This is a genomic window from Syntrophotalea sp., from assembly GCF_050253115.1.
In the GTDB taxonomy this organism is placed as follows: Bacteria; Desulfobacterota; Desulfuromonadia; order Desulfuromonadales; family Syntrophotaleaceae; genus Syntrophotalea; species Syntrophotalea acetylenica.
Window position 1 is genome coordinate 1 of record NZ_JBFWJQ010000001.1, and the last position, 57,077, is coordinate 57,077.

A 57,077-nucleotide genomic window follows, 5' to 3' on the forward strand; every position below is an offset into this window, starting at 1 on the left:
TCAGAGCTGCTCGATAAGATCGAACAGCTGGTTGTGGCTGGTGATGTTGATGGCTTCGGCAAACCGGCCGCGATACCCGACGAAACGGATGTTGGCGCGGCGGGCCGCCTCCTGGTCCACATCCATGTCTCCGATGAACAGCAGGTTGGCGGGATCGATGCCGAGTCTGTCGGAGGCCAAAAGCAGCATGTCGGGGTGAGGCTTGCCGCGCGCGACATCCTTGCTGGTGAGAATCGTTTTGAAAAAACGCTCCAGCCCGAAATGTCGCGAGATGTCATGCATGCTGCCGCCGCGATTGGTGGCAACCGCCAGCGGCATGCGGGCCGACAGGCGCGAAAGGGCTTCCAGGATACCGGGTTCGGGGACCATCAGCGGGATGAACCGGCTGTAGTCGATGCCGCGGGAAACCTGCAGCGCCTCTTCGAGACGTTCCGGCCCGAGAATCGCTTCGAACAGTTCCGGCGTGGTCACCGTATGGCAGAGATAGATTTTTTCCCGGTCGTCATGGGCGATGGGAGGCATGCCCAGTTGCTGCAGGGCGGCACTGTAAAACGCCACATTGGCGTGCAGGCTGTCGAACAGGACCCCGTCGCAATCGAAGATAAGACCCTTGACCATGGTATTTTCCTTTTGCCTGGACGCTGGATCAAGCCGTTCTGTTCCGCAAAACAAAATGCGGGTGGCGTTGATGCATTGAATAGTGTTTTTTGTTTATATCGATAACAAAACAACAGGTACGAACAATAATAAACATAAAACGCGTTCAAATGCAACGGAAACCGGAAAAAAATTGCCGTAAAAGTTTTCTCTTCAAAAGAGCAGGCACCGCCGCCCGGGCTTAGCGCAGGGAGGCGATGAAGGCGTTCACCGCCGGCACTCCCCCTTCATCCAGAATCCGGATGGCCTGGGAACCGACCACGGCGATATCGGCCTTGCCCTTGATAAATTCCACATCGGCGCGATCCCTGACACCGAAACCGAGGGCCAGAGGCAATTGCGTCGAAGCGCGGCAACGGGCCAGATGGGTGCCGAGTTGTCCCGAAAAATCGGTCTGCAGGCCGGTGACGCCCTTGCGCGCCATGCAGTAGATGAAACCTTTGCCGTGTTCGGCGATCTGGCGCATGCGGGCCTCGCTGGTGTTGGGAGCGTAGATGAAGATCGGAGCCATGCCGTACTTGCTCATGGCCGACAGGTAGTCGTCGGCCTCTTCCGGCGGCAGATCCGGCACGATGGCTCCGCACAGCCCGACTTTGGCCATGCGCTCGGCGAAGGCCCCGACTCCGTATTTGAACAGGATGTTGTAATAGGTCATGAACAAAAACGGGATATCGAAGGTGGCGGCGACTTTTTCCGCGAAATCGAAGCACTGGTCGACGGTAATGCCGGTGGCCAGGGCCTCCTGGTTGGCCTTGAGGATCACCGGGCCATCGGCCATCGGCTCGGAGAAGGGGATCTGCAGTTCCATCAGGTCGACCCCGGCTTCTACCATGGTGCGGACCACTTCGAAGGAGGTCTCCAGATCCGGGTAGCCGATGACGATATGGGTCATCAGCAGGATATCCTGTTGCGCCAGTTTGTTGCGGATGGTGGTCTCAAGCATGGTATTGCTCCGCCTTGTGTTTGATGAATTCCTTCCAGGCCGGGTCGTCGAAAGCGTCGGCGACGGTGAAGATGTCCTTGTCGCCGCGACCGGACTGGTTGATGATGATGATGTCGTCCTTTGACAGCGTCGGCGCTTCCTTGAAGGCCTGAGCGAAGGCGTGGGACGATTCCAGTGCCGGGATCAGCCCTTCCTTGCGCATGGTCAAAGTTACCGCGTCAAGCACTTCGGCGTCGGTTGCCGCCTCGAAGCGGGCGCGGCCGATGGCCTGCAGGTGCGCCAGGATCGGCGAGACGCCGACGTAATCGAGACCCGCCGAAATACTGTGCGTGTCCTTCATCTGTCCATCGCCATCCTGCAAAAAGTAGGTTTTGTAACCCTGCGCCACGCCGACGCTGGCATCCCTGGAGCTGAGGCGGGCGGCATGCCTGCCGCTGTCCAGCCCCTTGCCCCCGGCCTCGACCCCGACCAGCTCCACCGGGTCGTCCATGAATCCGGAAAACAGCCCCATGGCGTTGGAGCCGCCTCCGACGCAGGCGTAGACGCGCTTCGGCAGGCGCCCTTCGTGTTTAAGGATCTGCTGGCGCGCCTCGGTACCGATGATCGACTGGAACCAGGCGACCATCTCCGGAAAGGGGTGCGGCCCGCAGGCGGTACCGAGCACGTAATGAGTGGTGTCCATGTTGGATACCCAGTCGCGGAAGGCTTCGTTGATGGCGTCCTTGAGGGTGCGGGAGCCGTCTGTTACCGGCACCACCGTGGCGCCGAGGCGCTCCATCCAGAAAACATTGGGGCGCTGCCGTTCCACGTCCTCCTCGCCCATGTAGATGGTGCACTCGAATCCCATGCGCGCTGCCATGGTGGCGGTGGCCACGCCGTGCTGTCCGGCGCCGGTCTCGGCGATGACGCGGGTCTTGCCCATGCGTTTGACCAGCAGCCCCTGGCCCATGACGTTGTTGGCCTTGTGGGCACCGGTGTGATTGAGATCCTCGCGTTTGATGTAAATGCGCGCTCCCCCGAAATGCCGCGTCAGATTCCCGGCGAAAGTCAGCGGGGTCGGGCGGCACGAGTAGTTCGACATGACATCGAGGTATTCCTGCCAGAAAGCGGAGTCGGCCCTGGCGGCTTCATAGGCCTTGACCAGTTCCACGAAGGTTTCATTGAGGATTTCGGGGATGAAACAACCGCCGAATCCGGAAAAATAGCCGCGTTTATCCATGGCCGGATGCTCCCATGTGTTGTGAGAAGACGATATGGTCGGTGCGGCAGAACAGCCGCGAAAAAAAACCGTCACGGCCGGCGGCGAAATCGAGGCGCCGTTCGACCTGCAGCAGGGGTGTGGTAACGCTGACGTCGAGGCAGCGGGCCCGCACTGCGTCGAGGTAGCCGATGCGGAAGCTCTGTTTGCCCCCCATCGGCCGCAACATGAAATGCTTTGCCGTGACGCTCGACAGGGAACGGCCGGCCAGGTCCAGACTCTCGATCCCCGCGAACAGTTGCGGATGCAGGTACAGATCTTCGAGCAGCACAGGGGCACCGTCGAGACAGGTCAGGCGCGAGAAGAAGTAGGCTGTGCGGCCGCTGAAAGGGTTGTCCGGCGCATCTTCGATTGGCTGCAGGCGGATCGCTTCGCGGATGAGGGTCGTTGCCGCCAGGCCTTTTTTGTGGAATGCCGCCGACGTGCCATCCAGGGAAAAAAGGTCGATCTCGCGGGCCGGTTCGCTGACATAAGTCCCCGAGCCGCGGCGCCGGCACAACAGACCCTGCCGCACCAGGGAGTCGAGCGCCTGGCGCACCGTGGGGCGCCCGATGCCGTACCGGGCCGCCAGTTGCGGCTCCGACGGGATGCGCTGGCCCGGTGCCAGTTCGCCGTTGCGGATCTGGTCTCCGAGTCGCTCGGCAAGCTGGTGATAGAGCGGTATGGGTGAGTCGGGGTTGAGCATGCTTTGCGCCTCCCTGCAATGGTGTTCATCTTAGACCTGGTCTGTCAGGTTGTCAAGACAACTTATGCTGTTTTGGCGTATGTCCGGAGAAGGTTGGTGCGTAGACGCTGAAAAGCCCGCCGGATGTCCGGCGGGCCAGGATGGCGTGGCGCGAAGGGTCGGTTCGGCGGCCGAGGATCAGTAGCGCCAGTTGACGAACACCATGGCTGGGGCGACCTCGTTGGGCAGGTTGCCGAACCATCTTTTATTGGCGTTCATGATGTTGATAAGGCCGATCTGCACGCCTTTGTCGGCGTTATCCGCGAAGTTTACGAAACCGAGCTGCAGGCCGTGCAGGTTGCCTGCATAGTTGAAGGCCGCCCACTGCAACCCGGTGACGTTTCCCGAGGCGTAATTGGCGATGCAGGCCAGCTGCGCGCCTTTGTAGTTTTCGGCATAATTGGCCAGCAAGCCAAGAGACAGCCCCGAGCTGCTGCCGGTGGAGCCATTGACAATCCCCAGGGCCAGCGCGTTTTGCGGATTCTGGCTCCAGATGCCGAGAGACACGCCGTTGATCCGGGTGCTTCTGGAATGGATGGCGACATCCGGGGTCAGGCTCAACTGGAAATTCTGGGGTGCGGCAAACGCTCCGGACGCCAGAAAACAGCATAAAAATGCCAGTGCCCATTTTTTCATGGATCATTTCCTCCTTGAGATGTTGTTGAGTGGTGCGCGGGCCGATCCGGAAAGGTCTCCGGCCTCGCTGGAATTCAGCCGGAATTATACATCGACAGCATTGAAAAAAAAGGGGCTCTGTCCGAGCCCCTGTAAATCAACGATCCATTTTTTTCATGCTCTATTCTATGCAGCGGGAGCCCAACCCATCTAAGCGGTAGCCTTGACAGGCGGCTTGTAACTCCAGGTAATGATAAAACCGAGGACAAGAAGTGCCGCCGCAACATACAGGGCGGGTGCGCCTTTGACCTGTGCGAAAACCAGAGGCCCTGCGACACCGGCCGCGCCCCAGGCGGTAAGGATGATGCCGTATACCTTGCCGATATAGCCGGGGCCGAAAGAATCCGCGGCAAACGAGGGCATGACTGCAAAGCCGCCACCATAGCAGGCAAGCAGATAGCAGGCTGCGATGGTGAAAACGGTTGCGCTGGTGATTTGAGGGATGTAGCAATAGAGCAGAGCCTGGCTGGCAAACATGACCAGAAAAACATTTTTCCGGCCGATCTTGTCGGATACAGAGGCCCAGAACAAACGCCCCAGACCGTTGAAAATGGAGGCGATAGCCAGAATCAGACCACCCTTGATGGCCAATTGCTCAGGATCAGCGATGCTCAGGGAAAGGATCTTCTGCCCCATGGGCGAAAGCTGGGAAAGAAGCCCGAGTCCGGCGGAAACGTTGAGGAACAGCATGAACCAGATCATGTACCATTGCGGGGTGCGGCGCGCTTGCTCGAAATTGAAGGAATCCGCATGGGAGACGGTCTTGGTGCTCTGAACAAAGCCTTCGGGAGTCCAGCCCTTCGGCGGATCCCTGAACTGAAGGGCCGCGGCGGTGCTCACCACGAGGTAAACCACGCCGAGAACAAAAAAGGTGTTGGCCACGCCCATGCTGACGATCATGCCGGGAACGATCTTGCCGATGAAGAAGGCGCCGGCGCCAAAGCCCATGACGGCAAGGCCGGTAACCAAACCGCGTTTGTCAGGAAACCAGCGAATCAGGCAGGCGATGGGAACCACATAGCCGAAACCGTTGCCGAGGCCACCGATCACGCCATAACCGAGGTACAATACCCAGATGTTCCCGGTCAGGTCCGCCAGGCCGGCACAGAGGGTGCCGATGGCATAACAGACGGCGCCAATGACGGCTACCAGCTTCGGTCCCTTTTTATCCACCAGGGTACCCCCGAAAGCAGCGGCCAGTCCAAGTACCGCGATGATGATCATGAAGGTGCCCTGAGTAGCTGTTTCACTCCACCCATGATTTGCCATGAGCGGTTTCTTGAAGACAGACCACGCATAGACAGTCCCCAGAATCAACTGCAAAACAATGCCCGCCAAAGCAATAAACCAGCGCTTTGACTCCAACTTCTCATTACTCATAGTAACCTCCCAAAAATGTCCAAAGTGGCTCCCGCGCTCCTCACAATAGCTGTGTAACAGCGTTTTGAGTACTATAATTCAATTTTGGTGAATGTACAACAATCGTGAGATGGAGATTTGTCGCTTTTTGCAGAGAAAAAGGGTTTGCCGAATGGATCGCCCTGAAAAAGAAGGGAAATAATATCGTGGTGGTAAAAAGCCCCCAAAACGGTGCGTTTCGGGGGCTCTCCAATGTGGCGCTAGGCTAGTTTTCATCCGGAAACGGCCCTTTTCCGCCGTGGCGGCGTCAATCCGCAGGCTTGCTTGTGCGGCGTACCGATGTACGCCTCCGCGCAACCCCTTGATTTCCTTGCCACAACGAAAAATTGCTCGTTTCCCATATGAAAACTACGCTGTATCCATCCGGAGTTTCCGGATGGATACTAGGCTGAACGGGGCAGGGCGGAGCGGAGCATGTCCGCGCCGAGGGCCTCATCGATGCTTCTTGCGTTCGTCCATGACCCGGTAGGCGCAGAATTCGCCGCACATGGTGCAGGCTCCATGTTCCTCGTCGACCCCCGATTCGCCGCGGCGCTTGCGGGCCAGCTCGGGATCGATGGCGAGGCCGTACTGGGTTTCCCAGTCGAGGGCCTTGCGCGCCCTGCTCATGGCGATGTCTTTTTCCAGGGCGCCGGGCAGTCCCTTGACGATGTCGGCGGCGTGGGCGGCGATGCGGGTCGCCATGACGCCGTCGTGCACGTCCTTTGCGGTAGGCAGGCACAGGTGTTCGCTGGGGGTGACGTAGCACAAAAAGTCGGCTCCGGCGCTGGCGGCGATGGCGCCGCCGATGGCGCAGGTGATGTGGTCGTAGCCCGGGGCGATGTCGGTGACCAGCGGGCCGAGCACATAGAACGGGGCACCGTGGCAGAGGCTTTTCTGCAACTGGATGTTGGCCTCGATCTGGTTCAGGGGGACGTGGCCGGGGCCTTCGATCATGACCTGGATGCCGGCATCCCAGGCGCGCTGGGTGAGTTCCCCGAGCACGATCAGTTCGTGGATCTGGGCGCGGTCGGTGGCGTCGGCCAGGCAGCCGGGGCGAAAGCCGTCCCCCAGCGACAGGGTGGCGTCGTAGGGCCTGACCAGCTCCAGCAGGCGGTCGTAGTGTTCGTAAAGGGGATTTTCCGCATTGTTGCGCGTCATCCAGGCGACGGTGAAGGAGCCGCCGCGGGAGACCACCTCCATGATGCGTCCTTCGCGGTCCATGCGCTCCACCGTGGCGCGGGTCACACCGCAGTGCACGGTAATGAAGTCGACACCGTCGTCCAGGTGTTTTTTGATGCCGTCGAAGATCTCGTCGACGGTCATGTCGACAATGGCCTTGCCCTTTTTTACCACCGTGTCGCAGGCTGCCTGGTAGAGGGGCACGCTGCCGATGCAAACGTCGGTTTCGGCGATAATGGCGCGGCGGATTTCATCGATGGGGCCGCCGGTGGACAGGTCCATGATGGCGTCGGCGCCAGCGGCCATGGCCACCCGGGCCTTTTCCAGTTCCTTGTCGATGCTGGTGTCGTCCTTGCTGGTGCCGATGTTGGCGTTGATGCGCGTCGGCAGGCCTTTACCCACCGCCAGAGGGCGGCCGTTAGCGTGTCTGTTGTTGTGGCAGACGATGGCCGTGCCTTCGGCAATGCGCTGGCGAAGGATTTCAGCATCGATACCGGCGTCGGCGGCGGCCTGCTTCATTTTGTCGGAGACGATGCCCTGGCGGGCCATTTCGAGTTGCGTCATGAATCTACCTTTCATACGTCAAAGCACTAAGCTGTAAGTTTTAAGATGAAAGTTGAGAGCTATATGGCTTTATCGGTTGTCAAGATCCTTCGATTTTGTTCAACAGGTATCGGGCCGCGGCGAAATGGTTGACCGGTCCGTGGCCGGTGCCGAGGTCGGCAGCGGTGCGGATCGCCTCGGTGATGAACTCCTTGGCCAGTTTCACCGCCTGCGGCAGCGGCTGGCCGGCGGCGAGCAGGGTGGCGATGGCGGCGGAACTGGTGCAACCGGTGCCATGGGTGTTGCGGTTGTCGAGGCGTGCGGCCGGCAGCCGGTGCAGGGTGCTGCCGTCGAGCAGCAGATCGACTGCTTCGCCGTCGAGGTGTCCGCCCTTGATCAGAATGTTGCGTGCGCCAAGCTCCTGCAGGCGGCGTGCGGCTTTCTCCATGTCCGCTTCGGTTTCCACCGGAAATCCGGCGAGTTCCGCCGCTTCCGGCAGGTTGGGGGTGAGCAGGTAGGTGCGCGGCAGCAGCAGCTCGCGGCAGGATTGAACGGCATCGTCGCGCAGCAGCAGGGCGCCGCCTTTGGCGACCATGACCGGATCGACCACCGCCAACAGGCCACGTGTCCAAAGTTCCCGGGCGACCAGCTCAACGATGGCGGCATCGAACAGCATGCCGGTTTTGACCACTTCCGGGTGCAGGTCTTCGAGCACCGCCGTTAGCTGGTCGGCGACAAATGCCGCCGGAACGGGATGGATGCCGCGCACGCCGCGGGTATTCTGTGCCGTCAGGGCGGTGATGACCGTCATGCCGTAGCCGCCCAGCAGGGTAATGGTTTTGAGATCGGCCTGAATGCCGGCGCCGCCGCCGCTGTCAGACCCGGCTACGGTCAAAACGCGACCGCGGGGCGGGGTGGCGCGGCGGTTGAACTGCAGGGCGATTTCCCGGGCGGCCAGCGCCGGCGACGGGTCGGCCATGACCGCCGAGATCAGGGCGACGGCATCGGCTCCGGCATCGATGACTTCTCCGGTATGGTCGCGATCGATGCCACCGATGGCGACCAGTGGCAGGTCGACGGTGCGGCGCACGGCGCGCAAGGTGTCGAGGCCGATGTGCACGGCGTCCTGTTTGGTGCCGGTGGGATAGATGCTGCCGACGGCGATGTAGTCGGCGCCAGCCTGCCGGGAGGCGAGGGCCTGCGCGACGGTACGGTTGGAGGTGCCGATGATCTTTCCCGGACCAAGCACGGCGCGGGCTTCGGCAACGGTCATGTCCTGCTGACCCAGATGCACACCGTCGGCCCCGCAGTCCAGCGCCAGATGTGGATCATCGTTGACGATGAACAGGGCGCCGGCCTGACGGCACAGCCCGGCGAGGGCCCGCGCTTCATGCCGCTGGTCGGAAACGGGAACCTGTTTGCCCCGGTACTGGACGATGCGGGTTCCTCCCTGGAGGGCGGCCGCGACCCTGGCCTGCAGTCGTTCTCCCCGGGAATCGTCGGTGATCAGGTACAATCCCTGCAACGGTCGGTCTTTCATGGCGTCCTCGATTTTTGAAAACAAAAAACGTCACGGCCGTAAAGCACGTGACGTTATCACGATTGCCCTGCGACACCGCTTCCCTACGCCGGCATGATCCGGGTCAGGTTCCAAGGGTTGTCCCGTCTATCTGGGACTCTCAGTGCAGTGACGCCCCCAGCGGCTGTGTTTTTGAATCCGGATACTGTATACGCGCTCGTCTATTTTAATACGTCACGGGTCGGATGTGCAAAGCAATTCATGCCATTGCGGCTATTTATTCCACCGGATGCGAAGCGTTGGCCGTCACTCTAGCGAATGCTCCGCAGTCTGTCAAGCGAGCGCCCGGAGGGGGCCGGCGGATGTCCTGCGGGTCGCTGCCACGCACGTTTTTTGCCCTTTACAGTGGCAAGACGTCGTGCTAAGAGTTTGGCTCCGAAACGTGGGCCGTTTGCTTTTTGCAGCGGCTCCGCCGACTTTTCACGCTATCACTTTTCCGGCCGTTGTGCGGCCGCTTATCCCGCAAATTCAGGACCAGAACGTCATGAGTGATCCCTGGGGACACCGGCCCACCCGCGTTGAAATCGATCTTGAGGCTCTGAAACACAATTTCCGCCAGGCGCAGACCCTGGCCGGCCCCGAACAGGGGATTCTGGCGGTGGTCAAAGCCGATGCCTACGGACACGGCGCCGCCCACGTCGCGACCGCGCTTCAGGATGTCGGCGCGCGGATGTTCGGGGTGGCTATCGTCGAGGAAGGCGTTTCGCTGCGCGAGGCGGGAGTGGTGTGTCCGATTCTGGTGCTCGGCGGGCTGTATCCCGGCCAGGAACAGGAACTTCTGCGGTTCGGCCTGGTGCCTACGCTGTTCGACATGGATACGGCCCGGCGCCTGGATGCCTGCGCCCGGACCGCCGGGGTAGTGCTGCCGTATCACATGAAGCTCGATACCGGCATGAGCCGGGTCGGTTTCCGGGCTGCGGATCTGGCATGGGTTCTGGAAGAGCTCAGGACGCTTCCGGGGTTGCGCATGGACGGCCTGTTTTCCCATCTGGCTCTGGCCGACGAGCCGAAGGATCCTGTCAATCGGCGGCAGCACGATGTTTTTCGCGACTGTCTGGCCCGGGTGCGCCAGTCCGGATTTGCACCCCGCTATGTGCACCTGAGCAACAGCGCGGCGCTGTTGACCGGCGAAGCTCCGGAATGCAATCTGGCGCGTCCCGGCATTCTGCTCTACGGGGGGCTGCCCAGTGAGGCATTTGCCGGACGATTCGACCTGCGGCCGGTGATGAGTTTCCGCACCCGGGTGGCGCAGGTGCGCAGCGTCCCCGAAGGCACCGGAGTGTCTTACGGACATCGCTTCGTTGCCGGCCGGCCTACCGTATTGGCGATCATTCCGGTGGGGTATGCCGACGGCTACAGCCGACACTTGTCCAACGTTGGGGAGGTGCTGGTGCGCGGCCGGCGGGCGCGGGTCGCCGGAACGGTATGCATGGACTGGACAATGATCGATGTGACCGATATTCCCGGGGTCGCGGTCGGCGACGAGGTCACCCTGCTCGGCTGCGACAACGGTCAGTGCATCACCGCCGACGAATGGGCGCGACGCATCGGCACCATCAGTTATGAGGTATTCTGCCAGTTCAGTAAAAGGGTGCCGCGCGTAACGCGCGATGACTGAGGTTTTCGGTCGCTGGCGACCGGCTTCAATTTTTGCGAATGTGCAAAACTAGCCAAGGAGGAAAGATGCCCCAGGGAGGCTGCCTGCTGGCGCTGGACCTCGGCACGACCACTCTGGCCGGCCGCCTGCTCGATAGCGACGGCCATGTGCTGGCGCAGGAGCGTCTGCTCAATCCCCAGTCGGTACTTGGCGCCGATATCATGCGCCGGCTTGAAAACGCCATGACCGGCGAGGATCTGCGTTTGCAGCTGTTGCTGCTGGATGGCTTGCGCGAGATCGTCGACAGCATGCTGCGACAGGCGGGGCTGGCCCGCCGCGATATCCGCGGCGCCGCCGCCGCCGGCAACCCCGGTATGGTCTATCTGCTGCGGCGCCTGCCGGTAACGTCGATCCTCTATCCGCCCCATCGGCCACCCTGGCGCGATGCAGTCTTCCTTTCCCCCGACCAGATCGATTTGCAGTTGCCGGTTCCCCTTTATATCTTTCCCCTGATCAGCGGCTACGTTGGCGGCGACCTGGTGGCTTTTCTGTTTGGCCAGGGCAAGGTGGGCGAGGCCAGTTTCTTTCTCGATGCAGGCACCAACGGTGAGATGGCCCTTTTCAGCGGTGACCGCTGGCGGGTTACCTCGGTGGCTGCCGGTCCGGCTTTCGAGGGCGGCGGTATCTCCTGCGGCATGGTTGCCAAAGCGGGCGCGATCCACGACGTTGTCATCGAGGATGATCGCCTGGGTCTTTTGGTTCTGGGAGGCGGGCCGCCTCGCGGTCTCTGCGGCAGCGGCCTGGTCGCTGCGCTGGCCGCCGCCCTGGACGGCGGATTGATCGATGCGCGCGGCAGCATCGTGGATCCCCTGGAGGTTCCGACCAATCTGTCTGGCTACATTGTTGAGACCGCCAGCGGACGGGCCCTGCGCCTGTACCGGGATGCCGCGGTGGATTTGTTGCTGACGCAACAGGACGTACGTCAGTTCCAGTTGGGCAAAGCCGCGGTGCGGGCCGGCACCGAGTGTTTGCTGCGGCGCGCCGGACTGGAAGCCGCCGATGTGGCACAGGCTCTTCTGACCGGTGCCTTCGGGTTTTCCCTGTCCCGACGGGTTTTGAAAAGGGTTGCCATGCTCCCGGAAAACATGGTAGAAAAGGTGCGTTTTGCCGAGGTCGGCGTCCTTGCCGGAGTCGGGCGCCTGCTGTGTGATGCGCAGGGCCCGGACAAGGTGCAGCGATTGGCCGCGACCCTTCAGCCATTACCCCTGTCGGGCTCTCCGGCCTTTGAAAAGGCTTTTATCCACGCCATGAATTTCTAGAAAACCGCCGGCCTGACGGTTTTTTTTGTTTTCCACCCCAAAGGATGACGCGGTTGCGGCCAGGTTGCCGCGGATGTCGTCAGAAATGTATTTTCAGCAGGAAAGGACAGAAGAATATGGCCGTCATCAAGCGCGCGCTGATCAGTGTTTCGGATAAAACCGGTATCGTCGGATTTGCCAGGGAACTGGCGGATTTCGGGGTCGAGATCCTTTCGACGGGCGGCACGGCCAACCTGCTGCGGCAGGAAGGTATTGCGGTCAAGGATGTTTCGGAATACACCGGTTTTCCCGAGATGCTCGATGGCCGGGTGAAGACCCTGCACCCCAAGGTGCACGGCGGCCTGCTCGGCATGCGCGACAACCCCGCGCACGTGGCCAAGATGAAGGAGCACGGCATCGAACCGATCGACATGGTGGTGGTGAATCTCTACCCCTTCGAAGCGACGGTCGCCAAGCCCGATTGCAGCCTTGAAGACGCCATAGAAAACATCGATATCGGCGGCCCGACGATGCTGCGCAGCGCGGCCAAAAACAACCGCGATGTCACGGTAGTGGTCAATCACGCCGATTACGCCCAGGTGCTCGCGGAGATGAAGGGCAGCGGTGGCGCCGTGTCGCGTACCACCAATTTCAGGCTCGCGGTCAAGGTCTATCAGCACACTGCCGCCTACGACGGTGCCATTTCCAACTGGCTGGGGCAGCGCATGGGGGATGAACTTGCGGAGTTTTCCGACACTCTGACCGTGCAGTTCAAAAAAGCCCAGGATATGCGCTACGGGGAGAACCCCCATCAGAAGGCCGCCTTCTATGTCGAGCGCAACCTGCGGGAAGCCAGTATTTCCACCGCCCGCCAGCTGCAGGGCAAAGAGCTGTCCTACAACAACATCGCCGATACCGACGCCGCGCTGGAGTGCGTCAAGCAGTTTGTCGAGGGGCCGGCCTGCGTCATCGTCAAGCATGCCAATCCGTGCGGGGTGGCGCTGGGCGCAAATCTTCTGGAGGCCTACAACCGCGCCTTCTCCACCGATCCGGAGTCGGCTTTCGGCGGCATCATCGCTTTCAACCGCGAACTGGACGGCACCACCGCGAAAGCGATCGTCGATCGCCAGTTCGTCGAAGTGATCATTGCTCCGGCCGTGTCGGCCGAAGCCGTCGAGGTTGTCGCCACCAAGAAAAACGTGCGTCTTCTCGAATGCGGTTACTGGCCGCAGGAGCCCATCGCCCGCCACGATTACAAACGGGTCAACGGCGGCCTGCTGGTGCAGGATGCGGACCTGCTGCTGAGCGGCGACATCAGGACCGTGACCAAGCGGACCCCCAACGAGGCGGAAATGCGGGATCTGCTGTTCACCTGGCGGGTGGCCAAGTTCGTCAAGTCCAACGCCATCGTCTACGGCAAGGACGGCATGACCATCGGCGTCGGTGCCGGGCAGATGAGCCGCGTCAATTCCGCGCGCATCGCCGCCATCAAGGCCGACCTGGCCGGACTGGAAGTGCCGGGTTCGGTGATGGCGTCGGACGCTTTCTTTCCCTTCCGCGACGGTCTGGACAATGCCGCCAAGGCCGGCATCCGGGCGGTTATCCAGCCCGGCGGCTCGATCCGCGACGAGGAAGTGATCGCCGCCGCCGACGAACACGGCATTGCCATGGTTTTCACCGGCATGCGGCATTTCCGGCACTAGAATAGGGCGGTACCGAGAGCTGCGAGCTGAGGTTTCCCCGGATACCATGGGTCCATAGCCAAAGACGGCAATGGCTGGAAAGGAATGTGACAAATGAAGGTTCTGGTTATCGGCAGTGGTGGTCGTGAGCACGCCATGGTCTGGAAGATCGCCCAGTCGCCTCTGGTCGAGGGGGTTTTCTGCGCGCCGGGTAACGCCGGTATCTCCGGGCAGGCGACCTGCGTTCCGCTCAAGGTCGACGACATCGACGGGTTGCTCGATTTTGCCCTCAAGGAGCAGATCGGGCTGACCGTGGTCGGTCCCGAGCTGCCTCTGACCCTGGGCGTGGTGGATCGTTTTCGCGAGGCGGGGCTGACAATTTTCGGAGCCACCCGGGCCGCTGCGCTGATCGAGGGGAGCAAAAGCTTTTCCAAGGATCTGATGGCCAAATACGGTGTGCCGACCGCCGCTTACGGTACTTTTACCGACCGCGACCAGGCGGTGGCTTTCATCGAGCGCCAGGGCGCGCCGATCGTGGTCAAAGCCGATGGCCTGGCCGCCGGCAAAGGCGTGATTCTGGCCGCTACGGTGGCGGAGGCGATCGCCGCGGTGGAATCGATCCTGTGCGAAGGGGCTTTCGGCAGTGCCGGCGCGCGGGTGGTCGTCGAAGAATTTCTGTACGGGGAGGAGGCTTCCTTTCTGGCTTTTACCGACGGCGAGCGGATCGTCCCGCTGGCCTCGTCGCAGGACCACAAGGCGGCTTACGATGGCGATACCGGCCCCAACACCGGAGGCATGGGCGCCTATTCTCCCGCGCCGGTGGTTACCCCGGAGATCCATGACAAGATCATCGCGCAGGTTCTCAAGCCGACCATCGCCGGCATGGCCGCCGAGGGCCGTCCCTACAGCAGCATTCTGTATGCCGGCCTGATGATCCGGGATGGCGAACTCAAGGTGCTGGAATTCAATGCCCGCTTTGGCGATCCGGAGACCCAGCCGCTGCTGGCGCGCCTCAAGTCCGATATCGTTCCGGTGCTGATGGCCTGTGCGCGCGGCGATCTGTCCGGCATTGAGCTCGAGTGGCATGACAAGGCCGCCGTGTGCGTGGTCATGGCTGCCGGCGGCTACCCTGGAGAGTATGCCAGGGGGCAGGCGATCGAAGGCCTCGAGGCTGCTGCCGCCATCGACAATCTGGTCGTGTTTCACGCCGGCACCACCCTGCGGGATGGCCGGGTCGTCACCAACGGTGGTCGCGTGCTTGGCGTGACCGGCCTCGGAACCACCGTTGCCGAGGCTATCGATCGGGCTTACCTTGGCGTCAGGGCCATCGACTGGAAAGGTGTGCACTACCGCAACGATATCGGCCGCAAGGCGCTGAATCGCTGAGTGTTGACCTTGGGTAAATCACATTCCGATTCACAAAACCATCAGGAGAATCAACGCATGAAAAGCAAGCCGCTGGTCGGAATCCTCATGGGCAGCGACAGCGATTACGACATCATGGTCGAGGCGGCCCACGCCCTGAAGCGCTTTGGCATCCCTTTCGAGATGACGGTTTCGAGCGCCCACCGCTCGCCGCAGCGCACCGCGGAATATGCCCGCACCGCCCGGCAACGCGGCCTGCGGGTGCTGATCGTCGGGGCCGGCGCCGCCGCGCACCTTGCCGGGGTGGTGGCTGCCGAGTCGACTCTGCCGGTGGTCGGTGTGCCGGTCGATGCCTCGGCCCTCAAGGGGCTCGACGCCCTGCTCGCCACGGTACAGATGCCGGCCGGCATTCCGGTGGCGACCATGGCCATCGGCAAGGCCGGCGCTCGCAATGCCGGCATCTTCGCCGCCCAGATCATTGCCGGCGACGAACCGGACATGATCGAAAAGCTGGAGAGTTTCAAACGTGAACTTGCAGACGGTGTGACGGCCAAAGCCGAGGCGCTGCAGGAGCGCCTGGTGCGCGACGGCTTCTGATCCCCCCGCCCGGCCCGGGTCGCAACGGCCCGGGTGCTGGATTCCGCTGACGGGAGCGTTTATGAACTCCGAATACTTTGCACGGATGCGGGCCTCCCTGACCCGCGGCCTGCGCTCCCTGAAGCTGACCCTCATTTCCCTGTTTCTGCTGGCGGGAAGTTCCGTGATCGGGACCATCCTGCCGCAGGGCCTGCCTCTGTCCGAATACGAACGGCGTCTGGGCCCTTTTGGCGCCCGCATCATCGGTATTCTGCAACTCAGCGACATGTACCATGCCTGGTGGTTTCTGGGCCTGCTCGGGCTGTTCGCCCTGAATCTGGCGGCCTGCTCCCTGCATCGCCTGCCGGGCGTCTGGCGGCAGGTTCTGCATCCCGATCCCGCCCCCGGCGAACGCTGGCTGCAGGGCCGCCCCTGTCATTGCCGCTGGAGGGATGCACGTGCTCCCGAGGCGCTCCTTCCCGAGTTCAGTAATATTTTCACGCAACGCTTCGGAAAGGTCCGGCACGGCGAGGTGCGCGGCGTCGTCTGGCTGTTTGCCCAGAAGCAGGGCTGGTCGCGGTTTGGCGCCTACATCACCCATGGCGCGATTCTGGTCATCCTGCTGGGCGGCATGATGGGTAGCCTGGGGGGATTTCGTGGCTATGTGACCATCGCCGAAGGACAGATTGCGGACCGGTTTTATCTGGACGATGGCCGCCAGTCGCGGCCGCTGGGGTTTGGGGTGCGATGCGACCGTTTTGCCATCGAACGCTATGAAAATTCCGACCGGCCCCGGGAATATCGTAGCCTTCTGACCATCCTCGAAAATGGCCGCGCAGTCCCCGGCCTGACGCAGGTGCCGGTGCGTGTCAACCACCCGCTGCGCTATCGTGGCCTGAATTTCTACCAATCCGGTTACGGTCTGGACGGTTATTTGCTTCATTTGTCGGTGTCGCCGCGGGCCGGGGGCGGACGTTTCGAAATAGACGTGCCCTCCGGGCAGAAAGTCGGCCTGCCCGACGGCACGTCCGTGACGATAGCAGGCTATGTCACCGATTTTGACGGGCAGGGACCTGCCGCCGGACTGGATTTGCATTATCCCGACGGCGGACATGGCCGCGCCATGGCCTTCCAGTCCGAGCACCTGCGCGCCGGAGATGGCGACGTGCCCTATGATTTTCGGATTCTGTCTGTTGCGCAACGCTGGTATACCGGCCTGCAGGTCAATCGGGATCCCGGGGTGATGCTTGTCTGGGTGGGGTGCCTGCTGCTGGTGGCCGGAACCCTGGCCGCCTTTTATTTCTCTCATCAGCGCTGGTGGCTGCAGCTGCGCCAGGACCAGAATGGCACTCTGGTGGTTTTCTCGGCCCAGTCCCATCGCCATACCGAATCCTTTGCCCGACGTTTTGACGCCCTTTGCCGGGAGCTGCAAAGCGGTTCCTCACCGGAGCGATCATGACCAGTTTTTATCTGTTGAGCTTCGCCACCAGCGCTTATTTTCTGGGTTTCTGGCTGCTGGTTGCCCATGCCGGAACCCGCCGCGAAGCTCTGGGGCGCGCCGGCCTCGCGGCGACCTGGTCCGGATTTGTCGTGCATGCGGCGGGCATCGGGCTACGCTGGTATGAGTCCTATCGCTTGCCGGGAGATGTGGGGCATGCGCCGTTTGCCAATTTTTACGAGTCGGTGGTGTTTTTCGGCTGGACCATCGTGCTGGCGTATTTGATGGCCGACCTGCGCGTGCGCCGGCGCATTCTCGGTGTGTTTGCGCTTCCGCTGGCTCTGGCCTGCATGGGCTGGGCCCAGTTGTCGGGACGCGAAGCCATCGAACCGCTGATGCCGGCACTGCGCAGCCGCTGGCTGACCTACCATGTGATCAGCTGTTTTCTGGCCTACGGCGCCTTTGCCATGTCTTTCTGTGTATCGCTGATGTATCTGATCAGGGCCCGGACACAAGGCGGGGGCCGCATCGGCATCTGGTCGGGGATGCTGCGCCTGTTCCCTGCAATCGATGTCCTGGACGATATGAACTACCGGTGCGTGGCGGTCGGCTTTCCGATCTGGACCGTTGGCATCGTTACCGGGGCGGCCTGGGCCAACTATGCCTGGGGCCGCTACTGGAGCTGGGATCCGAAGGAGACCTGGAGCCTGATTGTATGGCTGGTCTATGCCGCCTTTCTGCATGCCCGGTTAACCCGCGGATGGAGCGGGCGAGCCACGGCCTGGCTGGCGGTCGGCGGCTTCGCCGCAACCTTGTTCTGCTACCTTGGCGTCAATCTGTTTCTGCCCGGATTGCATTCCTATGGCAGCTGATCCGTTGTTGCGGCCCGGTGAAACGCTGGATGATCTGCGGCTGGGCGGCCTGCGCATCATCCAGAAGAAAGACGGCTATCGGTTCTCCCTTGATCCGGTGCTGTTGTGCGCCTTTGCGCATATCCGGCCGGCGGCATCGGTTTGCGACCTCGGCTGCGGCAGCGGCGTGATTCCCCTGATACTGGCGCGCACCAGCCCGGCGGCACAGATCGTCGGACTGGAAATTCAGCAGCAACTGGCAGAGCGCGCGGCACGCAGTGTACTGTTAAATCGGCTGCAGGACCGTGTCGAAGTACTGCACCAGGACGTGCGCCAGGTGCAGGCGCGGATGCGTGCCGGATCCTTCGACGTGGTGCTGGCCAACCCCCCCTACCGACGGCCTTGCAGCGGGCGGATCGCGCCTCGGGACGAGCGGGCGCGGGCGCGCCACGAGCTGGATGGCGCACTGGCGGATTTTCTGGCCGCGGGGGCCTACCTGCTTGGAAGCGGCGGCCGGTTTTTTTTGGTGCATCTGGCCGAACGCCTGGTCGACCTGCTGGGGGAAATGCGTTGTGTGGGACTGGAACCCAAGCGTTTGCGCTGTGTGCACTCCCGCGCCGGTGAAGCGGCGCGTCTGGTGCTGGTGGAGGGGCGGCGCGATGGCGCGGCGGGGCTGGCGGTGCTGCCCCCGCTGTTCATTTACGAGGGATCCGGGTATTCGGCGGAAGTGATGGCCATGTATGGTGAAGGATGAGCCGCTATCTGGAAGGTTTGTCCTGCCGCTCGCCACGAGCCTTGTCAAGACGGCACTGCATCTCCATCAGGTGCCGCAGGTGCCGGCGCAGTTCGGGGTCGGCGACAGTGGCTACCTTATGTTCGATCTGCCGGCGTTCCTCTTCGGTCAGCGGCTGATCCTGCCACTGGGGCGGCAGGGGGTCGGGCTGCACGTCGGCCGCGACTTCATTGGGCCGTCCGTGCCGCAGGTACAGATCATCGATCCGGTGGTCGCCCAGTTGTGCATTGAGTCGGGACAGGATACGTGGTTTCAGCAGCTGCAGCTGCTGCATCCAGATCGGGTGGTCGACGCGCACCTCGAGGGTCGTGCCGCGCAGGCGTATCGGCCGGGCGCGGGCCGCAATCTGTGGTCCGACAGCCTCTTCCCATAATTGCCAGACGCGGTAACGGCCGAATTTTTCGTCCATGCCGCGGCCTGCAAGCCATTGCTGCAGGACGCGCTGGATACCGTCGATGCGGTTTCGGGAAGAACTCATGGCGATACTTTCGGTTCGAGAGTGCGGGCCGGAGCGGTTGTGGCGCCGTTGGCGCGATCGCGGCAAACCGTTTCCGGAGGGGTCCATCAGTCTAGCTTCAGGCGGTGTAGCTGTCAATCCCGCCGCAGCTCCGCGGCCTGTTTTCGCGGCACGCGGCAGCAAGTCTTTTCCCTTGACAAAGCAGGGGGGCTCTCCTATAGTTCGCATTTACGCTAGGCTTGATTCTATTGTGCGGACAGGCATTTGAACATGTTTGACAACTTGACGGACAAACTCGATTCGGTCTTCAAGAAGCTGCGTGGTCAGGGGCGGCTGACGGAAGACAATATTCAGCAGAGCCTGCGGGAAGTCCGCCTGGTGCTGCTCGAAGCGGACGTCAATTTTCGCGTGGTCAAGGATTTTGTCGCCAGTGTGCGCGAGCGCGCCGTAGGGCAGGAAGTTCTCAAAAGTCTCAACCCGGCGCAGCAGGTGATCAAGATTGTGCGTGATGAACTCGGCCGCCTGATGGGCGAGGGACAGGACAATCACCTCGACCTTGCCGCCCGTCCGCCGGTGCCGGTCATGCTCTGCGGTTTGCAGGGTGCTGGAAAGACGACCTCCTGTGCCAAGCTGGCGCTGAAGTTGCGTCGCGAAAAACGCAACCCACTGCTCGTGCCCGCCGATATTTATCGGCCCGCGGCCATCGATCAGCTCAAGACCCTCGGCAAGCAGCTTGATATTGCGGTTTTCGATTCCCGCGCGGATGTCGATCCGGTTAAACTTTGTACTGACGCCAGGCAGTTTGCCGAGCTGAACGGTTACGATACCCTGATCCTCGACACGGCCGGAAGGCTGCATGTCGACCAGGAGCTGATGGCCGAGTTGCAGCGTATCAAGCAGGCGCTGCAGCCGCGGGAGATTCTGCTGGTGGCCGATGCCATGACCGGTCAGGATGCCGTCAATGTCGCGGAGAGTTTCGATCAGCAGCTCGACATTACGGGCGTGATCCTGACCAAACTCGACGGCGATGCCCGTGGTGGCGCCGCCTTGTCGATCCGCGCCGTGACCGGCAAGCCCATCAAGCTCGTGGGCCTTGGTGAAAAGCTCGATGCTCTGGAGACTTTTCATGGCGATCGCATGGCTCAGCGCATCCTTGGCATGGGGGATGTTCTGTCGCTGATCGAAAAGGCCCAGGCTGCGGTTGACAAAGATGAAGCGCAGGCCATGGAGCAGAAGCTGCGCAAGGAGGGTTTTACCCTTGAGACCTTCCGCGACCAGCTCAAGACCATCAAGAAGATGGGCTCGATGGAATCGCTGCTCAAACTGATCCCCGGGGCCGGCAAGGCCATGAAACAGGTGGGGGACATGCAGCTTCCGGACAGGGAGCTGAAAAAAATCGAAGCCATCATCAACTCCATGACCGCCGCCGAACGCCGCGATCAGCGCATCCTCAACGGTTCGCGCCGTTTGCGCATCGCCCGGGGCAGCGGTACCACGGTGCAGGATGTCAATCTGCTGGTCAAGCGATTTACCGAGGCGCAGAAGATGATGAAAAAGCTGCAAAAACTCGGGCCCAAAGGCATGAAAGGCATGATGGGCAGGGGCGGTTTGCCCATGTAGAAAATTTCGGGCCGGCTGGTTCCGCCGGTCCGTGCTCAGACGCGCCGTTTGGCCGACGTCGCGCGGGCCGCGCATGGTCCGCTTTTTAGTGGCAAAGGAACTTCAGGAAGCTGATATACTTCAACAACATTCGTACAAACGTTTTTGAAACACCCAGGAGGAATAACACATGGCGGTAAAAATCAGACTGGCTCGCGGTGGCGCCAAGAAAAAACCTTTCTACCAGGTAGTGGTAGCGGATGAGCGTTTCCCGCGCGACGGTCGTTTTATTGAAAAACTTGGACAATATGATCCCCGGCAGAATCCGTCGATGGTCAACCTGCAGGAAGACCGGACTCTTGAATGGCTGAACAAAGGCGCCCAACCGACCGATACGGTTCGCCGTCTGCTGCGCAGCCAGGGTGTTTGGGCCAAGTTCAAGCAGGCCTGAGCAGTCTGATTCCAGGCAGGTGACCTGACGGGCCGCTTTTCTCCAAAGGACCGATGACTATGAAGGAGCTGATCGAATTCATCGCTAAATCCCTGGTAGAAAATCCTGATGCGGTTTCCGTTTCCGAAGAGGTGGGGGAGGACGGCAGCGTCCTCCTGAAGCTCGCGGCAGCTCCCGAAGACATGGGGCGCATCATCGGCAAGCAGGGGCGCACCGCCAAGGCGATGCGCACTTTGCTAAATGCCAAGGCGACTCGCGAAGCCAAACGGGCTTCCCTGCACATTATGGAGTGATGGTTCTGCAACCAGGCGCTTTACTTATCCTTGGGGTCGTTGTCGGTACCCATGGGTTGCGGGGTGATCTCAAGGTACGCGGTTGCGCCAGGGATGCGAGCCTGCTTTCCAGAATCCGTCAACTGGTTTTCCTGCGGGATGATCAGAGGGTGCTGGAGTGCGTGCGGCGCAAGTCCGACTGGCACAAGGGGCAGCTGCTGGTGTCGTTGTCGGGTCTTGACAGTATTGATGCCGTGCAGCATCTTGTCGGTTGCGAGGTCGCGGTTCATTCGGAAGATGTGCCTGCGGCGCCCGCCGGTGAATATTACTGGTTCCAGCTCAAAGGTCTGGCGGCGCGGGATCGCCGGTTGGGAGACATCGGTCGCCTGGACGACATTTTTACTACGCCCGCGCATGAGATCTATGTAATTGGCGGGGCCTACGGCGAGGTTCTGGTGCCCGCCGTGGCGGCATTCCTGGTCGAGGTTGATCTCGAAAAGCGGTATGTCCTGTTCGACCTGCCCGAGGGGCTGGTTGAGGAAGAATGATGGTCTTTGACGTTCTGACCCTTTTCCCCGGCATGTTCGATTCGCCTTTTGCCGACAGTATTGTTGGCAAGGCGGTGGACAAGGGCCTCGTGCGGATAACAGCGCATCATCTGCGCGACTGGGCGCAAGGCAAGCACAAGGTCACCGACGATGTGCCTTACGGTGGCGGCGATGGCATGGTTCTCAAGCCCGAACCTGTGGCAAGAGCCCTGCGGGAGCTGCGCTGTCGGCAACCCGGATCCAAAGTCCTGCTGATGACACCCCAGGGGCAGCCGTTTCGCCAGGCGCACGCCCGGCGACTGGCGCAGCAGGAGGGCCTGATCTTTCTCTGCGGTCGCTACGAGGGATTCGACGAGCGGATCCGTACCATGGTCGACGAAGAATTCTCTCTTGGCGATTTTGTACTGACGGGCGGTGAGCTGGCGGCCATGGCCATGATCGATGCCGTTGCCAGGCTGGTGCCCGGGGTGCTTGGCAATCGCGACAGCGCTGACGGCGATTCCTACAGCGACGGCTTGCTGGAGTATCCCCAATATACCCGGCCCGCGGATTTTGAAGGCATGAGCGTCCCCGACGTTCTGTTGTCGGGCAATCATGCCGCCATTGCCGCGTGGCGCCGGCGGCAGCAGATTCTGCGCACCTGGCTGCGGCGTCCCGAGTTGCTTGAAACGGCGTGCCTCAGCGACGAGGACCGTCTGGTGCTGCGCGAGGTGCAGCGTCAGACAGGCGAGGATTGCGCCTCGTGAAGCGTCCCGTTGCCGTTGCCCTGGTGCATCATCCGGTGGTCGACCGTCGCGGCGATGTGGTCAGCACCGCGGTTACCAACCTCGATCTGCATGATATCGCCCGCACCGCGCGGACCTACGGGGTCGCCCGCTTCTATGTGGTGACGCCGGTGGTCGAGCAGCAGGTACTGGTGAAGCGCATCCTGTCACATTGGCTTGACGGTCATGGTGCGTCCTACAATGCCCATCGCGGAGCCGCGCTGTCCTTGATCCGGATTGTCGCCTCCCTCGACGAAGCACTCGCCGATTGGCGGGCCGAAGCGGGGCCTGATGCCCTGCCGGTTTTGACCGGTGCTGCTCGTGCGGACGGCATTTCTTTCGCCGAGTGCGCCGCGGTGATCGAGAAAAATCCTCTGCTGCTGGTTTTTGGTACCGGCTGGGGGCTTGCTCCGGAACTTTTTCAACGCGGATGGACGGTGCTGGAGCCGATCCGCGGACGAGGCGGATATAATCATCTGCCGGTGCGCGCCGCAGCGGCGATCATGCTGGATCGACTGCTGGTGAGGCCGGCCTGAAGTATCAATCAAAAAATGCCAAGACTCGCTCTAGAGGAGGATGAAAATGAATATTATCGATTGCTTGGAAATGGAACAGATGAAGAAGAATATCCCCCCCTTCAAAGCCGGGGATACTCTCAAGGTTCACGTGAAAATCGTGGAAGGCGACAAACAGCGTATCCAGGTGTTTCAGGGTGTCTGCATCAAGCGTCACAATAAAGGTCTGGGTTCGACGTTCACCGTGCGTAAAATCTCCGATGGCATGGGCGTCGAGCGCGTCTTTCCGCTGCATTCGCCGACCGTGGAAAAGATCGAACTGGTGATGGTGGGTCGGGTGCGCCGCGCCAAACTGTACTATCTGCGCAAACTGCAGGGCAAGGCTGCGCGCATTCGCGAGAAGCGCCGCATGTAATCAGCCGTTTCGCCGACAAAAGCCCCGGATGCATGCCGGGGCTTTTGTTTCTGATCTTTGCGCCGCGGTTAACCTGCCGGGTACGCTTGGGGCCGGCCGCCGCATCTTTGGATCAGGATTGCTTATGCTCGAGCTTTTTCCCGCCGAAGAAATATCTCCTTTGCATTTCGAACGGCAGTTGCGCGGTCAGGGATTTGGCCGGATTGCCGGCATCGATGAAGCCGGCCGCGGTCCTCTGGCCGGTCCGGTGGTGGCCGCCGCCGTTATCCTGCCCGCCGAGTTCGATCTGCCCGGACTCGACGATTCAAAAAAAATTTCCGCGACGCTGCGGCAGCGGCTGTTTCCCCGAATCCGCGAGCAGGCCCTGGATTACGGTATTGGCCTGGCGCATGCCGAAGAAATCGATACCCTGAACATTCTGCAGGCCACCCTGCTCGCCATGCGACGTGCCGTCGGCCGCCTTTCCCAACCTCCCGATTATCTGCTGGTGGACGGTATTACTCCGCTGCCGGTGTCTTTGCCGCAGAAAACGCTCAAGCAGGGAGACAGCAGGTCGTTGTCCATCGCGGCGGCTTCAGTGTTGGCGAAGGTGGTGCGCGACCGTTTGATGGTTACCTACGACGCCAGGTATCCGGCCTACGGTTTTGCCGGGCACAAGGGCTACGGCAGCGCCGCGCATCGGGAAGCCATCGCCCGGTCGGGGCCTTGCGCCCTGCACCGGAAAACGTTTCGCGGGGTCAGGGAGTATCTATGACCTGCCGTCATCTGAGCCTTGGACGCTGGGGGGAAGATGTGGCGGCGTCGTATCTTATCCGGCAGGGGATGAAAATACTGGGACGCAATGTCCGCACCCCGGTCGGTGAAATCGATATCGTTGCCCGCTGTCGGCGCACCCTCGTGTTTGTGGAAGTAAAGACCCGGCGCGGGCTTTCCCGCGGTTATCCGCAGGAGGCTGTCGGCATGGCAAAACAGCGACAGATTCTGCGTGCCGCCCAGTGGTACGTGAACGAACAGCGACTCGAAAAACTGCAGGCCCGGTTCGATGTCGTGGCGGTGCTTGGCGATGGCGAATCGGCGCGGATTCAGCATATTGCCGCTGCTTTCGACGCGGACGGCTGGTAGATGATCCCGGCGAGGTCCATGCATTGCTTTTGCCTCGCCCGCCGGTTACAATGCCGGCAGCAAAATCCCTCGTAACTCGCGCGGAAGGATGAACTGTTATGGATATTCGCATGGCGTCGCATGGATATGTGAGGGTGGGAGTCTGTACGCCGGCCTGCAGGGTTGCCGATGTGGCTTACAATTGCGAACAGATTCGCAATCTGGTGGCGGAAACTCCTGATTGCCGTTTTTTCGTTTTTCCCGAATTGTGTGTGACCGCCTATACCTGCGGGGATCTGTTTTTTCAACCGTTGCTGGTCGAAAAGGCACGCAGCGCCCTGCTTGAATTGGCAGCTTTTACCTCGGAACACCGGGTGACCCTGGTCGTGGGGGCGCCCATCGCTTTTCGGGGCAGGCTTTACAACTGTGCGGTTTTTCTGTCCGACGGGGAAATCCGGGGGGTGGTGCCAAAACGGTTTTTGCCCAACACCCAGGAGTTTTACGAAGAGCGCTGGTTTTCTTCGGCGTCCGACCTGGAGGCGACGCACCTGGAGTGGGAAGGTCAACGCATCCCGTTCGGCGATGATCTGCTGTTTCGCGCGGGAAGCATGCCCGATTGTCTGATCGGCATCGAAATCTGCGAGGATGCCTGGGTCGCCAACCCGCCCAGTGGCCGCCTGGCCGTTGCCGGGGCAACCCTATTGCTGAATCTTTCCGCCAGTCCGGAACTTCTCGGCAAGATGGAGTATCGTCGCGCCCTGGTGCAGGCGCAGTCGGCGCGCTGCCTGGCCGCCTATGTGTACGCTTCCTCGGGGCCGGGGGAATCCAGTACGGATCTGGTCTTTTCGGGTCATTCGCTGATCGCGGAAAACGGCGCCATCCTGGCGGAGACCGAGCGGTTTCGGTTCGATAGTCAGATAATCGTGGCTGATCTCGATATCGAAAGGCTGGTCAACGAGCGTTTCAAAAACAACAGTTACGGCTCCTCCCGCTCCGAAGCGTCCTTCCGGGTGATCGAATTTTCCCTTGCCGACCTGACCTGCGAGCAACTGCTGCGCCCCGTGGTGGCGACGCCTTTTGTGCCGCAGGCCGTGGAGGAACGGGCCCATCGCTGCCATGAAATCTTCGCCATCCAGACCACCGGCCTGGCCAAGCGGCTGTTGCATACCGGTGCCACCCGTGCGGTTATTGGCATTTCCGGCGGACTCGATTCAACTTTGGCGCTGCTGGTTACGGTCAAGGCGTTCGACAAGCTCGGTTTCAGCCGTTCCGGTATCGAAACCGTTACCATGCCCGGCTTCGGTACCACGCAGCGCACGCGGAGCAACGCCGAGCGCCTGGCGGAGATGCTCGGCACCAGTTTGCGGGTCATTCCCATCGATGCCGCGGTGCGCCAGCATTTTGCCGATATCGGGCATGACGAGTCCGTGCATGATATTACCTATGAAAACTCCCAGGCTCGCGAACGGACCCAGATCCTGATGAATATCGCGAACCAGGTCAACGGGCTGCTCATCGGTACCGGCGATCTGTCGGAACTGGCACTGGGATGGTGCACCTACAACGGCGATCACATGTCCATGTACGCCGTGAATACCGGTGTGCCGAAAACCCTGGTGCGTTATCTGGTGAGCTGGTGCGCCGATGCCGAATTCAGCGGTGCGATTGCGGCGATTCTGCACGATGTCTGCGATACTCCGGTTTCGCCCGAACTGCTGCCGCCCCATGAAAATGGCGAGATCAAACAGCGCACCGAAGACAAGATCGGACCCTACCTGCTGCACGACTTTTTCCTTTACCACGCCGTGCGCTTGCAGAACCGGCCCTCAAAAATCTTTTTTCTTGCCAAACAGGCTTTTGGCGGGGATTTCAGCGACCCGCAACTGCTGCACTGGCTGAAAACTTTTTATCGGCGGTTTTTTTCCCAGCAGTTCAAGCGCTCCTGTCTGCCGGACGGGCCCAAGGTCGGCAGCGTAGTGCTGTCACCGCGGGGCGACTGGCGCATGCCGAGTGATGCCAGTGCCGCATTGTGGCTCGATGATTTGCATCAGCTTGAAGGAGTTGTCGGTGAAGGGTGAGACGGCAACTCCCGGAACCCTGTATCTGGTGGCGACTCCCATCGGCAACCTGGAGGATATGACCTTTCGGGCTCTGCGGGTGCTCAGGGAGGTCGATCTGGTGGCGGCCGAAGATACGCGCCACAGTCGCAAGCTGTTCAATCATTACGGCATTTCAACGCCCCTGACGTCTTATTTCGCCCATAACGAGAGCCTCAAGGGGGAGAAAATTCTCGACCTGCTGCGACAGGGCAAGTCGGTGGCGCTGATAACCGATGCCGGCACGCCGGCCATTTCCGATCCGGGCTTTCTGCTGGTCCGGGCCTGTCGCGATCATGACCTTCCGGTGACAGCTGTGCCCGGAGCTTCGGCGGTGATCGCGGGGTTGTCGGTGTCCGGCCTGCCTACGGAACGGTTCGCCTTCGAAGGTTTTCTGCCACCCAGGACGGTGGCGCGGCGCAAATTGCTGCATGCCTTGCGGGAGGAAAAGCGTACCCTGATATTTTACGAGGCTCCCCATCGGCTGCGGGCGGCCTTGCAGGATCTGGCCGAAGCTCTGGGTGACGACCGGGAAGTTGCCGTGGTTCGTGAGTTGACCAAACTGCACGAGGAGGTGTTCCGGGGAACCGCCGGGCAGGCCGTGGAATACTTCGGACGGGACCGCGTGCGCGGCGAAATTGTGTTGATGGTCGGCCCCGCTTCCGCACAGGTGCCGAAGGAAACAGTGGCGGAAGCGCTGCTGCGCTGGCGCAGGGACACCGATCTGCCCATGCGTCAGATCGTCAAGGAGGTCGCCCGGCAGTTCGGGCTTTCCGGCAGCGAGGTTTACAGGGAAAGCCTTACCCTGCCGGATGACGAAAACGCGTAGGGACAAGGTCGCGATTCAGAAGCGCACCTCGAAGCGGTCGAAAGAACCGTCGGCGGGCTGCCGATGGATGCTCATGCCCTCAACCCGGCTGGCCGGTGGCCCTTCTTGCAGGACCGCCAGCCATTCATCCAGCTGTTCCCGTGTGCCTTCGGCCACCGCCTCGACGCCGCCGTCGGGGAGGTTGCGCACCCAGCCGGTGAGTCCCAGCCGCAGGGCGGTCTTGAGGGTAAAATGGCGGAACCCCACTGCCTGCACCCGGCCCTGGATTTTTACCGTTACCCGCATCACTTTCATGCTTTTTCCATTTCGCTCATCATCTGCAGGAACTCCTCTTCGCTGAGAATGCGAATCCCCAGTTCACGCGCCTTGTCCAGTTTGCTGCCGGCCGCTTCTCCGGCGATTACCCAATCGGTTTTGCCGCTGACGGAGCCGCTGGCGCGTCCGCCAAGGCGTTCGACGGTTTGCTGCGCCTGTTTGCGGTTGAGGCGGGTCAGGCTGCCGGTGAAAACGAAGATCCTGCCGGTCAGCGGGCCGTTGCCGCGCCGGGTTTCAACTTGCGGCGCCACGCCGGCCTTCTGCAGGGCGGAGAGAATTTCACGGTTGCGCGTTTTGGCGAAAAAGTCGATGACGCTGTCGGCCACCTGGGGGCCGATTTCGTGAATGGCAAGCAGCTCCTCGCGTGTTGCGCGGGACACTTCTTCCAGTGAGCCGATATGGCGGGCCAGCAGGCTGGCGAGGTGCTCCCCCACGTGGCGGATTCCCAGGGCGAAGAGGAAGCGCCCGAGCGAGCGGGATTTGCTGGCTTCAATGGCTTTCAGGAGTTTGTCCGCCGATTTGTCGGCCAGTCTTTCGCAGCGCAGCAGGTCTTCCCGGGTAAGCCGGTAGAGGTCCGCCACGCTGTCGATGAGCTCCAGCCTGAGCAGTTGCTCGATGGTGCGTTCGCCGAGGCCGTCAATGTCCATGGCACGGCGGGAGACGAAGTGCTTGATCGATTCGCGCAGGCGTGCCGGACAGGACAATTCCTGGCAGCGAGGGACCACTTCGCCCTCAAGTTTTGCCACCGGTCCGCCGCAGACCGGGCAGTATTGCGGCAGAGGCACGCTGCGCTCACTGCCGTTGCGGTGCTCCATCAACACCCTGACAATATCCGGTATGACATCTCCGGCACGTTCCACGATCACCGTGTCGCCGATTTTGACATCCAGTCGGGCGATTTCGTCCCAGTTGTGCAGGCTGGCGCGCGACACGGTGACGCCGCTGACTTCCACCGGCCTGAGCTGGGCCACGGGGGTGATGGCGCCGGTGCGTCCGACCTGCAGGATGATATCCTCGACTACGGTAACGGCCTGACGCGGCGGGAATTTGCAGGCGATGGCCCAGCGCGGGGAACGGGTTTTTTCTCCCAGTTCGCGTTGCAGGGCCAGTTCGTCGACTTTTACCACCAGGCCGTCGATTTCGTAAGGCAGCCGGTCGCGCATGTCCTGCAGTTGCCGGAAATAGTCCACGACCGGCTCGATCCCCTCGAAGGTTCGGGTGTGGTCCAGATTCACGCGCAGTCCCCACTGGTGAAGTTGCTGCAGCAGTTCGTGGTGACTGGTTGGCAACGCACCGGAGAACTGGCCGATGCCGTAGCAGAAAATTTTCAGGGGCCGCCTGGCGGTTACCGACGAGTCGAGCTGGCGCAGGCTGCCGGCAGCCGCGTTGCGAGGATTGGCGAACACCTGCAGGCCTTCTTCCTGCCGTTCCTGGTTGAAGGTCTGGAAATCGCCCAGATCGATATACACTTCGCCCCGAACTTCCAGTAGCGTGGGGGCGTCGCCGCTCAAAACCAGGGGGATGGAAGGGATGGTGCGCAGATTTTCGGTGATACCCTCGCCGGTGGCGCCGTCGCCACGGGTAGAGCCGACGGCAAGGACGCGGTCACGATAGACCAGCTCCACCGCTACGCCATCGATCTTCAGTTCGCAGACGTAGCGCACGGTTTGTTCGCGGCCCAGGAAGCGTTTTACGCGGGCGTCAAAATCCCGCAATTCCGCCTCGTTGAGGGCGTTTTCAAGGGACAGCATCGGCAACGCGTGGCGCACCGGCTCGAACTGTACCAGCGGCGCCGCGCCTACCCGCAGGGTGGGCGAGGCGGGCGTCACCAGTTCGGGATGGGCCTGTTCCAGTTCCTGGAGTTCCCGGAAAAGCTGGTCGTATTCGGCATCCGATATTTCCGGACGGTCGTGGGTATAATAAAGCAGGTTGTGGCGGTGCAGCTCGGCGCACAGCTGCCGGTGGCGGCTTTTGGCTTCGGCCTTGTTCATGAATACCTCGCAGAGGGTCCGGGACGGTCGTGATGGCGTGCTGAGCGCCTTATAGCACAGGGCAGGCCATATTTCAAACATGCACGACCCCGCGCGATTGTAATCCCCGCGCTTCTGGGGTAAACTCCTGCCCGTTATTTATGGGCGAAAATTCATGATGCCGGAAGGTGCTGATGCAAGACTATATTTTCTATGTGTCCGGTTTACTGCTGCTGCTGCTGTTTTCGGCTTTTTTTTCCGGATCGGAAACGGCTCTGCTGTCCCTCGACTCGCTGCGGGTCAAGTATCTTGTGCACAAGCAGCAGCGTGGCGCGCACCAGCTTGAAAGGATACTCAGCCGCCCCGACGATCTGCTGGGGGCCATCCTGGTTGGCAACAACCTGGTCAACATCGCTGCTTCGGTATTTGCAACCACTTTTTTCGTGCAGTTGTTCGGCGACCGTGGCGAGCTGATGACCATCCTTATTTTGACGCCGGTTCTTCTTATCGTGTCCGAGGTCTGCCCCAAGACCTTCGCGGCCCGTCATCCTGAACGGGTTTCTTTTCTGGTGCTGCGCCCCATCATGCTTGTGATGCTGGTGTTGCGTCCGGTGGTATGGCTGGTAACGGGCCTTTCCCGACTGTTGACCCTGTTTGTCAAAAGCGAGCCGAAACCCGTTATTTCCGAGGATGAAATCCGGACCCTGATAAGCGTTGGCGAGCAGAGCGGCGTGGTCGGCGAAGACAAACGGCGCATGCTGGACGGGATTTTCGATCTTTCCCAGATCAGCGTGCGGGATGTGATGATTCCGCGCACCGAAGTCGTGGCCCTGGAGGTTTCCGATTCCTTTACCGAGGTCTTGAGCGCCGTGCAGCAGTCCAGCCATTCCCGGTTCCCGATTTACCAGGGGTCCCTGGACAATATCATCGGCATCATTCATTCCAAGGATATCCTGCGCTATGTGCACCGGGCCGACGAATTTTCCCTGGAAAAACTGGCGCGCAAACCTTTTTTCGTGCCCGAGGCGAAGCGGATCAACACCCTGCTGCAAGCGTTTCAGCGCCGTCAGGTGCACATGGCGGTGGTGGTGGATGAGTACGGCGGCATGGAAGGCATCGTGACCCTGGAAGACGTGGTCGAGGAAATCGTCGGCGAAATCCGGGACGAATACGATATCGATGAAGACCTGATCTGCGAACTGGGATCCGGTCGTTACCTGCTCGATGGCAGCATCCCGCTGCGAGCCGTCAATCAGCGCTTCGATCTCGGCCTGTCCGAAGAACACGCGTCGACTCTGGCCGGCTTCATGCTCGGTGAGTTGGGCACCATCCCCCATCCGGGAGACAGTTGCCAGGTGGGGGAGATCCGGTTGACCGCGCGCCAGGTTCTGGATCACCGTATCGAAGAAATCGAGCTGCAGATGCCTCCGCAATAGCCCGGCTACGAGCGTCTTTTGGAAGCAACAAAAAAAATCCCCGGCAAGGGGATTTTTTTTGTTTCGGCGATGCTCTAAACCCTTAAAAAATTAGAATAAACGCCTTGACAAGGTGGGGAGTGCTCGTTATAGTTGGCCACAAAGTGTTAAATTGTGTCAAACCGGGCCTGGGACGTGCCATGCTGTTCAAGGGTGAATTCAATAACGCCATCGATGGCAAGGGGAGGGCGAGCATTCCGGCAAGGTTCCGGGAAACGCTCGGCGCCACCTATGGTGATGACCGTCTCATGGTTACCCAGAGAGATGGCGGGCTGGCCGCCTATCCCCTGCAGGAGTGGGAAAAGGTCCTGGAAAAGGTGGAGGCGCTGCCTGCCAGTGATTTGAAGGATGCCATCAACCTCGCGTTGATCTCGCCGGCGGTGGAATGCTCCTTCGACAAGCAGGGCCGCATCCAGCTGACCAAGGCACAACGCTGTTATGCCGGTCTTGAATCGGAAATCCGGGAAATCGTGGTGGTCGGCTCCATCGACAAGATCATGATCTGGAACCGTGCCAAACACGCTGAAATGCGCAAACAGGCCGAGGAACTGCTCAAAAACGAATCGCAGACACTCAAACATCTCGGGTTTTAGGCCATGGCTTCTGAGGATTTCCAACATAGTTCGGTCATGCCCAAAGAAGCGCTGGAATGTCTTGCGCCCCGGCCTGGAGAGGTGTTTGTCGATGGCACCGTCGGTGGCGGCGGGCATGCCCGCCTGATCCTTGAAGCCACGGCGCCCGACGGCCGCCTCATCGGCCTGGACCGGGACCGGGAAGCCCTCGCCGCGGCCGGTCGCGGATTGGCGACCTTTGGCGACCGGGTGCTGTTGCGTCACGGAAATTTTGCCGACATCGACCGCGTTCTGGAGGAACTCGGCGTCGATGTCGTGGATGGCATTCTGCTCGATCTCGGCGTCTCCTCCTTCCAGCTCGATACGGCAAGACGCGGATTTTCCTTTCAGACGGATGCCCCTCTCGACATGCGCATGGACACTTCCGGCGGAACGACCGCCGCCGATGCGGTCAATTTTCTGCCGCCGGAGGAACTGGCGCGGATATTCCGTGACTACGGGGAAGAACGCCATGCGCGCCGCATTGCCCGGCGCATCGAAAAGGTGCGCGCCGAGGCGCCGCTGCTCACCACCCGGGAGCTGGCCGAACTGGTGCGCGACGCGGTGCCGGGGGGGCGGGTTCCGGCGCGTATTCATCCGGCCACGCGGGTGTTTCAGGCTCTGCGCATTTACGTGAATGCCGAACTGGACAGTCTGCGGGACGGGTTGCGGCGTGCCATGGCTGTACTCAGGCCGGGTGGCAGGCTGGTGGTGATCAGTTTTCATTCTTTGGAAGATCGCATCGTCAAGCAGTTTTTTCGCGCGGCTGTGCAGACATGCACATGCCCGCCGGGGTTGCCGGTCTGTGTCTGCGGCCGCAAGCCCGAGGCGGTGTTGCTGACCCGTAAAGGGTTGCGGGCCACCGATCTCGAGGTTGCAACCAATCCGCGCGCACGAAGTGCCGTACTCAGAGCGATTCGCCGGCTTTAGGATCCAATGTTGCCGCTATGCGGCCCTGGTATGACGGGAGGTTTGTTATGTCGTTTTCCACCCAGCGCGTGCTGCCCGGAATTGTCATCGGCAGTCTTTTCAAGCGGCGTTTTTCGGTCGGGCAATTCATGGTTTTTCTGATAGCTCTGGTCGCAGCCGGCGTTTTCTATATCTGGTCCTGCAGCCAGTTCATTGAGCTGGGATATGCCATTTCCAGTTATGAAAGCCAGTTGCTCGATCTGCAGCGCGAAGAGAACTGCCTGCGACTGGAAGTCGCGACACTTAAAAACCCCGCCCATCTCGAACGCGTTGCCACCACCAGGCTGAATCTCCATTATCCGGAACCCCGCCAGGTGATTATTGTCCGATGAAACTGACGCCGGAGAAAAGTTGCAAAATCCGCATTGTCCTGATGGGAGTGGGTTTTACGCTCTTTTTTCTGGCGATTGTGGGGCGCGGTTTCTGGCTGCAGGTCATCGATGCGGATGCAACTGCCGCGCGTGCCCGAAAGCAGTACAAGCGGATTGTTCCGCTGACGCCAAAACGGGGAGGCATTTTCGATCGCAACGGCGCGGAACTGGCCCGCAGCATCAGCATCGATTCGGTTTTTGCCGAACCGTTGCGCATCGAGGATGTCGACGGCACTGTGCGAGCCCTGTCCCGGCTGCTCGGGCAGAGCTCGGGGACGTTGCGTAAAAAACTGACATCCAACCGCAGTTTCGTCTGGCTGAAGCGCAAGATGCAGCCGGAGCAGAGCGCGCGGATTCGTGGTCTGAAGCTGCCTGGCATCGCTTTTACCAAGGAACATCAGCGCTTTTATCCCAACGGGCATCTGGCCGCCCAGTTGCTCGGGTTTACCGGGCTGGATCCGCGTGGTCTGGAGGGGCTGGAACGTTTTTATGACAGTCAGCTGCAGGGCCAGGAAGGATTTCTGGTCGCTGCCAAGGACGGGCGCCGCAAAGGGATGGGCGCGAGCGACAAGGTGATCCAGGGGGGCAGTGACGGCAACAGCCTCTATCTCACCGTTGATCGCAATCTTCAGTACCTGGCGGAAAAGGAGCTGGCCAAAGCCCTGCAGGAGAACAAGGCGCGGGCCGGCTGCGTCGTCATTGTCGATCCGGCCAGCGGGGATATCCTCGCCATGGCCAATCAGCCGACCTACAATCCCAATGCCTTTGGCCGGTTTCCCGCATCCAGCCGTCGAAACCGGGCCGTCTGTGATGAATTCGAACCGGGTTCGACCCTCAAGGTGTTCCTGGTTGCGGCGGCTCTGAACGAAAACCTGGTGCGGCCGGAGCAACTGATCAACTGCGAGAATGGCGCTTACCGGGTGGGGGGGATGACGATTCACGATCATCACCCTCACGATATTTTGAGCGTTGCCGATGTGCTGCGGCTCAGTTCCAATATCGGCTCCGCCAAAATCGGCAAGATTCTGGAACGTCGACGCTATTTCGACTATCTGCGGAAGTTCGGGTTCGGAGACAGGACCGGCATCGATTTTCCCGGTGAGGCTACCGGTCAGTTACGCAAGCCGGAACTCTGGTTTGAAGGCGACCTGGCGGCCGTCTCCTTCGGCCAGGGCATGACCGTGACGGCGCTGCAGCTGGCCCGCGCCACTGCCGCCATCGCCAACGGCGGATTGTTGATGCACTCCGGCCTGGTCCGGCAGATCGTGAACGATCACGGCGAAGTCGTGCAACGCAACGAACCCCGGGTGTTGCGGCGAGTCGTCTCCGAGCAGGTTGCGGGGAGGATCCGCGGCCTGATGGAACTGGTCACACGCGACGGCGGTACCGGCACGCTGGCGTCGGTTCCCGGCTATCGGGTCGCGGGGAAAACCGGCACGGCGCAAAAAGTCGATCCGGTAACCGGAGGATACTCGGCGGACAAGCGGGTGGCTTCCTTTGTCGGATTTGCCCCGGTGGAGAATCCCCGCCTGGTGATCATGGTGATGGTCGATGAACCCCGTTCGCAGGTGTACGGAGGTCTTGTGGCTGCCCCGGTGTTTTCGCGCATTGCCGGTCAGGCGCTGCGCTATCTCGGGGTGCCGCCCAGCGAGGCGGAAATGGACCCGCCCCTGCCACCGGAAACCATGGAGACCAGGGAGGCCATCACCGCCGGTGAAGTGCAGACATTGCAGGTTTCCGAAAAAGGCCTGCCGGTCATGCCCCAATGTTTCGGCATGAGTTGTCGGCAGGTTCTGCAGTTCATGGATCGTCTCGGGCTCAATATCCGGATCAGGGGATCAGGGCGTGTGGTCGACCAGTTTCCGAACCCCGGAGAGACCATACGTTACGGCGACGAAGTCTGGGTAAAACTGGAGCCGCCAGCTTGAAAAATCCCTTTGACTTTTTCCTCTGAGGAAAGGAAAATCACCGTTTCCATGAATATTTCCATCCTCTGTCAGAGTATCGATCCCTGCGATATCACCGGCCCGGTTGCCGGGGATATAAGCGGGCTGTATTTCGATTCCAGGCGCGTTTCTCCGGGCGGGGTGTTCTTTGCCCTGCGCGGCGCCAGCGTCGATGGGCACCGGTTTATCGCGGCGGCCGTCGAGCGGGGCGCCATTGCGGTGGTGATGGAGGACCCTCAGCCATTGCCTGCCGGGGTTACCGGCCTGCAGGTCAGGGATGCCCGCCGGGCCATGGCCCTGGCCTCCGCCGCTTTTTACGGCGAGCCCACCAGGCATATGCTGGTGGTGGGAATCACCGGCACCAACGGCAAGACCACGATCAGTTATCTGCTCGAAGCGCTGCTAAAAAAGGCGGGTTATCGTCCGGCCGTCATGGGAACCGTTGATTACCGTTTCGAAGATCAGCGGCTGCCTTCCAGCCATACAACTCCCGAGTCGGTGGATCTGATGGCCACCATCGCCGAGTTCCGGCGGATGGGTGCCGATGCACTGGTTATGGAGGTGTCATCCCACGCCCTCGAGCAGCGGCGGGTGGATGGCGTGTTTTTCGATGTTGGCGTGTTCACCAACCTGACGCCGGAACACCTCGATTACCATGGTGACCTGGAAAACTATTTCAGCGCCAAGCTCAGGCTTTTTACGGGGCTGGGCGAACGTTGCCCGCGGCAGGCGGTGGTCAACCTCGACGACCCCTGGGGCGCCCGGCTTGCCGGCATGCTGCCGGCGGTGGTCGGTTGTGGTCTGACGCCGTCGTGCGCGGTCGGCGCCGAACAGGTGTCCATCTCTCTGCACGGCATCAGCGCCATAATGCGTACTCCTGCCGGCATGGCCCGTTTGCGGTCGCCGTTGATCGGCAACTATAATGTGCAGAATCTATTGTGCGCCGCGGGCGTGGGCGTTGCCCTGAATGTGCCGCCCGGGCCGATCGCCGAAGCCCTTGGCGCCGCGCCGCAGGTGCCCGGTCGTCTGGAAAGCGTCCCGAATCGGATCGGTGCGCTGGTGCTGGTGGATTACGCGCACACCGGTGATGCCCTGGAAAACGTTCTGACAACACTGCGCCAGCTTGGTCCGCGGCGGTTGTTGTGCGTGTTTGGTTGCGGTGGCGACCGCGACGCCGGTAAACGGCCGGTCATGGGTGAAGTGGCGGGCCGATTGGCCGATCTGGCCATCCTGACCTCGGACAACCCCCGCAGCGAAGAGCCACTGAGCATCATAACCCAGGTTGAAGAGGGGTTGCGACGGGTGCATGCCGGTCCCTGGTCCCTGAAGCAGGTCCAGGAGGCTGTCGGCCGGGGATACCTGACCCTGTGCGACCGCCGCGAAGCCATCGGTTTCGCCGTCAGTGTGCTGCAGCCCGGCGATGTGCTGCTGGTGGCCGGCAAGGGCCATGAGGATTACCAGATCATCGGCACGCAGCGCCTGCATTTCGACGATCGCGAGGAGTTGCGCAAGGCTCTGGCATCGGTGGAGGGAAAATGCGTTTCGACCTGATACAAATCGCCTCGATCACCGGCGGCACCCTGATCCCCGATCGGGCTGCCGCGATCGTTACCGGCGTGTCCACCGACAGCCGCTCGCTGCGTCCCGGGGATCTGTTCGTACCTCTGCGCGGCCCCCGCTTCGATGGCCACGATTATCTGGTGCAGGCCGTTCGCGGCGGTGCCAGCGCCTGTTTGAGCGAAGAGGTGGTCGCGGGCTTGCCCGTGCCGGTTGTTCGTGTAGCGGACACCCTTCGGGCGCTGGGTGATCTGGCGGCGGCCGTGCGCCAGGATTTCGACGGGCCGGTGGTGGCGGTCACCGGTTCCTCCGGAAAAACCAGCACCAAGGAAATGCTCGCCGGCATTCTCGGCCTGCGCGGCCCCGGGCTCAAGACCGAAGGCAATTTCAACAATCTCATTGGATTGCCTCATACCCTGTTGCGTCTCGAGGCCGACCATGGCTGGGCGGTATTGGAACTCGGCATGAGCGCTCGCGGCGAAATCGCCCGCCTGGCCGAGATCAGCCGTCCCGATGTCGGCATCGTCACCAACGTCGGCCCCGCTCACCTGGAAACTCTGCTGACCCTGGACGGCGTGGCGCGAGCCAAGGGCGAACTGTTTGCCGCTTTGCCGGTTGGCGGCACTGCAGTGATCAACGGGGATGACCCGCGGGTGCTGCAACTGCCTGTCGCCAACGGCGTGCGCCGCCTGATATTTGGTTGCGGATCCGAAGCGCAGGTGCGTGCCGAGGGGTTGACCGCGGATGGCGACGGCATGCGTTTTGATCTGCTGCTGGACGAAAAGGTCTGGCCGGTACGGTTGTCGGTGCCCGGACGCTACAACGTCTGCAACGCCCTGGCCGCCGCGGCGGCGGCGCATGGCCTGAAGGTTGACGGCGCGCAGATCGTTCAGGGCCTGGAAAATTTCCGCTCCTGCAGCGGACGCATGAAAGTGACGGAACTCGCCAGCGGCGCCACTTTGCTGGAGGATTATTACAATGCCAACCCCCTGGCTGTCGAAGCGGCGTTGACGGTTCTGGACGATCTGCCCGGCAGCGGTCGCCGCATCGCGGTGCTGGGCGATATGCTGGAGCTTGGTGAGGCCGCCGCCGGTCTGCACCGCCAGACCGGCCTGAAGGCATCGAAATGCACCGATTTGCTGATTCTTCTCGGCCAGAGGGCCGAGGATACCGCCGCCGGCGCGCGGCAGGGCGGTTTGCCGCCGCAATCGGTGTGGGTTGTAAAGAACCATCAGGAGGCTGTAAGCCTGCTGCAGGATCTGTTGCGCCCGGGGGACCGGGTGCTGGTCAAGGGGTCGCGCGGCATGACCATGGAAAAAATATGTGATGGCCTGCGCGCCAAGGACGGACGCCCGTCCGCCGGGCATTAGGAGACCCAAGGATGCTGTACCATCTGCTTTATCCGCTGCATGAACAGTTTTCGGCGCTGTACATTTTCCGCTATATCACCTTCAGGGCGATTTACGCGACCATCACGGCGTTGATGATTTCGTTTATCATGGGTCCCTGGCTCATCGACAAATTATCCAGACTGCAGATCGGGCAGAGCATCCGCAAGGACGGACCCCAGTCCCATTTCAAAAAAGAAGGCACGCCAACCATGGGCGGCACCCTGATCCTGCTGGCCATCGTGCTGCCGACCCTGCTATGGACCGACCTGGGCAATATCTATGTCTGGGTGACCCTGCTGGTCACCGTGGGGTTTGGCGCGGTCGGTTTTATCGACGATTACCGCAAGGTCAAGCTGCGCAACAGTGATGGCCTCTCGGCCCGGCAGAAGATGTTCTGGTTGATGCTGATTGCCGCTACCGCCGGGTTTGTACTGTATGTTTACCAACCTTTCCAGACCACCCTCGCGTTTCCTTTTTTCAAGGGATTGCGGCCGGAACTTGGGCTTCTGTACATTCCCTTCGCGGTGCTGGTCATCGTTGGTGCCAGCAATGCGGTGAACCTGACCGACGGTCTCGACGGCCTGGCCATCGGACCGACCATCATTGCATCGGGTACGTATCTGCTGTTCGCCTATCTGGCGGGCAATGCCCGGCTTTCCGAGTACCTGCAGATCAGCAGCGTGCAGGGGGCCGGGGAACTGGCGGTGCTGTGCGGCGCCATGGTGGGCGCCGGCCTTGGTTTTCTCTGGTTCAATACCTATCCGGCCCAGGTGTTCATGGGTGATGTCGGCAGTCTGTCACTGGGTGGCGCCCTCGGTACCATCGCGGTCATTACCAAACAGGAGATCGTACTGGTTATCGTCGGTGGCATTTTCGTGGTAGAGGCGTTGTCCGTCATCGTGCAGGTCTCTTCGTTCAAGCTGCTGGGCCGGCGGATTTTCCGCATGGCGCCCATTCATCATCATTTTGAACTCAAGGGATGGGCCGAGCCGAAAATCATCGTGCGATTCTGGATTATCAGCATCATTCTTGCGCTGGTGGCGCTTTCCACCCTGAAGCTGAGGTAACCATGTCCGCATATGCGGGAAAACATGTGATCGTTGTCGGCGCCGGCTGTACGGGCCTGGGGCTGGCGCGCTTTTTTCTTGATCGTGGAGCCGACGTCACCCTTTCCGACAGCCGCCGCCGGGAAGATATCGGCGGAGTCGAAGAATTGGCGGCGCGTGGCGTGCGGTTCGATTGCGGCGGTCACGACGCGGCGCTGATGGCAGCTGCAGATCTGGTGGCGATCAGCCCCGGCATTGCCCTGGACGTGCCCGCCGTGGCAGGCGCCATGGCCGCCGGGGTGCCGGTGCTCGGTGAAATCGAGATCGCCGCCCGCGAACTGGCGGCTCCCATGATCGCCATCACCGGCACCAACGGCAAATCCACCACCACCTGTCTGGTGGGTGAAATCCTGCAGCGCTGGAATCGTCGCGCTTTTGTCGGCGGCAACCTCGGCACACCGCTTATCGAAGCCACCCGGAACAGAGACTGGGACTGGATCGTGGCGGAAATATCCTCTTTTCAGCTGGAAGCCATCGAGACCTTCAGGCCACGGTACGGCCTGCTGCTCAACCTGACCGAAGATCATCTCGACCGGTATCCCGACATGGCAAGTTATGTCGCGGCGAAACTGCGTCTGTTTGAAAATATGACGGCCGCCGACGTGGCGATCCTCAATGCCGACGATGCGCTGGTGATGCGTTGCGCTGAAGCGCTGCCCTGCCGCAAGATCTGCTTTTCCTCAAGCCGTGTGTTGCAGCAGGGCATGGGCTTTGACGGGCAGGACATCGTCTGGCGGTTTGACGGTGGCGAGCAGCGCTTTGCCGTTTCGCAACTGCGCCTGAAAGGGCTTCACAACGTGGAAAACGCCATGGCCGCCCTCATCGCGCCGCTGCTGGAGGGCTGCCCCGCCGATCTGGCATGGCAGGCCGTATGCGGTTTTTCCGGCCTCGATCACCGCATGGTCAGGGTGCGGGAGCTCGACGGGGTCACCTGGTACGATGATTCCAAGGGAACCAACGTCGGCAGCGTGGTCAAAAGTCTTGCCGGACTGGAAGCCCCTGTGACCCTGATCGCCGGAGGCAAGGACAAGGGCGGAGATTACGCGCCCCTGGCGCAATTGATGCGTGACAAGGTTGCGCATCTGATCCTTATAGGTCAGGCTGCGGACCGGATGCAGCAGGCTTTTTCCGGACTGACCGGGATTCTGCGTGCCGCGACCCTGGAGGAAGCCGTGCAGATGGCCTTTGATCTGACCGCTCCGGGAGGAACCGTGCTGCTATCCCCGGGGTGTTCAAGTTTTGATATGTTCCGCAGCTATGCCGAACGTGGGGCAGTCTTCTGTCGCGCGGTTCAGGCATTGCAATCAAGGGGCTGAGCGCATGACCGAGCGTGGCGGATACGATTATTGGCTGCTGGCGGTAACGGCGGTACTTACCGCCATCGGTGTGCTGATGGTTTATTCGTCTTCCTCCATTATGGCGGCGGAACATTACAAGGACGGTTTCTATTTCCTCAAGCGGCAGGGCGCCTATGCCCTGTTCGGCATGCTGCTGCTGGTCGGGCTGATGCGCTGCGATTACCATCGGCTGCGGAAGTTCGCCGCTCTGGGATTGCTGGTCAGCACCATCGGCCTTGCCCTGGTGCTGGTGCCAGGTATCGGATCCACCGCCGGCGGCGCCGCCCGCTGGATCCGCATAGCCGGTTTCACCATGCAGCCGTCGGAGTTGGCCAAGCTGGCTCTGGTGCTGTTCATGGCGCATTCACTGGCCCGCAAGCCGGAAAAGAACCTGCGCACTTTCAAGCTTGGCGTGCTGCCTTATCTGGTCATTCTGGGCATGATGCTGCTGATGCTGATGCTGCAGCCGGATCTCGGCAGCGCCATGACCATGGGGGCGGTGGCGATGGGGATGATGCTGATCGCCGGCAGTTGCCTCCGGCACCTGCTGCTCTCCATTCTGCCGGCGCTGCCGGCCCTGTATGTGGCCATCTGGCGGGTCGATTACCGCCGGCGCCGCATGATGGCGTTCATGGATCCCTGGAAATACCCCTCCGACGAGGGGTTTCAGATAACCCAGAGCCTCATCGCATTTGCCAACGGTGGCTGGAAGGGGCAGGGCCTCGGACAGAGTCAGCAGAAGCTGTTCTTTTTGCCCGAGGCGCATACCGATTTCATTTTTTCGGTGGTGGGCGAAGAGGCCGGCTTCATCGGCGTGCTGACCATTGCGCTGCTGTTTCTGGTGCTGGTCTGGTTGGGATTGCGCATTGCGTGGATGGCGCCCGATGATTTCGGCCGCTATCTTGCCTTCGGTCTGACCCTGCTGCTGGGGCTCGAAGCGTTTACCAATATGGCAGTGGTGACTTCGTTGTTGCCGACCAAGGGACTTGCATTGCCGTTTCTTTCCTATGGCGGCAGCAGTCTGGTCGCTTCGCTGGTCGCCGTGGGCATACTTCTGAATGTCTCGAGTCAGGTCAAGGAGGGACGGGCATGAGACTGCTGCTGGCAGGTGGAGGTACCGGCGGACATCTGTTTCCGGCCGTGGCGTTGGCGCAGCGGCTTATCGAACAGGATCCGACCGCACAGGTACTGTTTGTCGGTACCACGCGCGGCATCGAGGCCCGGGTGATTCCCGCCCTTGGCATGCCGCTGCGGTTTATTGATATCCGCGGTTTTGTCAATCGGGGTCTGCTGGGCAAGCTCGGCATGGTCCCCTGCCTGGTACGGAGTGTCTGGCAGGGATTGCGCATCCTGCGGGAATTCAGGCCCGACGTGGTGCTCGGTGTCGGCGGCTACGCTTCGGCGCCTCTGCTGGTGGCGGCACGGCTCAAGGGCATTCCCGCCGTGATTCATGAGCAGAATGCCTGGCCGGGGCTGACCAATCGCCTGCTGGGACGCTGGGCACGCTGTGTCTGCCTGTCTTTTTCAGAAGCGGAGCGGGCCTTCCATCGCGCCACCACCATCGTTACCGGCAATCCCCTGCGCAAGGGTATGGAAGCCAGTTCTCCACCCGGCGGCGACCAGCCCGAACTGCTGATTTTCGGCGGCAGTCGCGGCGCCCGCGCCATCAACGACGCGGTGCTGGCGGCCCTGCCGTTGCTCTCCCGGTGGCGGCAGAGGCTGACGATCGTGCACCAGACCGGCTCCGAGGATTTGCAGCGGGTGCAAAAGGGCTATGCGGAGGCCGGCTGGCCTCAGGCAACCGTGGTGCCTTTTATTGACGACATGGCGTCCGCCTACACCCGGGCGCACCTGGTGGTGTGCCGCGCCGGCGCTACCACCCTGGCGGAACTGGCGGCCTGCGGGCGGGCCGCGATTCTGATACCCTATCCGCATGCGGCCGGGGATCACCAGACCATCAACGCCCGGGCGATGGCCAGAAAGGGGGCGGCGCTGGTTCTGCCGCAACCTGATCTGACCGCCGAACACCTGGCGAGCCTCGTCAGCGATTTGCTCGACAATCGTTCGCAACTGATGAACATGGCGGCAGCGGCCAGGTCGCTGGGCATTGCCGGGGCCGCCGACCGCATTCTCAACGTTTGTCGCTCCGTGTACGACAGACACTGACCGGTTTTTTAACACCGCTCTGAGCGGGGAAAGTCAATATTCGGTTTATGTACGGAAAAATTCGCACCATACATTTTGTGGGTATCGGCGGCATCGGCATGAGCGGTATCGCCGAGGTGCTGCTTAACCTTGGTTATCGGGTCAGCGGTTCAGACCTCCGGGAAACCGAGATCACCCGCCGCTTGACCGATCTTGGCGGTGTCATTGCCTATGGGCATGCTGCCGAAAACCTCGGAGAAGCGGATGTGGTCGTGACCTCGACAGCCGTCAAGCCCGAAAATCCTGAAGTGGTCGAAGCCCACCGGCGGCTGATCCCGGTGATTCCGCGTGCGGAAATGCTGGCAGAACTGATGCGCATGAAATATGGCATCGCGGTGGCTGGCACCCACGGCAAAACCACGACCACCAGCATGGTTTCCACCGTTTTGTCCCGGGCCGGCATCGACCCGACCGTGGTGATCGGCGGGCGGCTCGATTCCATCGGCTCCAACGCCAAACTCGGACAGGGCAAGTTTCTGGTTGCCGAAGCCGACGAATCGGACGGCTCGTTTCTCAAGCTGTCGCCGACCATTGCCGTGGTCACCAATGTCGACGCGGATCATCTCGATTATTACGCCGACCTGGATCAGATCAAGCAGACCTTCGTCGACTTCATTAACAAAATTCCCTTTTTCGGCGTGGCGGTGCTGTGTCTTGACGATGCCAACGTGCAGTCCCTGATCCCCCAGGTGCGCAAGCGTTTCGTCACCTATGGCATGACTACCCAGGCCGATTACAACGCACTGGATGTTTGCCATCAGGAAGAGCGGACCACCTTTACGGTCTGTTATCAGGGCGAACGCCTCGGGCAGTTGTCGATCCGCATGCCGGGGCGGCATAACGTGCTCAACGCGCTGGCTGCCGTGGCCGTCGCCCGCGAACTGGAAATCCCTTTTGACCGGATCGCCGAAGGCTTTCGCGATTTCTGCGGTGTGCAGCGGCGCTTCCAGCCCAAATACCAGGGGCAGGACATCATGGTGGTGGATGATTACGGCCATCACCCCGCCGAGATCAAGGTGACCCTGGCCGCTGCGTGTACCGGGTGGAACCGCCGCATTGTCGCGGTGTTCCAACCGCATCGCTACAGCCGCACCCAGGCGCTGTTCGATGAATTCGTGACCGCGTTCTATCAGGCGGATTATCTGGTGGTGATGGATATCTATGCCGCCGGCGAGACTCCGATTCCCGGGGTCGAGGCCCGCCTGCTGGCCGAGGGTATCGCCGGACACGGTCATCGCGAGGTCCATTTCTGCCCGGATGCCGAGGCGGTGATGGCGCATCTGCAACAGGTTGTCAAGCCTGGCGACCTGGTGCTGACCCTGGGGGCCGGCAATGTCTGGCAGGTTGGCGAAACTTTGGCCGAATGGCTCAAGCAGCGAGGCTGAGATGAATTTTCTGGCCGCCGAATTGCGCGACATTCTGCAGGGACCGGTGCTGGTCGGCGAACCTTTGCGCCGCCACACCACCTGGCGCATTGGTGGCCCCGCCGATATTTTCATCGCACCGCGAAACGAGACGGAACTGCTGGCGTCGCTGCGGCTTCTGGCGCGGGTCGATGTGCCCTGGCTGCCCCTTGGAACCGGCAGCAACCTGCTGATAAGAGACGGAGGCTTTCGCGGCGCGGTGATTCATACAGGCGCCTTGCGCGATTCGGAATTCCTGGGTGAAGGCAGGGTCAGGGTTGGCGGCGGCCTGCCGCTCATGCGCCTGGTCCGCGCCTGTGCCCGGAAGGGTCTTGCCGGTCTGGAAGATCTCGCCGGTATTCCGGCGACCGTGGGCGGTGCGGTGGCCATGAACGCGGGGGCTGGCGGCCAGGACATCGCCGGAGTTCTGGAGACGGTTTCTCTGGCCGGACCGGACGGTATCGAAATCTGCAGCGCGGCACGCCTCGACCTGGGCTACCGCCGGGCAGCGCTACCGCATGGGCGGATTGTCGCCGCGGCGCTGCTGCGGTTTCAGCCCGCGGACCCGCAATGGCTGGAGCAGCGCATTCAGAGCCGCCTGCAGAACCGGCGCAAGGCGCAGGGCGTCGGCAAGCCCAACGCCGGTTCGGTGTTCAAAAACCCGCCAGGCGAGCAGGCCTGGAAACTCATCGACAGGGCCGGACTGCGGGGGTACGCGGTGGGCAATGCCGAGGTTTCGGAAAAACATACCAATTTCATTGTAAATCGCGGCGGCGCCAGGGCTTCGGACGTGCTGGCCCTGATCGCCGAGATTCAGAGAATAGTCCGGGAACAAACCGGCATCCTGCTTGAACCGGAAGTACAGGTGGTGGGCGACGCCTGACGGCCCTTGCGGGTCCCCGACCAAACAGAAATGGGAGACAAAATGCAGCGCCAGGAATTGAAACAAAAGCAGATTGCGGTATTAATGGGGGGACTTTCGGCGGAGCGGGACGTATCGCTGCGCACCGGCCGCGCCATCGGTCAGGCATTGCAGCGCTGCGGTTATCAGATTGTTGAAATCGATGCCGGGCGGGATCTTCCGGCTCAACTGGAGCGGGCCGGTGCCGAGGTGGTATTCATTGCCCTGCATGGCCGTTTCGGCGAGGACGGCACCGTTCAGGGATTGCTGGAACTATGTGGCATTCCCTATACCGGCAGTGGCGTGCTCGCTTCCAGCCTGGCCATGGACAAGGTGGCCACCAAGAAGATGCTCTGTTACCATGGCATCGTTACCCCCGCGTTTGCGGAGCTGCGCCAGGGCGATGTTATTGCGGACAACCTGCCGGATTATCCCCTGGTGGTCAAGCCGGCCCGGGAAGGCTCCACCATCGGCATCAGCATAGCCAACGACCGGCGCGCTCTGGAGGAAGGTCTGGCGGAGGCTTTCCGGCACGATGACCTGGTGCTGGTGGAACAGTTCATTGCCGGTGCCGAAGTGACAGTGGGCGTTCTCGATGGTCAGCCGTTGCCGGTGATCCAGGTGGTACCCAAGGGCGGATTTTACGACTACCAGTCCAAGTATACGCCGGGTGAAACCGAATATCTGCTGCCCGCACCCTTGCCGGAGGCGACTTATCTGGCACTGCAGGAAGCCGCCGTCAGGGTTTTCAGGGCGGTCGGTTGCCAGGGCGCCGCGCGGGTCGATTTCATGGTGACCGATACGGATTTTTACTGTCTGGAGGTCAATACCATTCCGGGTATGACCGAAACCAGTCTGCTGCCCAAGGCGGCCCAGGCCGCCGGTCTGTCTTTCGATGAACTGGTGGAGCGCATTCTCGAAGGTGCCGCTCTGAGGAAATAGCTTGCTTCAGCCAGACATTTTCCGGAGAGGGTAGGTGAGCATGGTGAATATGGCCCCCCCTAAACAGCGGCGTTCCAAGGGCAAAGGCAATCATTTCAGGAAGCCGCGCCGGGTTGTTCCCTGGCGCCGCCTTTTGACCGGCGGACTTTTGATTGTCCTGACCTTGGCCAGCGCGGCGCTGGTGGTTGCCGGCGCCCGCTTTGCCGGCCAGACGCTGTCCTCTTCCGATTTTTTCCGGATCGAGAACATCCGGGTGGAGAACAACCGCCGGATTCCCGGCAAGCAAATACTCGCCCTTTCGGATGTCCGTGCCGGAGCCAATATTTTCGAACTCGATCTGCAACGTATCGGCCGGCGCATCGAGCAAAATCCCTGGATCGCCGAGGCCAGGGTGCGGCGCATGTTTCCCGATCAACTCGTCATCCGGGTCGAGGAGCGCACCCCGAAAGCTATCGTGCGTCTCGACTATCTGTATTACGTTGACGCTTCGGGGCAGATCTTCAAGCGCCTGGAACGGGGCGATGGTCTGAATTTTCCGGTGATTTCCGGCATCGAGCGCCAGGCGCTGCTGGAGCACAGGGATGCGACCCTGCAGCGACTCAACGAAGCGATCCGGCTGCTGGAAGAACTGGAGCACCGCAAGGTATTCAGGCCGGCGGACGTTTCCGAATTAAAACTTGACGACACCTGCGGCATTACGCTTTATACTTGCAAAGGCGGTGTGCCGGTGCGCCTGGGACACGATGGTTTCAGTGCCAAGCTGGATCGCCTCGAGAAAATTTTTCCCCAATTGGCAACACGGCTGGGGATCATCGATTACATCGACCTGAATGTCGCGCGGCGGGTTATCGTCAAGCTGGAAACCGGCGAGGCAAGAGGCAAGGGTTAGATACCAAGGGGGAAGGCACGCACATGAGCAATAACAAAAACAGCCTGATCGTAGGCCTGGATATCGGCACCACCAAGATTTGCGCCATTGTCGGCCATCAGACCGAAGAAGGTCTGGATATCGTCGGCATTGGCACCAGCCCTTCGCGCGGATTGCGCAAGGGCGTGGTGATCAACATAGAAAGTACCGTCGAGGCGATTCGCAAGGCTCTCAACGATGCCGAACTGATGGCTGACTGCAAGATTGACAGCGTGTATGCCGGTATCGCCGGAGGCCATATCCGCGGATTCAATTCCCAGGGCGTCATCGCCATCAAGACGCGGGAAGTGACCCATGACGATATCCGCAGGGTGCTCGACGCGGCCAGGGCTATCGCCATCCCCATGGACCGCGAAGTCATCCATACCCTGCCGCAGGAATATATCATCGACGACCAGGACGGCATTCTCGACCCCCTCGGCATGTGCGGCGTGCGCCTTGAAGCCAAGGTGCATATCGTGACTTCGGCCACCGCCAGTGCCCAGAATATCGTGCGCAGCTGCTACAAAGCCGATGTGGAAGTGGCCGATATCGTGCTGGAACAGCTGGCTTCGTCCGAAGCGGTGCTGTCTCCGGACGAAAAGGATCTCGGCGTGGCCATCGTCGATATCGGCGGCGGCACCACCGATATTGCCATTTTTGTGGACGGCGCCATCAAGCACACCTCGGTGCTGTCGCTGGGAGGCAACCATCTGACCAACGATATCGCCGTCGGGCTGCGCACCCCCATGGCGGAAGCCGAGGTGATCAAACAGAAATACGGCTGCGCCATGACCTCGATGGTCGGCAAGGATGAAACCATCGAGGTGCCCTCTGTGGGGGGGCGTGAACCGCGCATCCTGTCACGGCATCTGCTGGCCGAAATTCTTGAACCGCGGGTCGAGGAGATCTTTACCCTGGTGCAGCGTGAAATCATCAAGAGCGGCCTGGAGGATCTGCTCGCTTCCGGCATCGTGCTGACCGGGGGCAGTTGCATCCTGCCCGGCATGCCGGAAATGGCCGAACAGATTTTCAACCTGCCGGTGCGCCGCGGCTTGCCGCAGGGCATCGGCGGCCTGACCGATGTGGTCAACTCGCCCATTTATGCCACCGGGGTCGGTCTGATCAAATACGGGGCGCGTTGCGGCGGTGCGCCCAAGTTCAACAAAGCGAGCACGGATAACCTGTTCGATCGGGTTTTCCGTCGCATGAAGGAATGGTTTGTGGAGTTTTTCTGAGCACGGCGGGGCAGCGCTTTAATCAACGCGGCCGGGTTACGGAGAGATCCGGTCTACAAGGGAATCGGAGGGATTTATGTCGGATCATATCATGTTCGAATTCGATGAAAACATCGACCAGACCGCAAAAATCAAGGTGATCGGCGTCGGTGGCGGCGGCAACAATGCCGTCAACACCATGATCATGGCGGAGCTGGAAGGGGTCGATTTCGTGGCCGCCAATACCGACGCCCAGGCGTTGCGTAAAAGCCGGGCACCGGTCAAACTGCAGATCGGCGGCAAGCTGACCAAGGGCCTCGGCGCCGGCGCCAATCCCGAGGTCGGCCGTGACGCGGCGGAGGAAGACCGTTCGCGCCTGGCCGAGATCCTGGAAGGCGCCGACATGGTGTTCATCGCTGCCGGCCTGGGGGGGGGGACCGGTACCGGGGCGGCTCCGATCATCGCCGAAGTCGCCAAGGAGCAGGGTGCTCTGACGGTGGCGGTGGTGACCAAGCCGTTCAGCCGCGAAGGCAAGCAGCGCATGAAAAAGGCGGCGCAGGGTATCGATAACCTGAAAAACGTGGTCGATTCCCTGATTGTCATTCCAAACGACCGCCTGCTCGGTCTTTCCGGTAAAAACACCAGCATTCTCGATGCCTTCAAGCCCTCCGACGACGTGCTCAGACAGGCGGTGCAGGGCATCTCCGAGCTGATCACGACCAGTGGCCTGATCAACGTCGACTTTGCCGATGTCAAGGCGGTCATGAGCGAGCGCGGCATGGCCATGATGGGCATCGGTCTTGCCGAAGGCGAGCGCCGTGCCGCGGAAGCCGCCCAGAAAGCCATCAGCAGCCCGCTGCTGGAGGATATCGATATCTCCGGCGCCAAGGGTGTGCTGGTCAACATCACCGCATCCTCCAACATGACCATGGAGGAGTTCGACGAAGCTTCCAGCATCATCCACGACAAGGTGCACGAAGAGGCCAACATCATTATCGGCCTGGTGATCAATGAGGATATGGGCGACCGCATCAAGATCACCGCCATCGCGACCGGTTTCGGCGATTCCTTCGAAAAAGGGCGCCGCAACGTCGAGGACTTGCGCAGCCGGGCCATCGCCGGACTCGACAAGGTCGACCGTGATCTGCCGACCTTCATCCGTGACCGGCAGAAAGAGGCGCCAAAGGCGTTCCGCACCACGCTCGGGGATGAGCACGAGTACGACATCCCTACCTTTATGCGCAAGCGGGTCGACTGATCCGGTCGGCCATCGGCCCAGACGCGTCAGGTCCGGATCGGCCGGATGCGGGGATCTCCGCCCTGTGTCCGCTTTTCCGAACGCGCCGGTCGGGGTCTGTCGGTGATGCCGGCAGGCGGTGGGTCGCTGTTCCCAGAATTTGTAGTATCCGATGATTCCCAGACGGGGGAGCCTGAGACGGTTCCCCCGTTTTTTCAAGCTGCCGGCTTCAAGGTTTTTGCCGAGGTCGCGATCACCGAAGCATGCTTTTCCACGAAGGTCCTTCGATTCTTACGCTTCGGGTTTTCACCAGAACCGCTCTGGATTAAGATAGCCGCTCCGACGCATGGGTGCCGATGGACAGCGCCGGGCATCACCACAACGGGCGGAAGATCGCTTCCCGCTTGTTGTCGTTTCGGGAGAAATGCATGTCACGAAAGCTTCTGGACAAAGCACAGCGCCGCCTGGCTGCCGAGCGCGGGCTGCCCTCCAGGCCATGGGGCGGGCGACTGGCGGTGGCTCTGATATACCCGAATGTCTACCATCAGGCCATGAGCAACCTGGGGTTCCAGACCGTCTACGAGTGGATCAACCGGCGCGACGATGCGCTGTGCGAGCGGTTTTTTCTGCCGGACCTCGAAGATCTGGCGGAACATCGCAAAACCGGCTATCCGTTGTTTTCTCTGGAATCAGGGCGGTTTCTCGAAGAGTTTGACCTCGTCGCTATTTCCCTCTCCTTCGAAAACGATTATCTCAACCTGCCGCACATCTTCGGGTTGGCGCGCATGCCGCTGTTCGCAGAGGAGCGGCAGGATAAATATCCTCTGGTGCTGTGCGGCGGCGTCTGTGCGTTTCTGAATCCGGAGCCGCTGGCGGGCATCATGGATTGTTTTGCCGTCGGTGAAGCCGAGGTTCTGCTGGCCCCGTTTCTGGACAGATTGCGCCGGACGGACGAAACCCGGGCGGCAATGCTGGCCGATCTGGCCCGGCTGCCGGGGATCTATGTCCCTTCCCTGTACCGGGTGAATTACACCGAGGATGGAACCCTTGCCAGCATGGTGTCCTGCGCGGGGGCTCCCGAACATGTCCGGCGCCAATGGCTGCGACGCCTTGACGACCATCCCAGCCGCACCTGCGTCTATGCCGACGATACCGAGTTCGGCGATATGACCCTGGTCGAGGTGTCGCGCGGTTGCTCCCGCAAATGCCGCTTTTGTGCGGCCGGCTATATCTACCTGCCGCCTCGCGAGCGCTCCGCTGCCGGTTTGCGGCCCATCATCGAAGAGGGCCTGGCGCACCGGCAACGGGTGGGGCTGGTAAGCCCGGCGGTTGCCGATCATAGTGAAATCGGCGCCATCGCCCAGCAGATTCTTCAGGCTGGCGGCCACATTTCGGTGGCCAGCGTGCGCATCGATTCGCTGACAGCCGGTGATATCGAAGCGATGGCGGCATCCGGTCACCGCACCGTGGCGATCGCCCCCGAGGCCGGCAGTCAGCGGCTTCGCGATTTTATCAACAAGGGTCTCAGCGAGGCGCAGATTCTTGCCGCCACCCGCCTTATCGCCGAAGGGGGCATTCCCAATCTGAAACTCTATTTTCTCATCGGCCTGCCCACCGAAACCTTTGAGGACATTGAAAGCCTGCTGCGGCTCGCGCAAGACATCCGGCAGGTATGGCTAGATGCCGGACGCCGGCGGGGCCGGCTCGGTAACCTGACCTTGTCCGTCAATCCGTTTATTCCCAAACCGTTCACGCCGTTGCAGTGGGCGGCCATGGAACCGGTCGCGTCCCTCAAAAAAAAGCTGCAGTATCTGAAACGCCAGGTCGGGCGCATGCCCAACACCAGCCTCATCTGTGAATCCCTCAAGTCCTCGGAACTTCAGGCGTTGCTGTCCCGGGGCGATCGCCGCACTGGCCGTTTGCTGCCGCACCTTGCCGCGGGGGATTCCCTGGCTGCGGCCTGCCGCCGCGAAGGACTCGACGCGGGATTTTACGTGACGAGGGAACGCTCCGAAGATGAAAAGCTGCCCTGGGAAATCATCGATCAGGGGGTGCCGCGCAGCTTCCTGCGGGCCGAATACGATCGCGCCCGGCGCGGCGAACCGACCCCGCCCTGCGGTCCCGGTTGCAGCCGCTGCGGATTGTGCGGAGAAAAAGGCGCCTGAAAGGGATTGCCTTCGCTGCCGTTCGTCTGAACTGTTTGACGATGCATATGCATGCGATACTCTTGATAAGTCGAATCAACCCATACAAAGGAGTATACCCATGCCCGAAGAACGTACAGGACTGGTGACATTTAAAGGCAATCCCCTGACGCTGGTCGGTCCAGCTCTGAAAGTGGGAACCGCCGCCCCTGCTTTTACCCTGGTCGGCAACGACCTGCAGCCCGTGGCGCTGGCCGACACGGCCGGGAAAATTCGCCTGGTCACGGTAGTGCCGTCCCTCGACACTCCGGTGTGCGATACCATGGCCCGTCGCTTCAATCAGCAGGCGGCCGAGTTGCCCGATGACGTCGTGGTTTACACCGTCAGTGTCGATCTGCCCTTTGCCCAGGCGCGCTGGTGCGGCAATGCCGGCATCGAACGGGTCAAAACCCTGTCCGACTACCAGGAACGCGCTTTCGGCCTCGATTACGGTCTGCTGATCAAGGAACTCAAACTTCTGGCACGGGCCGTACTGGTCATCGATCGCAACGGGACGCTGAAATATTTCCAGCTGGTCAGGGAGGTCGTGGAGGAACCCGATTACCAGGCCGCTATCGATGCGGTGAACCAGCTGCTCTGACAGGGGTTACCGCTTTGATTTTTGCAAAGGGCCCCCGTCGATGGACGGGGGCCCTTTGCAATGAAACAACAGGATTTGTTTTTCAGGGGGGACGTTTTTCCGCCGGTACGGATACGGCGCCGTGAAGGTGTCAGTCGTTGTCCTGGATCAGGCTTGCGGCGGCGAGCAGGCCGAGATGATAGCTCTCTGCGCCGAACCCGCAAATCTGCCCCTTTGCCAGCGCGGCGATGACCGAATGCTGGCGGAACGCTTCACGGGCATGGATGTTGGACATGTGCACCTCCACGATGGGGATGTTGAGGATGCCAAGCGCGTCGGCAATGCCGTAACTGTAATGGGTCCAGGCACCGGCATTGATGACCACGGCGGCGACCTGTTCCCCGTGGGCGCGGTGAATGCGCTCGACCATGTCGGCTTCGCTATTGGTTTGAAAACACTCGACCTCGACGCCGAGACCGGTCGCCCATGCGGCGATGCGGGCGTCGATCTCGGCCAGAGTGATGGTCCCGTAATGGGCTGCATCGCGCTTGCCGAACATGTTCAGGTTGATCCCGTGCAGAACAAGAATTTTTTTCATGCAGCCCTCCAACAGATGTCTGCCGGCGTCATTGCCAATGGAACTTGATACCTGACGCCGAACGGTTAGACCTTTGTTTATCCTTTTCCGGAGCATCACGTCAAGGCCCGGCTTGTGTCCATGGCGGGCCTCCGGATGGACACAAGCTTGCCGTTTTAAACGGCCTGAGTGATAGAAACGGCTTCCTGCCCGGATTTTTGCAGGTAATAATCGTAATCACCTTCATAGGCCAGCATGCGGCCGTGGTCGATTTCATAAACACGGTCGACCAGGCTGCGCAGAAAATGCCGGTCATGGCTGACCAGCACCACGGTGCCGCCAAACCGTTTCAGCGCATCCAGAAGGACTTCGCGGGACACGATATCCAGATGGTTGGTCGGTTCGTCGAGAATCAGGAGATTGAGCGGCCGGGCCAGCAGGGTAGCCAGCACCACGCGGCTCTTTTCGCCTCCGGACAAGATCTCGATGCGTTTATCCACATCGTCACCTTGAAACAGAAAGGCGGCGCAGAGGTTGCGCACCACCCCGACGCTGGCCGTGGGCAGGGCCTCGCTGATCGTTTCCAGAACGGTTCTGCCCGGGTCGAGGATATCCATGGCATGCTGACTGAAATAACCGGCATGCACGTTGGCACCGATAGTCACCGCACCGGCCGAGGGGGCGGTGTGTCCTGCCAGAACCTTGAGAAAGGTCGACTTGCCGGCACCGTTGACCCCGACCACGGCGATTTTTTCGCCGCGCCGGATGAGGCCCGACACGCCGCCGAATACAGACTTGCCGCCGCCTTCGGGGAGATCCCAGGTCTTGCCGAGATCCTGCATGACGACGACGTCGTCGCCGCTGCGGGGCGGTTCCGTGAATTCGAAGCGAACCACCTTCTGCTCCGGCGGCAGTTTGATGCGCTCGATTTTTTCCAGCTTTCTGACCCGTGACTGGACCTGCGCCGCATGGGAAGCGCGGGCGGCGAAACGCGCGATGAATTCTTCCTCCTTGGCCAGCATCTCCTGTTGGCGGCGGAAGCTGGCCAGCAGCTGCTCACGGCGGATTTCGCGTTCGCGCAGATAAAAGTCGTAGTTGCCGCCGTAGGTGGTGATGGTGCCGTTGCCGACTTCCACGATGCGGCTTACCAGCCGGTTCATGAAGTCGCGGTCGTGACTGGTCATTAGCAGCGCGCCACTGTATTCTTCCGCCAGCCAGCTCTCCAGCCAGACGATCGATTCGACATCGAGATGGTTGGTCGGTTCGTCGAGCAGCAGTACATCCGGATTCAGGGTCAGGATTCTGGCCAGGGCGATACGCATTTTCCAGCCGCCGCTGAACGATTCAACCGGCCGCGCCTGGGCCTGCGGATCGATGCCGAGGCCGGCCAGAACCGCTTTGGCACGGTTTTCAAGCTCGTAGCCGCCGCGGTGTTCAAATTCCTGATGGGCGTCGCCGTAACGCTCCAGCAGGTCTGCCAGGGCATCGTCCGGCATCGGTTCGCACATGGCCGTTTCCATTTCGCGGATTCTCCGTCCGAGTTCCACGGTGCGCGCCGATGCGGCTATGACCTCTTCAAGGGCGGAGCGTCCGGACATTTCGCCGACATCCTGGGAAAAATAGCCTATGACGGCTTTCTTTGCGCAGCTGATTTCACCGCGGTCCGGCATTTCCTCGCCGGTGATCAGGCGGAAAATGGAGGTCTTGCCGGCACCGTTGGGGCCGACCAGGCCGGTGCGTGTCGCGGCGGGTATCTGAAAGCTGGCCCCATCGAAAAGGATCTGTGATCCGTGTTGTCTGGTGATATTGGTAAGGTGAATCATGGTGTCTCTCCAGGTACAAAATTTTGGCATTGGTACCACAGGCGGCACCGGGACCGCAAGCCCGCATTTGCCCCTGACTTGCGATTGACCGCAAGGTGGGCCGCGGGCATAATGACAGCCGGTTTCGCACGCATTCCATAAGGGGGACACAGCAGATCATGGAGATTTTCCAATTGCGGGGACAGGAATTTATCGAACTTTGCAGCCTGTTGAAGGTGACGGGGCTGTGCGGTAGCGGCGGCATGGCGAAAACGGCCGTGGCTCAGGGGCAGGTAACGGTTGACGGTCAGGTGGAATTGCGCAAAAGGTGTAAAATCCGCTCCGGACAGACCGTCGGGTTTGAGGGCCGGCGAATTCGCATCGACTGAAGCCTTCATCGTAGCGTTTCCGCTGGTGTCCGGATTGAAGGGAGGGGGGGCGCCGCCGGGATTCAGCTCTCGCGGCTGTTGCCGGCACCCAGGCAGCGGTTGAAAATGGCGCGGATATTTTCGGTGGCGTTGTGGTAGGCGGCCATGAGTTGCCGGTCGGCGCCGGCCTGCTCATAGCCAAGGCGCCGTGCCAGCTTTGCCAGGGTGGCGCTGTCACCGGAAAAAGTGTTGATGGATTGATCGTGGACCAGCCGCAGGCGACTCTCCAGCCGGCGCAGGAACTGGTATCCCCCCGCCAGCAGACGGTATTCGGTTTTTTCCAGCAGCCCGTCGCGGCGCAGTGCCTTGAGGGCTTCAAGGGTATTGGGCGTCTGCAGTGACGGGTGCCCGCCACCATGCAGCAACTGCAGGTACTGAACCAGAAATTCGACATCGAGCATACCCCCCCGGCCGGTTTTGATGTCGAGGCGGCCGCCATTTTCCCGGGCAAGTTCCTGCTCCATGCGCTGGCGCAGCTGGTAAATTTCATTCCGGTGACCGGCGGGCAGGGGCTGATGATAAACAATATCCCGGTTGTAGGTAGCGACGCGGTCGGCCAGAGGCCCCGTGCCGGCCACCACCCTGGCCTTGATCAGAGCCTGCCGCTCCCACAGCTGGGCCGAAGACGCGTGGTAAGCGCGGTAGGCGTCCAGGCTGGTGACCAGGGGGCCCTGGTGACCGGAAGGGCGCAGCCGGGTATCGAGCCGGTAGACATACCCTTCACGGGTGGTGAGACTGAGGATGGAAATAATGCGCTGCGCCAGTTGGGCAAAATATTCCCGGTTGTCGCGCCGGCGAAACCGCCGCGGATCGGTTTGCGGTGCTGCGACCGTTGTTCCTTCCCCCTCAAAGATGAAAATAATGTCCAGCTCCGAGTGGTAGGTGATCTCCCGGCCGCCAAGCTTGCCCATGCCGATGATGACAAAACCGGCTTCCGCAAGGGAACCGTCCTGTTGCCGGCACATGGGCAGCCCGAAGCGCGGCAGCAGTTCCTGTCGGGCGATGGACACCGCCTTGTCGAGAAGCACCTCGGCCAGTTGCGTGAGCTGCCGCGGGCCTTCCTGGGGAGGCATGCGGCCGTGCAGGTCGTTGAGCGCTATGCGCAGGAACTCCTCGTTGCGGAAGTGCCGCAGGGCGTCGAGCCGGCTCTCGTAGTCGGGTGCCAGTTGCAGCAGACGTCCGAGATCCTGTTCCATGTCGGCACGGGACTTGCGCTCCACGGCGTGAGCCCGGGCCACCAGCATATCGAGGATTTCAGGATGCAAAATGAGATTGCGCGACAGAAACTGGCTGGTGCCGAAAAGGGAGATGAGCAGCTTGAGGATCTGCCGGTTTTCGGCCAGCAGGGCGTAAAAGGTGGCGCGGGCATGCAGCCCCGACAGGAAGCGTTCCAGATTGCCCAGCGCCATGTCCGGCTCGGGGGAATCGAGACATTCCTGCAGCAGCAGCGGCGCGATCCGCTCCAGATGCCGGCGCCCCAGGGCGGACAGGCGCACGAAGGGTGGCCCGTCCCGCAGGGTCAGCAGATTTTCATAGGCGGCATCCGGGTTGCCGAAACCTTTTTCCTCAAGGACATCCTTGGCCAGATCGCTGTCGAGGGCAGGGTCGAGCAGCATGCGCACCTCGCGGCCGACCTCGGCGGCGGCTTCCTCCTCTCCGGTATAGAAAAGGTCGTGATAGATCGCCTTCACCCCGGCACGGTGATGCTCCAGCTCACTGAGGAATGCGGAGCCATCGACATGGCCGCAGCGCCGCGCCAGCAGTTGCAGCTCGCGGGGGTTGCGCGGCAGGTTGTGGGTCTGCCGCTCCTGCTCTACCTGGATGCGATGTTCGGTGTTGCGCAGAAATACGTAGGCGGCTGACAGAATATCGTAGGTTTCTTCATCGACGAGGCCTTCGCGGCGCAGCAGGCTCAGTGCCTTGAGGGAATTCCGTTCGCGCAGGCCCGGATGTTTGCCGGAATGGATCAACTGCATGGCCTGAATAAAAAACTCGATTTCCCGAATGCCGCCCTGACCAAGCTTCAGATTGAGCTCGCCCT

The 57,077-nt window shown here is 61.2% G+C and carries 53 protein-coding genes and 1 riboswitch (1 of these 54 running past the window's edge); of the genes, 39 read left to right on the top strand and 14 right to left on the bottom strand.

Annotation, left to right across the window (positions count from 1 at the left end; all coding sequences use genetic code 11):
* The 8 genes from AB7E65_RS00005 to thiD all read right to left on the bottom strand — a co-directional run bounded on the left by AB7E65_RS00005 (position 1) and on the right by thiD (position 8,920).
* Complete coding sequence (locus AB7E65_RS00005; RefSeq protein ID WP_072287175.1) at positions 1–618, bottom strand: HAD family hydrolase; 618 nt, start codon at positions 616–618, stop codon at positions 1–3.
* Between the two features lie 220 nt (positions 619–838).
* Positions 839–1,600, bottom strand: coding sequence for a tryptophan synthase subunit alpha (trpA, locus tag AB7E65_RS00010; protein ID WP_428745034.1), 762 nt, complete (start codon positions 1,598–1,600; stop codon positions 839–841).
* Positions 1,593–2,819, bottom strand: coding sequence for a tryptophan synthase subunit beta (gene trpB / locus AB7E65_RS00015; RefSeq protein ID WP_072287177.1), 1,227 nt, complete (start codon positions 2,817–2,819; stop codon positions 1,593–1,595). Before trpB ends, trpA begins: the two co-directional genes overlap by 8 nt.
* Positions 2,812–3,543, bottom strand: a complete 732-nt coding sequence (locus tag AB7E65_RS00020) for a GntR family transcriptional regulator (protein ID WP_428745035.1) — start codon at positions 3,541–3,543, stop codon at positions 2,812–2,814. The genes trpB and AB7E65_RS00020 overlap by 8 nt, the downstream gene beginning before the upstream one ends.
* 177 nt (positions 3,544–3,720) lie before the next feature.
* On the bottom strand, positions 3,721–4,218 hold the full coding sequence (locus tag AB7E65_RS00025) for an LA_2272 family surface repeat-containing protein (protein ID WP_072287179.1): 498 nt from the start codon (positions 4,216–4,218) through the stop codon (positions 3,721–3,723).
* A gap of 189 nt (positions 4,219–4,407) precedes the next feature.
* Positions 4,408–5,637, bottom strand: a complete 1,230-nt coding sequence (locus AB7E65_RS00030; RefSeq protein ID WP_072287180.1) for an L-lactate MFS transporter — start codon at positions 5,635–5,637, stop codon at positions 4,408–4,410.
* A gap of 471 nt (positions 5,638–6,108) precedes the next feature.
* A complete protein-coding gene (gene thiC, locus AB7E65_RS00035) occupies positions 6,109–7,401 on the bottom strand; it encodes a phosphomethylpyrimidine synthase ThiC (protein ID WP_072287181.1) in 1,293 nt (430 codons plus the stop codon).
* Between the two features lie 79 nt (positions 7,402–7,480).
* Entirely contained in the window at positions 7,481–8,920 is a 1,440-nt protein-coding gene (gene thiD, locus AB7E65_RS00040; RefSeq protein WP_428745036.1) for a bifunctional hydroxymethylpyrimidine kinase/phosphomethylpyrimidine kinase, read from the bottom strand.
* Positions 8,921–8,983: 63 nt separating this feature from the next.
* Positions 8,984–9,088: riboswitch (TPP riboswitch) on the bottom strand.
* Positions 9,089–9,443: 355 nt separating this feature from the next.
* Here thiD and alr point away from each other — a divergent pair.
* The 8 genes from alr (at position 9,444) to AB7E65_RS00080 (ending at position 18,520) form a co-directional block, all read left to right on the top strand.
* Positions 9,444–10,577 (top strand): alanine racemase, encoded by a 1,134-nt coding sequence (gene alr, locus AB7E65_RS00045; protein ID WP_072287183.1) that lies wholly within the window; start codon positions 9,444–9,446, stop codon positions 10,575–10,577.
* Positions 10,578–10,642: 65 nt separating this feature from the next.
* The gene (locus AB7E65_RS00050; RefSeq protein WP_428745037.1) at positions 10,643–11,875 is read left to right on the top strand and encodes an ASKHA domain-containing protein; all 1,233 of its coding nucleotides are present in this window, start codon (positions 10,643–10,645) and stop codon (positions 11,873–11,875) included.
* 116 nt (positions 11,876–11,991) lie between these two features.
* Positions 11,992–13,557: a bifunctional phosphoribosylaminoimidazolecarboxamide formyltransferase/IMP cyclohydrolase gene (gene purH, locus AB7E65_RS00055; protein ID WP_072287185.1), complete on the top strand. Its 1,566-nt coding sequence runs from the start codon at positions 11,992–11,994 to the stop codon at positions 13,555–13,557.
* A gap of 93 nt (positions 13,558–13,650) precedes the next feature.
* Entirely contained in the window at positions 13,651–14,922 is a 1,272-nt protein-coding gene (purD, locus tag AB7E65_RS00060) for a phosphoribosylamine--glycine ligase (protein ID WP_072287186.1), read from the top strand.
* 57 nt (positions 14,923–14,979) lie between these two features.
* Positions 14,980–15,498, top strand: coding sequence for a 5-(carboxyamino)imidazole ribonucleotide mutase (gene purE / locus AB7E65_RS00065; RefSeq protein WP_072287187.1), 519 nt, complete (start codon positions 14,980–14,982; stop codon positions 15,496–15,498).
* Positions 15,499–15,559: 61 nt separating this feature from the next.
* Entirely contained in the window at positions 15,560–16,936 is a 1,377-nt protein-coding gene (locus AB7E65_RS00070; protein ID WP_428745038.1) for a cytochrome c biogenesis protein ResB, read from the top strand.
* Positions 16,933–17,787: a c-type cytochrome biogenesis protein CcsB gene (gene ccsB, locus AB7E65_RS00075; protein ID WP_072287189.1), complete on the top strand. Its 855-nt coding sequence runs from the start codon at positions 16,933–16,935 to the stop codon at positions 17,785–17,787. The genes AB7E65_RS00070 and ccsB overlap by 4 nt, the downstream gene beginning before the upstream one ends.
* The gene (locus AB7E65_RS00080) at positions 17,777–18,520 is read left to right on the top strand and encodes a tRNA1(Val) (adenine(37)-N6)-methyltransferase (protein ID WP_428745039.1); all 744 of its coding nucleotides are present in this window, start codon (positions 17,777–17,779) and stop codon (positions 18,518–18,520) included. Before ccsB ends, AB7E65_RS00080 begins: the two co-directional genes overlap by 11 nt.
* A 4-nt stretch (positions 18,521–18,524) precedes the next feature.
* On the opposite strand, the gene AB7E65_RS00085 is transcribed toward AB7E65_RS00080, so the two are convergent.
* Complete coding sequence (locus tag AB7E65_RS00085; protein ID WP_158514020.1) at positions 18,525–19,037, bottom strand: DciA family protein; 513 nt, start codon at positions 19,035–19,037, stop codon at positions 18,525–18,527.
* 249 nt (positions 19,038–19,286) lie between these two features.
* Between AB7E65_RS00085 and ffh the strand changes: the two genes are divergently transcribed.
* From ffh to rsmI, 11 genes are all read left to right on the top strand, one after another.
* Positions 19,287–20,636: a signal recognition particle protein gene (gene ffh / locus AB7E65_RS00090; RefSeq protein WP_428745040.1), complete on the top strand. Its 1,350-nt coding sequence runs from the start codon at positions 19,287–19,289 to the stop codon at positions 20,634–20,636.
* Between the two features lie 169 nt (positions 20,637–20,805).
* On the top strand, positions 20,806–21,066 hold the full coding sequence (rpsP, locus tag AB7E65_RS00095) for a 30S ribosomal protein S16 (protein WP_072287193.1): 261 nt from the start codon (positions 20,806–20,808) through the stop codon (positions 21,064–21,066).
* A gap of 59 nt (positions 21,067–21,125) precedes the next feature.
* Complete coding sequence (locus AB7E65_RS00100) at positions 21,126–21,359, top strand: KH domain-containing protein (RefSeq protein ID WP_072287194.1); 234 nt, start codon at positions 21,126–21,128, stop codon at positions 21,357–21,359.
* Entirely contained in the window at positions 21,359–21,886 is a 528-nt protein-coding gene (gene rimM, locus AB7E65_RS00105; RefSeq protein WP_428745041.1) for a ribosome maturation factor RimM, read from the top strand. The genes AB7E65_RS00100 and rimM overlap by 1 nt, the downstream gene beginning before the upstream one ends.
* Positions 21,886–22,632, top strand: a complete 747-nt coding sequence (gene trmD, locus AB7E65_RS00110; protein WP_407058561.1) for a tRNA (guanosine(37)-N1)-methyltransferase TrmD — start codon at positions 21,886–21,888, stop codon at positions 22,630–22,632. The genes rimM and trmD overlap by 1 nt, the downstream gene beginning before the upstream one ends.
* On the top strand, positions 22,629–23,186 hold the full coding sequence (locus AB7E65_RS00115) for an RNA methyltransferase (protein ID WP_072287197.1): 558 nt from the start codon (positions 22,629–22,631) through the stop codon (positions 23,184–23,186). Before trmD ends, AB7E65_RS00115 begins: the two co-directional genes overlap by 4 nt.
* A 46-nt stretch (positions 23,187–23,232) precedes the next feature.
* Positions 23,233–23,580 (top strand): 50S ribosomal protein L19, encoded by a 348-nt coding sequence (rplS, locus tag AB7E65_RS00120; RefSeq protein WP_072287198.1) that lies wholly within the window; start codon positions 23,233–23,235, stop codon positions 23,578–23,580.
* 124 nt (positions 23,581–23,704) lie between these two features.
* Entirely contained in the window at positions 23,705–24,334 is a 630-nt protein-coding gene (locus AB7E65_RS00125; protein ID WP_072287199.1) for a ribonuclease HII, read from the top strand.
* Complete coding sequence (locus AB7E65_RS00130; RefSeq protein WP_320361265.1) at positions 24,331–24,702, top strand: YraN family protein; 372 nt, start codon at positions 24,331–24,333, stop codon at positions 24,700–24,702. Before AB7E65_RS00125 ends, AB7E65_RS00130 begins: the two co-directional genes overlap by 4 nt.
* A gap of 98 nt (positions 24,703–24,800) precedes the next feature.
* A complete protein-coding gene (locus tag AB7E65_RS00135; protein ID WP_072287201.1) occupies positions 24,801–26,759 on the top strand; it encodes an NAD(+) synthase in 1,959 nt (652 codons plus the stop codon).
* Positions 26,749–27,606 (top strand): 16S rRNA (cytidine(1402)-2'-O)-methyltransferase, encoded by an 858-nt coding sequence (gene rsmI / locus AB7E65_RS00140; protein ID WP_268807483.1) that lies wholly within the window; start codon positions 26,749–26,751, stop codon positions 27,604–27,606. Before AB7E65_RS00135 ends, rsmI begins: the two co-directional genes overlap by 11 nt.
* A gap of 15 nt (positions 27,607–27,621) precedes the next feature.
* On the opposite strand, the gene AB7E65_RS00145 is transcribed toward rsmI, so the two are convergent.
* The gene (locus AB7E65_RS00145) at positions 27,622–27,900 is read right to left on the bottom strand and encodes an acylphosphatase (protein WP_072287203.1); all 279 of its coding nucleotides are present in this window, start codon (positions 27,898–27,900) and stop codon (positions 27,622–27,624) included.
* Positions 27,897–29,912 (bottom strand): NAD-dependent DNA ligase LigA, encoded by a 2,016-nt coding sequence (ligA, locus tag AB7E65_RS00150; RefSeq protein ID WP_428745054.1) that lies wholly within the window; start codon positions 29,910–29,912, stop codon positions 27,897–27,899. Before ligA ends, AB7E65_RS00145 begins: the two co-directional genes overlap by 4 nt.
* Positions 29,913–30,085: 173 nt before the next feature.
* Between ligA and AB7E65_RS00155 the strand changes: the two genes are divergently transcribed.
* The 19 genes from AB7E65_RS00155 to tpx all read left to right on the top strand — a co-directional run bounded on the left by AB7E65_RS00155 (position 30,086) and on the right by tpx (position 52,250).
* Positions 30,086–31,327 (top strand): HlyC/CorC family transporter, encoded by a 1,242-nt coding sequence (locus tag AB7E65_RS00155; RefSeq protein WP_072287204.1) that lies wholly within the window; start codon positions 30,086–30,088, stop codon positions 31,325–31,327.
* A 179-nt stretch (positions 31,328–31,506) separates the two neighbouring features.
* The gene (locus AB7E65_RS00160; protein WP_083558719.1) at positions 31,507–31,959 is read left to right on the top strand and encodes a division/cell wall cluster transcriptional repressor MraZ; all 453 of its coding nucleotides are present in this window, start codon (positions 31,507–31,509) and stop codon (positions 31,957–31,959) included.
* A gap of 3 nt (positions 31,960–31,962) precedes the next feature.
* Positions 31,963–32,907, top strand: coding sequence for a 16S rRNA (cytosine(1402)-N(4))-methyltransferase RsmH (gene rsmH, locus AB7E65_RS00165; protein ID WP_072287205.1), 945 nt, complete (start codon positions 31,963–31,965; stop codon positions 32,905–32,907).
* A 47-nt stretch (positions 32,908–32,954) separates the two neighbouring features.
* Positions 32,955–33,278 (top strand): cell division protein FtsL, encoded by a 324-nt coding sequence (gene ftsL / locus AB7E65_RS00170; protein WP_072287206.1) that lies wholly within the window; start codon positions 32,955–32,957, stop codon positions 33,276–33,278.
* Positions 33,275–35,245, top strand: coding sequence for a penicillin-binding protein (locus tag AB7E65_RS00175; protein ID WP_428745042.1), 1,971 nt, complete (start codon positions 33,275–33,277; stop codon positions 35,243–35,245). The genes ftsL and AB7E65_RS00175 overlap by 4 nt, the downstream gene beginning before the upstream one ends.
* Positions 35,246–35,293: 48 nt before the next feature.
* Positions 35,294–36,814 carry a UDP-N-acetylmuramoyl-L-alanyl-D-glutamate--2,6-diaminopimelate ligase gene (locus tag AB7E65_RS00180; RefSeq protein ID WP_072287208.1) on the top strand — a complete coding sequence of 507 codons (1,521 nt, stop codon included), beginning with the start codon at positions 35,294–35,296 and terminating at the stop codon, positions 36,812–36,814.
* Positions 36,799–38,190 carry a UDP-N-acetylmuramoyl-tripeptide--D-alanyl-D-alanine ligase gene (locus tag AB7E65_RS00185; RefSeq protein WP_428745043.1) on the top strand — a complete coding sequence of 464 codons (1,392 nt, stop codon included), beginning with the start codon at positions 36,799–36,801 and terminating at the stop codon, positions 38,188–38,190. The genes AB7E65_RS00180 and AB7E65_RS00185 overlap by 16 nt, the downstream gene beginning before the upstream one ends.
* A gap of 11 nt (positions 38,191–38,201) precedes the next feature.
* On the top strand, positions 38,202–39,278 hold the full coding sequence (gene mraY / locus AB7E65_RS00190; RefSeq protein ID WP_072287210.1) for a phospho-N-acetylmuramoyl-pentapeptide-transferase: 1,077 nt from the start codon (positions 38,202–38,204) through the stop codon (positions 39,276–39,278).
* Positions 39,279–39,280: 2 nt separating this feature from the next.
* Complete coding sequence (murD, locus tag AB7E65_RS00195; protein ID WP_428745044.1) at positions 39,281–40,633, top strand: UDP-N-acetylmuramoyl-L-alanine--D-glutamate ligase; 1,353 nt, start codon at positions 39,281–39,283, stop codon at positions 40,631–40,633.
* 4 nt (positions 40,634–40,637) lie between these two features.
* Positions 40,638–41,747, top strand: coding sequence for a putative lipid II flippase FtsW (gene ftsW / locus AB7E65_RS00200; protein WP_072287212.1), 1,110 nt, complete (start codon positions 40,638–40,640; stop codon positions 41,745–41,747).
* Positions 41,744–42,820 carry an undecaprenyldiphospho-muramoylpentapeptide beta-N-acetylglucosaminyltransferase gene (gene murG / locus AB7E65_RS00205; RefSeq protein ID WP_072287213.1) on the top strand — a complete coding sequence of 359 codons (1,077 nt, stop codon included), beginning with the start codon at positions 41,744–41,746 and terminating at the stop codon, positions 42,818–42,820. The genes ftsW and murG overlap by 4 nt, the downstream gene beginning before the upstream one ends.
* A 47-nt stretch (positions 42,821–42,867) precedes the next feature.
* On the top strand, positions 42,868–44,244 hold the full coding sequence (gene murC, locus AB7E65_RS00210; RefSeq protein ID WP_320361257.1) for a UDP-N-acetylmuramate--L-alanine ligase: 1,377 nt from the start codon (positions 42,868–42,870) through the stop codon (positions 44,242–44,244).
* A 1-nt stretch (position 44,245) separates the two neighbouring features.
* Complete coding sequence (gene murB / locus AB7E65_RS00215) at positions 44,246–45,145, top strand: UDP-N-acetylmuramate dehydrogenase (protein WP_072287215.1); 900 nt, start codon at positions 44,246–44,248, stop codon at positions 45,143–45,145.
* A gap of 42 nt (positions 45,146–45,187) precedes the next feature.
* Complete coding sequence (locus tag AB7E65_RS00220) at positions 45,188–46,105, top strand: D-alanine--D-alanine ligase (RefSeq protein ID WP_072287216.1); 918 nt, start codon at positions 45,188–45,190, stop codon at positions 46,103–46,105.
* Between the two features lie 40 nt (positions 46,106–46,145).
* On the top strand, positions 46,146–46,994 hold the full coding sequence (locus AB7E65_RS00225; RefSeq protein WP_320361277.1) for a cell division protein FtsQ/DivIB: 849 nt from the start codon (positions 46,146–46,148) through the stop codon (positions 46,992–46,994).
* A 23-nt stretch (positions 46,995–47,017) separates the two neighbouring features.
* The gene (gene ftsA, locus AB7E65_RS00230) at positions 47,018–48,250 is read left to right on the top strand and encodes a cell division protein FtsA (RefSeq protein WP_072287218.1); all 1,233 of its coding nucleotides are present in this window, start codon (positions 47,018–47,020) and stop codon (positions 48,248–48,250) included.
* Between the two features lie 91 nt (positions 48,251–48,341).
* Entirely contained in the window at positions 48,342–49,487 is a 1,146-nt protein-coding gene (gene ftsZ, locus AB7E65_RS00235; protein ID WP_407058560.1) for a cell division protein FtsZ, read from the top strand.
* A 407-nt stretch (positions 49,488–49,894) separates the two neighbouring features.
* A complete protein-coding gene (locus AB7E65_RS00240; protein ID WP_428745045.1) occupies positions 49,895–51,631 on the top strand; it encodes a radical SAM protein in 1,737 nt (578 codons plus the stop codon).
* 100 nt (positions 51,632–51,731) lie between these two features.
* Positions 51,732–52,250, top strand: a complete 519-nt coding sequence (gene tpx / locus AB7E65_RS00245; protein ID WP_320361252.1) for a thiol peroxidase — start codon at positions 51,732–51,734, stop codon at positions 52,248–52,250.
* A 130-nt stretch (positions 52,251–52,380) separates the two neighbouring features.
* Here tpx and aroQ read toward each other — a convergent pair whose 3' ends face one another.
* Both aroQ and AB7E65_RS00255 read right to left on the bottom strand, forming a co-directional pair.
* Positions 52,381–52,827 carry a type II 3-dehydroquinate dehydratase gene (gene aroQ, locus AB7E65_RS00250; protein ID WP_428745046.1) on the bottom strand — a complete coding sequence of 149 codons (447 nt, stop codon included), beginning with the start codon at positions 52,825–52,827 and terminating at the stop codon, positions 52,381–52,383.
* A gap of 155 nt (positions 52,828–52,982) precedes the next feature.
* Positions 52,983–54,629, bottom strand: coding sequence for an ABC-F family ATP-binding cassette domain-containing protein (locus AB7E65_RS00255; protein WP_428745047.1), 1,647 nt, complete (start codon positions 54,627–54,629; stop codon positions 52,983–52,985).
* 158 nt (positions 54,630–54,787) lie between these two features.
* Between AB7E65_RS00255 and AB7E65_RS00260 the strand changes: the two genes are divergently transcribed.
* Positions 54,788–54,997, top strand: coding sequence for an RNA-binding S4 domain-containing protein (locus AB7E65_RS00260; protein WP_428745048.1), 210 nt, complete (start codon positions 54,788–54,790; stop codon positions 54,995–54,997).
* Positions 54,998–55,059: 62 nt separating this feature from the next.
* Here the strand turns inward: AB7E65_RS00260 and glnE are convergent, their stop codons facing one another.
* On the bottom strand, positions 55,060–57,077 hold the 3' portion of the coding sequence (gene glnE, locus AB7E65_RS00265) for a bifunctional [glutamate--ammonia ligase]-adenylyl-L-tyrosine phosphorylase/[glutamate--ammonia-ligase] adenylyltransferase (RefSeq protein WP_428745049.1). The gene runs 1,177 nt beyond the window's last position; the window shows 2,018 of its 3,195 coding nt (coding positions 1,178–3,195); its start codon lies off the right edge, out of view; its stop codon occupies positions 55,060–55,062.

Coding starts and splice junctions, on each gene's coding strand:
- AB7E65_RS00005 (WP_072287175.1), bottom strand. CDS start 618: ATGGTCAAGGGTCTTATCTTCGATTGCGACGGGGTCCTGTTCGACAGC.
- trpA (WP_428745034.1), bottom strand. CDS start 1,600: ATGCTTGAGACCACCATCCGCAACAAACTGGCGCAACAGGATATCCTG.
- trpB (WP_072287177.1), bottom strand. CDS start 2,819: ATGGATAAACGCGGCTATTTTTCCGGATTCGGCGGTTGTTTCATCCCC.
- AB7E65_RS00020 (WP_428745035.1), bottom strand. CDS start 3,543: ATGCTCAACCCCGACTCACCCATACCGCTCTATCACCAGCTTGCCGAG.
- AB7E65_RS00025 (WP_072287179.1), bottom strand. CDS start 4,218: ATGAAAAAATGGGCACTGGCATTTTTATGCTGTTTTCTGGCGTCCGGA.
- AB7E65_RS00030 (WP_072287180.1), bottom strand. CDS start 5,637: ATGAGTAATGAGAAGTTGGAGTCAAAGCGCTGGTTTATTGCTTTGGCG.
- thiC (WP_072287181.1), bottom strand. CDS start 7,401: ATGACGCAACTCGAAATGGCCCGCCAGGGCATCGTCTCCGACAAAATG.
- thiD (WP_428745036.1), bottom strand. CDS start 8,920: ATGAAAGACCGACCGTTGCAGGGATTGTACCTGATCACCGACGATTCC.
- alr (WP_072287183.1), top strand. CDS start 9,444: ATGAGTGATCCCTGGGGACACCGGCCCACCCGCGTTGAAATCGATCTT.
- AB7E65_RS00050 (WP_428745037.1), top strand. CDS start 10,643: ATGCCCCAGGGAGGCTGCCTGCTGGCGCTGGACCTCGGCACGACCACT.
- purH (WP_072287185.1), top strand. CDS start 11,992: ATGGCCGTCATCAAGCGCGCGCTGATCAGTGTTTCGGATAAAACCGGT.
- purD (WP_072287186.1), top strand. CDS start 13,651: ATGAAGGTTCTGGTTATCGGCAGTGGTGGTCGTGAGCACGCCATGGTC.
- purE (WP_072287187.1), top strand. CDS start 14,980: ATGAAAAGCAAGCCGCTGGTCGGAATCCTCATGGGCAGCGACAGCGAT.
- AB7E65_RS00070 (WP_428745038.1), top strand. CDS start 15,560: ATGAACTCCGAATACTTTGCACGGATGCGGGCCTCCCTGACCCGCGGC.
- ccsB (WP_072287189.1), top strand. CDS start 16,933: ATGACCAGTTTTTATCTGTTGAGCTTCGCCACCAGCGCTTATTTTCTG.
- AB7E65_RS00080 (WP_428745039.1), top strand. CDS start 17,777: ATGGCAGCTGATCCGTTGTTGCGGCCCGGTGAAACGCTGGATGATCTG.
- AB7E65_RS00085 (WP_158514020.1), bottom strand. CDS start 19,037: ATGAGTTCTTCCCGAAACCGCATCGACGGTATCCAGCGCGTCCTGCAG.
- ffh (WP_428745040.1), top strand. CDS start 19,287: ATGTTTGACAACTTGACGGACAAACTCGATTCGGTCTTCAAGAAGCTG.
- rpsP (WP_072287193.1), top strand. CDS start 20,806: ATGGCGGTAAAAATCAGACTGGCTCGCGGTGGCGCCAAGAAAAAACCT.
- AB7E65_RS00100 (WP_072287194.1), top strand. CDS start 21,126: ATGAAGGAGCTGATCGAATTCATCGCTAAATCCCTGGTAGAAAATCCT.
- rimM (WP_428745041.1), top strand. CDS start 21,359: ATGGTTCTGCAACCAGGCGCTTTACTTATCCTTGGGGTCGTTGTCGGT.
- trmD (WP_407058561.1), top strand. CDS start 21,886: ATGGTCTTTGACGTTCTGACCCTTTTCCCCGGCATGTTCGATTCGCCT.
- rplS (WP_072287198.1), top strand. CDS start 23,233: ATGAATATTATCGATTGCTTGGAAATGGAACAGATGAAGAAGAATATC.
- AB7E65_RS00125 (WP_072287199.1), top strand. CDS start 23,705: ATGCTCGAGCTTTTTCCCGCCGAAGAAATATCTCCTTTGCATTTCGAA.
- AB7E65_RS00130 (WP_320361265.1), top strand. CDS start 24,331: ATGACCTGCCGTCATCTGAGCCTTGGACGCTGGGGGGAAGATGTGGCG.
- AB7E65_RS00135 (WP_072287201.1), top strand. CDS start 24,801: ATGGATATTCGCATGGCGTCGCATGGATATGTGAGGGTGGGAGTCTGT.
- AB7E65_RS00145 (WP_072287203.1), bottom strand. CDS start 27,900: ATGAAAGTGATGCGGGTAACGGTAAAAATCCAGGGCCGGGTGCAGGCA.
- ligA (WP_428745054.1), bottom strand. CDS start 29,912: ATGAACAAGGCCGAAGCCAAAAGCCGCCACCGGCAGCTGTGCGCCGAG.
- AB7E65_RS00155 (WP_072287204.1), top strand. CDS start 30,086: ATGCAAGACTATATTTTCTATGTGTCCGGTTTACTGCTGCTGCTGCTG.
- AB7E65_RS00160 (WP_083558719.1), top strand. CDS start 31,507: ATGCTGTTCAAGGGTGAATTCAATAACGCCATCGATGGCAAGGGGAGG.
- rsmH (WP_072287205.1), top strand. CDS start 31,963: ATGGCTTCTGAGGATTTCCAACATAGTTCGGTCATGCCCAAAGAAGCG.
- ftsL (WP_072287206.1), top strand. CDS start 32,955: ATGTCGTTTTCCACCCAGCGCGTGCTGCCCGGAATTGTCATCGGCAGT.
- AB7E65_RS00175 (WP_428745042.1), top strand. CDS start 33,275: ATGAAACTGACGCCGGAGAAAAGTTGCAAAATCCGCATTGTCCTGATG.
- AB7E65_RS00180 (WP_072287208.1), top strand. CDS start 35,294: ATGAATATTTCCATCCTCTGTCAGAGTATCGATCCCTGCGATATCACC.
- AB7E65_RS00185 (WP_428745043.1), top strand. CDS start 36,799: ATGCGTTTCGACCTGATACAAATCGCCTCGATCACCGGCGGCACCCTG.
- mraY (WP_072287210.1), top strand. CDS start 38,202: ATGCTGTACCATCTGCTTTATCCGCTGCATGAACAGTTTTCGGCGCTG.
- murD (WP_428745044.1), top strand. CDS start 39,281: ATGTCCGCATATGCGGGAAAACATGTGATCGTTGTCGGCGCCGGCTGT.
- ftsW (WP_072287212.1), top strand. CDS start 40,638: ATGACCGAGCGTGGCGGATACGATTATTGGCTGCTGGCGGTAACGGCG.
- murG (WP_072287213.1), top strand. CDS start 41,744: ATGAGACTGCTGCTGGCAGGTGGAGGTACCGGCGGACATCTGTTTCCG.
- murC (WP_320361257.1), top strand. CDS start 42,868: ATGTACGGAAAAATTCGCACCATACATTTTGTGGGTATCGGCGGCATC.
- murB (WP_072287215.1), top strand. CDS start 44,246: ATGAATTTTCTGGCCGCCGAATTGCGCGACATTCTGCAGGGACCGGTG.
- AB7E65_RS00220 (WP_072287216.1), top strand. CDS start 45,188: ATGCAGCGCCAGGAATTGAAACAAAAGCAGATTGCGGTATTAATGGGG.
- AB7E65_RS00225 (WP_320361277.1), top strand. CDS start 46,146: ATGGTGAATATGGCCCCCCCTAAACAGCGGCGTTCCAAGGGCAAAGGC.
- ftsA (WP_072287218.1), top strand. CDS start 47,018: ATGAGCAATAACAAAAACAGCCTGATCGTAGGCCTGGATATCGGCACC.
- ftsZ (WP_407058560.1), top strand. CDS start 48,342: ATGTTCGAATTCGATGAAAACATCGACCAGACCGCAAAAATCAAGGTG.
- AB7E65_RS00240 (WP_428745045.1), top strand. CDS start 49,895: ATGTCACGAAAGCTTCTGGACAAAGCACAGCGCCGCCTGGCTGCCGAG.
- tpx (WP_320361252.1), top strand. CDS start 51,732: ATGCCCGAAGAACGTACAGGACTGGTGACATTTAAAGGCAATCCCCTG.
- aroQ (WP_428745046.1), bottom strand. CDS start 52,827: ATGAAAAAAATTCTTGTTCTGCACGGGATCAACCTGAACATGTTCGGC.
- AB7E65_RS00255 (WP_428745047.1), bottom strand. CDS start 54,629: ATGATTCACCTTACCAATATCACCAGACAACACGGATCACAGATCCTT.
- AB7E65_RS00260 (WP_428745048.1), top strand. CDS start 54,788: ATGGAGATTTTCCAATTGCGGGGACAGGAATTTATCGAACTTTGCAGC.